At 65.2% G+C, this 55,404-nt stretch carries 58 protein-coding genes, 1 pseudogene and 1 riboswitch (2 of these 60 cut by a window edge); of the genes and pseudogenes, 22 read left to right on the top strand and 37 right to left on the bottom strand.

The features are described from left to right. From ACGFNJ_RS16435 to ACGFNJ_RS16365, 15 genes are all read right to left on the bottom strand, one after another. A protein-coding gene (locus ACGFNJ_RS16435) for a putative baseplate assembly protein (RefSeq protein ID WP_393448082.1) crosses the window boundary here: on the bottom strand, positions 1-680 show its 5' portion. 1,813 nt of this gene lie to the left of the window's left edge; only the first 680 of its 2,493 coding nucleotides appear in the window; its start codon is at positions 678-680; its stop codon lies beyond the left edge, outside the window. Next, complete coding sequence (locus ACGFNJ_RS16430) at positions 677-1,051, bottom strand: GPW/gp25 family protein (RefSeq protein WP_393448080.1); 375 nt, start codon at positions 1,049-1,051, stop codon at positions 677-679. The genes ACGFNJ_RS16435 and ACGFNJ_RS16430 overlap by 4 nt, the downstream gene beginning before the upstream one ends. Beyond that, positions 1,048-1,371 (bottom strand): hypothetical protein, encoded by a 324-nt coding sequence (locus tag ACGFNJ_RS16425; protein ID WP_393448078.1) that lies wholly within the window; start codon positions 1,369-1,371, stop codon positions 1,048-1,050. The genes ACGFNJ_RS16430 and ACGFNJ_RS16425 overlap by 4 nt, the downstream gene beginning before the upstream one ends. Continuing rightward, positions 1,371-3,053, bottom strand: a complete 1,683-nt coding sequence (locus ACGFNJ_RS16420) for a phage baseplate assembly protein V (protein ID WP_393448076.1) — start codon at positions 3,051-3,053, stop codon at positions 1,371-1,373. Before ACGFNJ_RS16420 ends, ACGFNJ_RS16425 begins: the two co-directional genes overlap by 1 nt. Next, complete coding sequence (locus ACGFNJ_RS16415; RefSeq protein ID WP_393448074.1) at positions 3,037-3,360, bottom strand: LysM domain-containing protein; 324 nt, start codon at positions 3,358-3,360, stop codon at positions 3,037-3,039. Before ACGFNJ_RS16415 ends, ACGFNJ_RS16420 begins: the two co-directional genes overlap by 17 nt. Before the next feature lie 12 nt (positions 3,361-3,372). Next, positions 3,373-4,014, bottom strand: coding sequence for a hypothetical protein (locus ACGFNJ_RS16410; RefSeq protein ID WP_393448072.1), 642 nt, complete (start codon positions 4,012-4,014; stop codon positions 3,373-3,375). Beyond that, positions 4,011-4,274, bottom strand: coding sequence for a hypothetical protein (locus ACGFNJ_RS16405; RefSeq protein WP_393448070.1), 264 nt, complete (start codon positions 4,272-4,274; stop codon positions 4,011-4,013). The genes ACGFNJ_RS16410 and ACGFNJ_RS16405 overlap by 4 nt, the downstream gene beginning before the upstream one ends. Beyond that, positions 4,271-6,343, bottom strand: coding sequence for an ATP-binding protein (locus ACGFNJ_RS16400; RefSeq protein WP_393448068.1), 2,073 nt, complete (start codon positions 6,341-6,343; stop codon positions 4,271-4,273). The genes ACGFNJ_RS16405 and ACGFNJ_RS16400 overlap by 4 nt, the downstream gene beginning before the upstream one ends. After that, entirely contained in the window at positions 6,340-7,521 is a 1,182-nt protein-coding gene (locus tag ACGFNJ_RS16395) for a DUF4255 domain-containing protein (RefSeq protein WP_393448066.1), read from the bottom strand. Before ACGFNJ_RS16395 ends, ACGFNJ_RS16400 begins: the two co-directional genes overlap by 4 nt. Next, entirely contained in the window at positions 7,518-8,261 is a 744-nt protein-coding gene (locus tag ACGFNJ_RS16390; RefSeq protein ID WP_393448064.1) for a hypothetical protein, read from the bottom strand. The genes ACGFNJ_RS16395 and ACGFNJ_RS16390 overlap by 4 nt, the downstream gene beginning before the upstream one ends. Continuing rightward, positions 8,258-9,004, bottom strand: a complete 747-nt coding sequence (locus tag ACGFNJ_RS16385; protein WP_393448062.1) for a hypothetical protein — start codon at positions 9,002-9,004, stop codon at positions 8,258-8,260. Before ACGFNJ_RS16385 ends, ACGFNJ_RS16390 begins: the two co-directional genes overlap by 4 nt. Positions 9,005-9,011: 7 nt before the next feature. Beyond that, positions 9,012-9,527: a phage tail protein gene (locus ACGFNJ_RS16380; RefSeq protein WP_393448060.1), complete on the bottom strand. Its 516-nt coding sequence runs from the start codon at positions 9,525-9,527 to the stop codon at positions 9,012-9,014. A 29-nt stretch (positions 9,528-9,556) separates the two neighbouring features. After that, positions 9,557-11,215 carry a phage tail sheath family protein gene (locus ACGFNJ_RS16375; RefSeq protein WP_393448058.1) on the bottom strand — a complete coding sequence of 553 codons (1,659 nt, stop codon included), beginning with the start codon at positions 11,213-11,215 and terminating at the stop codon, positions 9,557-9,559. Further along, positions 11,190-11,546, bottom strand: a complete 357-nt coding sequence (locus tag ACGFNJ_RS16370) for a hypothetical protein (RefSeq protein WP_393448056.1) — start codon at positions 11,544-11,546, stop codon at positions 11,190-11,192. The genes ACGFNJ_RS16375 and ACGFNJ_RS16370 overlap by 26 nt, the downstream gene beginning before the upstream one ends. A 71-nt stretch (positions 11,547-11,617) precedes the next feature. Continuing rightward, positions 11,618-12,136: a LuxR C-terminal-related transcriptional regulator gene (locus ACGFNJ_RS16365; protein ID WP_393448054.1), complete on the bottom strand. Its 519-nt coding sequence runs from the start codon at positions 12,134-12,136 to the stop codon at positions 11,618-11,620. 574 nt (positions 12,137-12,710) lie between these two features. On the opposite strand from ACGFNJ_RS16365, the gene ACGFNJ_RS16360 reads away from it, so the two are divergent. Next, a complete protein-coding gene (locus ACGFNJ_RS16360; RefSeq protein WP_393448052.1) occupies positions 12,711-13,583 on the top strand; it encodes an LLM class flavin-dependent oxidoreductase in 873 nt (290 codons plus the stop codon). A gap of 55 nt (positions 13,584-13,638) precedes the next feature. Here ACGFNJ_RS16360 and ACGFNJ_RS16355 read toward each other — a convergent pair whose 3' ends face one another. The 4 genes from ACGFNJ_RS16355 to ACGFNJ_RS16340 form a co-directional block, all read right to left on the bottom strand. Beyond that, positions 13,639-14,082: a TIGR03618 family F420-dependent PPOX class oxidoreductase gene (locus tag ACGFNJ_RS16355; RefSeq protein ID WP_393448050.1), complete on the bottom strand. Its 444-nt coding sequence runs from the start codon at positions 14,080-14,082 to the stop codon at positions 13,639-13,641. A gap of 279 nt (positions 14,083-14,361) precedes the next feature. Next, the gene (locus ACGFNJ_RS16350; protein ID WP_393448048.1) at positions 14,362-14,742 is read right to left on the bottom strand and encodes a hypothetical protein; all 381 of its coding nucleotides are present in this window, start codon (positions 14,740-14,742) and stop codon (positions 14,362-14,364) included. Continuing rightward, complete coding sequence (locus ACGFNJ_RS16345) at positions 14,729-15,088, bottom strand: antibiotic biosynthesis monooxygenase family protein (RefSeq protein WP_393448046.1); 360 nt, start codon at positions 15,086-15,088, stop codon at positions 14,729-14,731. Before ACGFNJ_RS16345 ends, ACGFNJ_RS16350 begins: the two co-directional genes overlap by 14 nt. Positions 15,089-15,175: 87 nt before the next feature. Continuing rightward, positions 15,176-15,622, bottom strand: a complete 447-nt coding sequence (locus ACGFNJ_RS16340; RefSeq protein ID WP_393448044.1) for a 6,7-dimethyl-8-ribityllumazine synthase — start codon at positions 15,620-15,622, stop codon at positions 15,176-15,178. 74 nt (positions 15,623-15,696) lie between these two features. Further along, a riboswitch (FMN riboswitch) is annotated at positions 15,697-15,862 on the bottom strand. 320 nt (positions 15,863-16,182) lie between these two features. Between ACGFNJ_RS16340 and ACGFNJ_RS16335 the strand changes: the two genes are divergently transcribed. Both ACGFNJ_RS16335 and ACGFNJ_RS16330 read left to right on the top strand, forming a co-directional pair. After that, complete coding sequence (locus ACGFNJ_RS16335) at positions 16,183-16,812, top strand: hypothetical protein (protein ID WP_393448042.1); 630 nt, start codon at positions 16,183-16,185, stop codon at positions 16,810-16,812. Positions 16,813-16,927: 115 nt separating this feature from the next. Continuing rightward, positions 16,928-18,562, top strand: coding sequence for a PQQ-binding-like beta-propeller repeat protein (locus tag ACGFNJ_RS16330; RefSeq protein WP_393448040.1), 1,635 nt, complete (start codon positions 16,928-16,930; stop codon positions 18,560-18,562). Between the two features lie 9 nt (positions 18,563-18,571). Here ACGFNJ_RS16330 and ACGFNJ_RS16325 read toward each other — a convergent pair whose 3' ends face one another. Then, positions 18,572-20,356, bottom strand: coding sequence for an ABC transporter ATP-binding protein (locus ACGFNJ_RS16325; RefSeq protein ID WP_393448038.1), 1,785 nt, complete (start codon positions 20,354-20,356; stop codon positions 18,572-18,574). Between the two features lie 199 nt (positions 20,357-20,555). Between ACGFNJ_RS16325 and ACGFNJ_RS16320 the strand changes: the two genes are divergently transcribed. The 3 genes from ACGFNJ_RS16320 to ACGFNJ_RS16310 are packed head-to-tail and all read left to right on the top strand — an operon-like array spanning position 20,556 to position 23,560. After that, the gene (locus tag ACGFNJ_RS16320) at positions 20,556-21,194 is read left to right on the top strand and encodes a TetR/AcrR family transcriptional regulator (protein WP_393448036.1); all 639 of its coding nucleotides are present in this window, start codon (positions 20,556-20,558) and stop codon (positions 21,192-21,194) included. Next, positions 21,184-22,713, top strand: a complete 1,530-nt coding sequence (locus ACGFNJ_RS16315) for a flavin-containing monooxygenase (RefSeq protein WP_393448034.1) — start codon at positions 21,184-21,186, stop codon at positions 22,711-22,713. Before ACGFNJ_RS16320 ends, ACGFNJ_RS16315 begins: the two co-directional genes overlap by 11 nt. Positions 22,714-22,738: 25 nt before the next feature. Next, positions 22,739-23,560, top strand: a complete 822-nt coding sequence (locus tag ACGFNJ_RS16310) for a mycofactocin-coupled SDR family oxidoreductase (protein WP_393448032.1) — start codon at positions 22,739-22,741, stop codon at positions 23,558-23,560. 114 nt (positions 23,561-23,674) lie between these two features. Here ACGFNJ_RS16310 and ACGFNJ_RS16305 read toward each other — a convergent pair whose 3' ends face one another. Beyond that, positions 23,675-24,808: an AbrB family transcriptional regulator gene (locus ACGFNJ_RS16305; protein WP_393448030.1), complete on the bottom strand. Its 1,134-nt coding sequence runs from the start codon at positions 24,806-24,808 to the stop codon at positions 23,675-23,677. Between the two features lie 557 nt (positions 24,809-25,365). Between ACGFNJ_RS16305 and ACGFNJ_RS16300 the strand changes: the two genes are divergently transcribed. Continuing rightward, positions 25,366-26,751 carry a matrixin family metalloprotease gene (locus ACGFNJ_RS16300; RefSeq protein WP_393448028.1) on the top strand — a complete coding sequence of 462 codons (1,386 nt, stop codon included), beginning with the start codon at positions 25,366-25,368 and terminating at the stop codon, positions 26,749-26,751. 246 nt (positions 26,752-26,997) lie between these two features. Continuing rightward, on the top strand, positions 26,998-27,255 hold the full coding sequence (locus ACGFNJ_RS16295) for a hypothetical protein (RefSeq protein WP_393448026.1): 258 nt from the start codon (positions 26,998-27,000) through the stop codon (positions 27,253-27,255). 36 nt (positions 27,256-27,291) lie between these two features. Here ACGFNJ_RS16295 and ACGFNJ_RS16290 read toward each other — a convergent pair whose 3' ends face one another. Continuing rightward, positions 27,292-28,164, bottom strand: a complete 873-nt coding sequence (locus ACGFNJ_RS16290) for a lipase family alpha/beta hydrolase (protein ID WP_393448024.1) — start codon at positions 28,162-28,164, stop codon at positions 27,292-27,294. Positions 28,165-28,429: 265 nt separating this feature from the next. Between ACGFNJ_RS16290 and ACGFNJ_RS16285 the strand changes: the two genes are divergently transcribed. Then, complete coding sequence (locus ACGFNJ_RS16285) at positions 28,430-28,948, top strand: phenolic acid decarboxylase (RefSeq protein WP_393448022.1); 519 nt, start codon at positions 28,430-28,432, stop codon at positions 28,946-28,948. Between the two features lie 42 nt (positions 28,949-28,990). Here the strand turns inward: ACGFNJ_RS16285 and ACGFNJ_RS16280 are convergent, their stop codons facing one another. After that, positions 28,991-29,707 carry a TetR/AcrR family transcriptional regulator gene (locus ACGFNJ_RS16280; protein ID WP_393448020.1) on the bottom strand — a complete coding sequence of 239 codons (717 nt, stop codon included), beginning with the start codon at positions 29,705-29,707 and terminating at the stop codon, positions 28,991-28,993. A gap of 127 nt (positions 29,708-29,834) precedes the next feature. Here ACGFNJ_RS16280 and ACGFNJ_RS16275 point away from each other — a divergent pair, with 127 nt between their 5' ends. The 4 genes and pseudogenes from ACGFNJ_RS16275 (at position 29,835) to ACGFNJ_RS16260 (ending at position 33,000) form a co-directional block, all read left to right on the top strand. Next, positions 29,835-30,689: an amidohydrolase family protein gene (locus tag ACGFNJ_RS16275; RefSeq protein ID WP_393448018.1), complete on the top strand. Its 855-nt coding sequence runs from the start codon at positions 29,835-29,837 to the stop codon at positions 30,687-30,689. Between the two features lie 226 nt (positions 30,690-30,915). Next, the gene (locus ACGFNJ_RS16270; protein ID WP_393448016.1) at positions 30,916-32,121 is read left to right on the top strand and encodes an amidohydrolase family protein; all 1,206 of its coding nucleotides are present in this window, start codon (positions 30,916-30,918) and stop codon (positions 32,119-32,121) included. 177 nt (positions 32,122-32,298) lie between these two features. Beyond that, positions 32,299-32,828, top strand: a pseudogene (locus ACGFNJ_RS16265) (DUF6879 family protein). Continuing rightward, entirely contained in the window at positions 32,788-33,000 is a 213-nt protein-coding gene (locus tag ACGFNJ_RS16260; protein WP_393449985.1) for a DUF6879 family protein, read from the top strand. The pseudogene ACGFNJ_RS16265 and the gene ACGFNJ_RS16260 overlap by 41 nt, the downstream one beginning before the upstream one ends. 23 nt (positions 33,001-33,023) lie before the next feature. On the opposite strand, the gene ACGFNJ_RS16255 is transcribed toward ACGFNJ_RS16260, so the two are convergent. The 4 genes from ACGFNJ_RS16255 to ACGFNJ_RS16240 form a co-directional block, all read right to left on the bottom strand. Further along, on the bottom strand, positions 33,024-33,644 hold the full coding sequence (locus ACGFNJ_RS16255; protein ID WP_393448014.1) for a hypothetical protein: 621 nt from the start codon (positions 33,642-33,644) through the stop codon (positions 33,024-33,026). 97 nt (positions 33,645-33,741) lie between these two features. Then, positions 33,742-35,658: an ArnT family glycosyltransferase gene (locus ACGFNJ_RS16250; protein ID WP_393449982.1), complete on the bottom strand. Its 1,917-nt coding sequence runs from the start codon at positions 35,656-35,658 to the stop codon at positions 33,742-33,744. 72 nt (positions 35,659-35,730) lie between these two features. Next, entirely contained in the window at positions 35,731-37,254 is a 1,524-nt protein-coding gene (locus tag ACGFNJ_RS16245; RefSeq protein ID WP_393448012.1) for a sensor histidine kinase, read from the bottom strand. After that, positions 37,232-37,936, bottom strand: a complete 705-nt coding sequence (locus tag ACGFNJ_RS16240; protein WP_393449979.1) for a response regulator transcription factor — start codon at positions 37,934-37,936, stop codon at positions 37,232-37,234. The genes ACGFNJ_RS16245 and ACGFNJ_RS16240 overlap by 23 nt, the downstream gene beginning before the upstream one ends. A 149-nt stretch (positions 37,937-38,085) precedes the next feature. On the opposite strand from ACGFNJ_RS16240, the gene ACGFNJ_RS16235 reads away from it, so the two are divergent. From ACGFNJ_RS16235 to ACGFNJ_RS16215, 5 genes are all read left to right on the top strand, one after another. Next, positions 38,086-38,460, top strand: coding sequence for a hypothetical protein (locus ACGFNJ_RS16235; protein ID WP_393448010.1), 375 nt, complete (start codon positions 38,086-38,088; stop codon positions 38,458-38,460). Positions 38,461-38,652: 192 nt separating this feature from the next. Beyond that, a complete protein-coding gene (locus tag ACGFNJ_RS16230; protein ID WP_393448008.1) occupies positions 38,653-39,918 on the top strand; it encodes a lipase family protein in 1,266 nt (421 codons plus the stop codon). Between the two features lie 342 nt (positions 39,919-40,260). Then, positions 40,261-40,776, top strand: a complete 516-nt coding sequence (locus tag ACGFNJ_RS16225) for a hypothetical protein (protein ID WP_393448006.1) — start codon at positions 40,261-40,263, stop codon at positions 40,774-40,776. A gap of 647 nt (positions 40,777-41,423) precedes the next feature. Continuing rightward, entirely contained in the window at positions 41,424-42,443 is a 1,020-nt protein-coding gene (locus ACGFNJ_RS16220) for a hypothetical protein (RefSeq protein WP_393448004.1), read from the top strand. Between the two features lie 1,102 nt (positions 42,444-43,545). After that, positions 43,546-43,857: a hypothetical protein gene (locus tag ACGFNJ_RS16215; RefSeq protein WP_393448002.1), complete on the top strand. Its 312-nt coding sequence runs from the start codon at positions 43,546-43,548 to the stop codon at positions 43,855-43,857. A 448-nt stretch (positions 43,858-44,305) separates the two neighbouring features. Here ACGFNJ_RS16215 and ACGFNJ_RS16210 read toward each other — a convergent pair whose 3' ends face one another. Both ACGFNJ_RS16210 and ACGFNJ_RS16205 read right to left on the bottom strand, forming a co-directional pair. After that, positions 44,306-44,614 carry a DUF3467 domain-containing protein gene (locus ACGFNJ_RS16210; protein ID WP_393448000.1) on the bottom strand — a complete coding sequence of 103 codons (309 nt, stop codon included), beginning with the start codon at positions 44,612-44,614 and terminating at the stop codon, positions 44,306-44,308. 71 nt (positions 44,615-44,685) lie between these two features. Next, positions 44,686-45,180, bottom strand: coding sequence for a hypothetical protein (locus ACGFNJ_RS16205; protein ID WP_393447998.1), 495 nt, complete (start codon positions 45,178-45,180; stop codon positions 44,686-44,688). 437 nt (positions 45,181-45,617) lie between these two features. On the opposite strand from ACGFNJ_RS16205, the gene ACGFNJ_RS16200 reads away from it, so the two are divergent. Beyond that, the gene (locus ACGFNJ_RS16200) at positions 45,618-45,764 is read left to right on the top strand and encodes a hypothetical protein (RefSeq protein ID WP_393447996.1); all 147 of its coding nucleotides are present in this window, start codon (positions 45,618-45,620) and stop codon (positions 45,762-45,764) included. 216 nt (positions 45,765-45,980) lie between these two features. On the opposite strand, the gene ACGFNJ_RS16195 is transcribed toward ACGFNJ_RS16200, so the two are convergent. After that, positions 45,981-47,123, bottom strand: a complete 1,143-nt coding sequence (locus ACGFNJ_RS16195) for a N(5)-(carboxyethyl)ornithine synthase (protein ID WP_393447994.1) — start codon at positions 47,121-47,123, stop codon at positions 45,981-45,983. Between the two features lie 99 nt (positions 47,124-47,222). Between ACGFNJ_RS16195 and ACGFNJ_RS16190 the strand changes: the two genes are divergently transcribed. Beyond that, positions 47,223-47,957 carry a class I SAM-dependent methyltransferase gene (locus ACGFNJ_RS16190; protein ID WP_393447992.1) on the top strand — a complete coding sequence of 245 codons (735 nt, stop codon included), beginning with the start codon at positions 47,223-47,225 and terminating at the stop codon, positions 47,955-47,957. A gap of 125 nt (positions 47,958-48,082) precedes the next feature. Here ACGFNJ_RS16190 and ACGFNJ_RS16185 read toward each other — a convergent pair whose 3' ends face one another. Continuing rightward, on the bottom strand, positions 48,083-49,597 hold the full coding sequence (locus tag ACGFNJ_RS16185) for a cellulase family glycosylhydrolase (RefSeq protein ID WP_393447990.1): 1,515 nt from the start codon (positions 49,595-49,597) through the stop codon (positions 48,083-48,085). Between the two features lie 183 nt (positions 49,598-49,780). After that, positions 49,781-50,746 carry an alkaline phosphatase family protein gene (locus ACGFNJ_RS16180; protein ID WP_393447988.1) on the bottom strand — a complete coding sequence of 322 codons (966 nt, stop codon included), beginning with the start codon at positions 50,744-50,746 and terminating at the stop codon, positions 49,781-49,783. A gap of 233 nt (positions 50,747-50,979) precedes the next feature. Here ACGFNJ_RS16180 and ACGFNJ_RS16175 point away from each other — a divergent pair, with 233 nt between their 5' ends. Then, positions 50,980-51,267 carry a hypothetical protein gene (locus ACGFNJ_RS16175; protein ID WP_393447986.1) on the top strand — a complete coding sequence of 96 codons (288 nt, stop codon included), beginning with the start codon at positions 50,980-50,982 and terminating at the stop codon, positions 51,265-51,267. On the opposite strand, the gene ACGFNJ_RS16170 is transcribed toward ACGFNJ_RS16175, so the two are convergent. From ACGFNJ_RS16170 to ACGFNJ_RS16155, 4 genes are all read right to left on the bottom strand, one after another. Further along, positions 51,264-52,136 (bottom strand): universal stress protein, encoded by an 873-nt coding sequence (locus tag ACGFNJ_RS16170; RefSeq protein ID WP_393447984.1) that lies wholly within the window; start codon positions 52,134-52,136, stop codon positions 51,264-51,266. The genes ACGFNJ_RS16175 and ACGFNJ_RS16170 overlap by 4 nt on opposite strands. After that, positions 52,133-53,554, bottom strand: coding sequence for an amino acid permease (locus tag ACGFNJ_RS16165; protein ID WP_393447982.1), 1,422 nt, complete (start codon positions 53,552-53,554; stop codon positions 52,133-52,135). Before ACGFNJ_RS16165 ends, ACGFNJ_RS16170 begins: the two co-directional genes overlap by 4 nt. 2 nt (positions 53,555-53,556) lie before the next feature. Further along, positions 53,557-53,679, bottom strand: a complete 123-nt coding sequence (locus tag ACGFNJ_RS16160; RefSeq protein WP_393447980.1) for a hypothetical protein — start codon at positions 53,677-53,679, stop codon at positions 53,557-53,559. Positions 53,680-53,858: 179 nt separating this feature from the next. Next, positions 53,859-54,359: an SRPBCC family protein gene (locus ACGFNJ_RS16155; protein WP_393447978.1), complete on the bottom strand. Its 501-nt coding sequence runs from the start codon at positions 54,357-54,359 to the stop codon at positions 53,859-53,861. A gap of 108 nt (positions 54,360-54,467) precedes the next feature. Between ACGFNJ_RS16155 and ACGFNJ_RS16150 the strand changes: the two genes are divergently transcribed. Then, positions 54,468-55,073 (top strand): GNAT family N-acetyltransferase, encoded by a 606-nt coding sequence (locus tag ACGFNJ_RS16150; RefSeq protein ID WP_393447976.1) that lies wholly within the window; start codon positions 54,468-54,470, stop codon positions 55,071-55,073. Between the two features lie 23 nt (positions 55,074-55,096). Here the strand turns inward: ACGFNJ_RS16150 and ACGFNJ_RS16145 are convergent, their stop codons facing one another. Then, positions 55,097-55,404 carry the 3' portion of a hypothetical protein gene (locus tag ACGFNJ_RS16145; RefSeq protein WP_393447974.1) on the bottom strand. It continues 118 nt past the right edge of the window, so only the last 308 of its 426 coding nucleotides appear in the window; the start codon falls outside the window, past its right edge; it ends in the stop codon at positions 55,097-55,099.

Genomic DNA, 55,404 nt, shown 5'->3' with positions numbered 1-55,404 from the left:
CTGCGCACCGAGGTGCGTAGCCGCGCGGTCGTCAGATACGCCTCGGTCGCGATCGCGTCCTGCCGGTAGCTCAGCTGATCGCCAACGTAGGCAAGCACTTCGAGCAGCATCACGTACATGTCGGCCGCGCTGCGCTCGCGCCAGCCGGGGGCGAGCACCGCCATCCGGTCCAGGAGCAGCTCGGTGAAACTCTGGTAATCCTTTGCCAGATACCGAATATCGGGCTGCGCCCACGCCGGCGGCGGGCACGGGGCGGGCAGGCAGTCCAGCTCGGACGGGCAGTCGACCTTGAAATTGAACTCCAGCGCGTAGTAGCGCGGATCGAACCCGTGATGCCTTGTCGCAGTGGGATATCCGTACTCGTCGGCCTCCACGACCTCTAGCCGATAGCAGGAATGGTCACCGGGCCGATCCAGCTCCACGGTCAGGCAGTCGTCGCGTTCGGGGTCCTCGTTGGCGCAGATCGAGAAGCCGGTGACCCGAATCTCGGTGATCCGCCTGCCACCGACGACGCGCAGATTGCCGAGCTCGAGGTCATCGGGCGCCTTGTCCAGGAAGTACACCGTCAGCCGCCGCTGATCGGAAGAGACCTCCAGATAGTCGAGGCCGTTGAGGCACGGGTCGCGGCGGACCAGCGCGCGACGGCGTTCGTCTCGGCACCGCAACATGGTTTCGGTCATGGTGTGCTCCCCACCTGGAAGTCTTCGGTGCGCGTCTCGCCGAGTTCGCGCAACAGATAGTCGATGCGCACCTTCAAGGTGGCGCCCTCGCTGATCACCCGCAGCGTGCGCACCTCGATCACGTCGGCGAGCCAACGCGCCAGCGCGGTCTGCAGACTCAGCTCGACCGCGGCGGCGATCTCGGGACTGTTGGGTCCGAAGAGGTGACGTTCGAGCCCGGCGCCGAAATCGGGCCGGTTCACCCGCTCGCCGGGCAACGTCAACAGCAGTTGCTCGATCATCTGGTGCACATGCGCCGGATAGTCGGCGCTCGCGGTGCGCCCGCGATTGTCGAATCCGTACGGGTACGCGATATCCACGCGGTCGGTCATAACGCCACCACCTTGGTTTGTGCGGACAGCGGCAACATCGGCGTGCCCGAAGGCGCACAGACGGAGGTGCCGCCGAGAATGGCCAACGGCTGCCCGTTGGAGGTGACCCGAGTGGTGCCGGTGATCCACTGCCCCGTCACACACGGCCCGTTGGCCGCGATCGGTGGCGGCAGCGCGCACCCCGCGATCAGGTACGGCACCGGAAGCAGCGCGGTCGGCTGTGCCGAGACCGTCACCCTCGGGTTCACCGACGCAGGCGTCGCTGTGCCACCGTGGCTGCATTTGACCTGGGCGCCCAGGTGCAAGAGCGGCCCGGGCATCAGGTCACCACCAGTGCAGCCTGGTTGACCGCGACGGTCGGCCCGATCATGGTCAGGGTGGCGCCTTTGCCGTTGCTCAGGTAGATCCCCGAATCGTTGACCACCACCATGGCGCCGCCCGGGCTGCGCAACACGATGCCGCCCGACACCGGTGTCGGCGCAGAGTCGCTGAGCACCAACGTGGTCTGCGCGGTGGTCTGGACGACAATGTTCTGTCCGGGCGGGATGGCGGGCGGCACCAGCGCGAGCGTCGGCACTTCGGCGGCGCTGCCCCAGAACCCGCCGACCCAGATCGGATAGTCCGGATCGCCCTGTTCGAATTCGATCCACACGCCGGCCCCGATTTGCGGAACCATGAAGGTGCCCTGCTGTTTTCCGGCGAGCGGCACGCACGGCATCGCCCAGCTCGACGGCACGAGCCCGAGCACATCGGGCACCTGCGCGAGCAGCCGTCCGCGCTGTTCGGGATCGATGTTGTTGATGACGGTGCCGCGGTACTTGCCGTAGTACCGGACTCCTGCCGTCTCGTCGGGGCTAGTCATACCCGTACCTCCGGGACCGTGGAAAGCAAGCCGTTGCGGCTCAAGCTGAAAGACTGGGTGTAGCTGCCTGGCGAGATGTGGTGGGTCACCTGGGTGACGTAATGCAGCCCGTCGAACGCGGGACCGACCCCGCGCACGCCGACCAGCTTGCGCGCCTGCAACACTCGCCCGTAGCGCACCACATCGAGGGTGCCCTGCCCGGAGACCGCGTCCGCATAATTGGACGCCTTGGCCATGCCGATCAGGATCGCTTGCACCGGAGCGAGTTTCGACAGGTTGTCGGCCACCGGCGCGAAATCGGCGAGGCTGGTCGGCAGCGGCGGGATCACCCCCAGCGGTGGATTCAACGGCGTGATGGGCGGAATCGGCACCGGGATAACCTTTGGTCAACTCGTTGTACAGGTAGACCGTGGGGATCTTGTTCTTCTTCGAATCGAACCGGAACGACAAGGTCTGCACGTTGGTGTACGCGTCCATGTCGACGTTCAGCGCGGGCTGCGGCACCCCGACCTTGATGCGCGGTCCCCAATAGGCAACGTTGGTGCCCGTTTTCGGACCTGGGTCGATATAGAACACATAGCCGACCTGCGCGGCCAGCCATCGGATATACGCCAGATCGGTGCCGCGCTGGCTCGGAATGTTGCCGGTGGGCAGCGGCACGTGCACGAACACACTCGGCACGATCAACGGAATCACGCCGAACAGCGCGTATTTCGCCAGCAGCAACGCGACCCTGGCTTCGGCGGGCATCGCCGGAAACGGCAAGCCGCTGAAATCCTGCTTGTTCATCAGCACGCTGATGTCCTCGCCGGTGATCACCAGGCTCGAATGGGTGTCGTCGGTGCCCGCGCCGATCTGGTGATCGGTGATCACCCCGTCGGCGAGCACGGTGGATTCGCCGTTCACGGTGACCTCGATGATCACCCGCATGAACAGGATCGGGCCGCCGCCCGCGATCAGGAACAGGGTCTGCAGCGGAGACCGGTTGCCGAGCGCGAAGGTCAGCTGGAAACCGGTGCCGCGTTCGGAGGTGGTGACCTCGATCGAGGTCAACGCCTCCATCACCGTCTTCGACGCCGGGATCGGCACCACCGGCCCGATCATCAGCGACAGCTGCACCCGATCAAGCACCGAGCCCACCTCCGAAACCTTCGGGCAGCGTGATGCGCAGCCTGCGGCCGATCCGTTCGGTGAGTTCCTCGGGGCGCACGGCCCGGTTGGCGTCGGCGAGCTGCCAGAACTGGGTGGGGTCGCCGATCGCGGCGGCCGCGATCCGGTCGAGCCGATCACCCTCGACGACGGTGTGCGTGCCGATCTGGACGAGGCGGTCCGGATCCGGGCAGAACCGCCGCCGCAGATACGGATGCACCCGGCCATTCGGTGCGGTGTAGGTGGCGACCTCGACGCTCGCGTAGCGACTCGACGGTGGAAACGGTGCGGGTGGCATGGTCGGTCCTCCTTATCCGATGGTGGTGATGCCGAGTTGGCTCAACGAGGCCGAACCGGGCGCGGCGAGTCGTTCGGTGGCGCGCAGATGGTTCAGGAAGATCGTCGAACCGGGATGGTCGTAGGGCAGATCGTTGATGGTGAGCACCCGCATGGTGAGCGACACCTTGGCGCGGATCGGGTTGAGCGCGGTGTCGAAGGCCTCTTCGACGATGGTCAGCCCGGTGATGCGCACCGGAACGATCCGGTGCCTGCTCCACACGAACAAGGTCAGCGGCGCCTGGGCCGGGATGATCTCCAACTTCCCGGCGCGGGCGAGCGCGTCGTTGGTCGCGAGCGTCGCCGAGGTCGGATTGATCAGCCCGGACAGGAACGCCAGCTGCGGGTGCAGGCCGTCCTTCACCGCGTCCGGTTCGGTCACGGCAGCCGCCATGGCGTCCGTGAGGTCGAATTCCGCATCGACACTGTAGGTTTCGGTGGCCGGGCCCTTGAGCCGCAACGCCTCGGACCGATCCTGGCCCGAAGCGCCGGTGCCTTGTGGTTGCAGCGAGCGCGAGACCGAATCGGGGTTGTATTGCAGTGGGAAGGTCCGCATCGGCCCGCTCGCGGGGACGAGGACGATCCCGCCGCTGATCACCCGGGGAGAAATCGTCATGGTCGCCCCCTGCCGGACAAGCCGATCGCCTGGGTCGCCGCGGACGCGATGCCGTCAGCCAACGGACCGATCCCGGTGCCTGGCAGCGTGATCGGCGGTGCGGTCAGCACCGGGACCGCGGCCGGATCCCAGTGCGGGTGCTGCGCGGTCAGCCGTTCGGCGATCGCCGACTCCACCGCGGCGAGCAGCCGCCTGCGGTCCGCCTGCGCGATCGGAAGATCGTGCAACACAAGCCGTTCCACCTCGATTCTGATGTTCATGCCGGCACCCCCTGCTCGATCCGGAAATCGGCCTCGTTGATCGGGCGGTTCTGCTTGCGCAGCTGATCGCGGGCGGCGGCGAGCACATCGCCCATGCCGATCTCCCCGCCGTGTGCGGCCGCGCGGAACGCCGCGCCGAGCGCGGCATCGGTGATCGCGGCGCCGGTCAGCGAGATGCGGGCCAGCCGTTCGTAATCCAGCGACCCGACGGGCGTGTCGGCCGGAAAGGCGATGCGCCACATCCGTTCCCGATCCGTCTGCGACGGGAACGGGAAGTTCACCACGAATCGGAGCCTGCGCAGGAACGCCCGATCCACCGCGTCGCGCATGTTCGTGGCCAGGATGGCGAGGCCGCGATAGGTCTCCATGCGCTGCAGCAGATAGTCGATCTCGATGTTGGCGTACCGGTCGTGCGCGTCCTTGACCTCGCTGCGCTTGCCGAAGATGGCATCGCATTCGTCGAAGAACAGGATCGCCTCGCCCGCCTCGCCCCAGTCGAAGATGGTGCGCACGTGTTTCGGTGTCTCGCCGACGTATTTGTCCACCACGCCGGACAGATCGATCCGGTACAGGTCGAGGCCGAGCGCGTTGGCGAGCACCTCGGCCGCCATCGTCTTCCCCGTCCCGCTCTCCCCGGCGAACAGCGCGTTGATGCCAAGTCCACGGTTCATCCGGGCACCGAAACCCCACTGCGCGTACACCGTCGAGCGGTGCGCGACCTGCTCGGCGATCTGATGGAGCTGATCGAGCTCGTTCTCGGGCAACACGAGGGTGTCCCAGGTGGCGACCGGTCGCACACGCGAAGCCAACTTCTCCAGCCGCGGGCGCAACGACCGGCGCGCGGCCGTCTGCAGTGCCCTGGTCGCGTCATCGGGATCGGCGGGCAGGTCGGTGTAAGCGACGACGCGGGCGATCTCCGGACCGTCGAGGCGGAACTGTTCGGCCAGCATCCCCACGCGCGCCCGATCCGCCGAACCCAGTGCCCGCACCCACAATTCGTGCTGCTCCGGGCCGGTCGGCCTGCCGACTTCCATGCTCACGGTCGGCGCGGGCAGGTCGGGGCTGAGGTCGGGCGCGCTCGACAGCACCAGACCGCCGCTGCGGCGCACGAACATCGCCCGCGACTGGCGCAGCGTGGCGAGCTCGTCGGTGCCGTCGTCGTCGAACAGCAATGCGCGTGGCACCAACAGGGTTTCGCGATGCCACAGCCTGGCCAAGGTGTCGATCTCGCCGACCGGCACCGCCGCCAGCGCGGAGAGTCGCAGCCGATACAGCTCGAGCCGAAGGGCGTTCGCGATCGAGGCGGCCACCGCGGTGCGGTCGGGCGCGTACGTCCCGACCAGCTGCACCACCGGGAGCTCGCCGCTGCCTGCGGCGCGTGCGATCAGCCCCACCGCGGCATCGGCCACCTCCTGCTGGCTGCCAGGCAGGTCGTCACCGGGCAGGAGCGGTTCCATCGCCGTCGCCAAGCGGGCATCGAGGTGATGCAATCCCTTGATCGCGTGCAGGATTCGCTCGTCGATCCGCAGGCCCGCGCCGGTCGACATCGGCTCGCCGACCGTGGTGACCAGCTGCCAGTACCGCAGCGGGCGTTGCGGAGACCGCGCATCCCATGCGGCGTCGTCGAACAGGTCCATTGCCATCGCGAAGCTCGGACGGGCGCTGCCGTAGGACGCTTCGAGCAGGGTGGCGATACCGGTGTCCAATTCCGTTGCCGCACAGAGCAGCAGCACGTTGCGTTCGAACTCGGTCAAGCCGAACACCCGACGCAACGACTCCAGCTCGGGCAGGTCCGCCGCGGCGGACTCCTCGATGCGCCGAGCCGCCTCGGCGATCTCGGCATCCAGCGCGGACGGCGGCACCACCGGTGCGGCGGGCACTGGCGCGACGGCAGGCTCGGCCTGGCCCTGCCACCAGCGGCGCGAACGGGTCACCGGCACAACCGCTTCCGGCAGCGCGGCGGCGATCGCCGGTCCGCGGCGGTGCGCGACCCTGCGCAGCAACAGCCGCAACCACGCCAGCGACAACACCAAGTAGCGGTCGTTCGGGTCGAATCCTGGGTCGGTCATGACACCACCACCTGTACGGCCGGATCGAATTCCGGCACCGCGGGGGCGCCGCGATAGCGGACCGGGTCGCTGTCGGCGCCGTCGATGCGCAATCGCACCGTGTAGGTTCCCGGACCGACCAAGGGGAATGTTGCGGTCACCGTGCTGAAATCGTCGGGATCGGGCGGCGTGACCACCGTCGACGGTGCGGCCGACGCAGATCCGAGCAGCACCGCGACCTGTTGGCCCTCGGCGATGCGCGGTTTGCACCGCACGGTCACGGCCACTGTTCCCGCAGGCACGGCCAACGGCGAGGTCACCTCGATGGTGGGGCCCAAGCCCATCGGCACGCTGTTGCTGGCCACCGTCGGTACGCCGACCCGCTCGGTCAGCGCCCGCACCTGGTAGAAGCCGCACACGGCGCCGGCGCCGGTGGGCACGCGCACTCGGCGCTCCTGGTCGCCGCCGGTCTCCGGCGCAGACACCAGCGGTGCGCTCAGCCGCGGATGGCTGAACTCCACGGTGCTCACCGCACCCAGGTTCGAGCCGATCAGCCGCGCAGGCGCGCCTATCGTCGTGATCATCGCCCGCTCCGGGGCCAGCACCGCGGTCAACACCGCGTCGCCGCCTGCCACCGCAGTCGGACCGCGCCGCAAGACCGGCAGCGGCGAACGCCGGTTGCGCCTGCTGTCGATGAGTACCACCGACACCTCGTAGGCGGCCGAAACCCGGTAGCTGGTGGCGAATCCGCTCCACAGTTCGAACATGTCGTGGTTCGACAGCGGCAGCGGCGTGATCCGCAGCCGTTCCGGCTGGCGATCCAGCTCGCTGACCGGCTCGCCGTGATTGGCGTCGACGATCTCCTGCCTGCCGAGCAACGTGTGATCGTGCAGGATGCTCATCGCCAAGCCGAGCACGCGATGCGCCGACGCCTCGTCCGGGCCGTAGGTGGTGATCAGGTAGTGCAACGTCAACGGCAAAGGCGGACTGCCGGATTCGCCGGGACGCAGGCCCACCGCGTCGCTGTTGCGGAACGCCGCCGACATGGGGGCGTTGTAGAGGAACAGATTCAGCTGCTCGTCTGCGGCCGCACCGTCGCGGGCCTTGTCCAGCGGCAGCATCGTCACGTTCGGCGTCGCCGCGACCAGCAGGGTCTGCAAGGTCCTTGTCACCGCGGCGATGGCGTGTCCGTTGCTCATCGCGCCCCCCGTTGGTTCAGATAGTCGTCCAGTCCGATGACCGCCGACCGGGTGGCCGACGTACGGGCGGGTGTTTCCTTCGTCGCCGTGGTGGCACGCACCTCGATCCGGCCGATACTCACCTGCACCACCGGGTCGGTGGCACGCCCGATGTCGGCCGAAACCGATTGCGGCGCATGCCGGTCCACGCGGCCTGCGGCGCGCTGGGCGGTCGGCACCGGGACGTCCGGCAGTGGTGGCGACACCAGAGCGCCGCGTTCGTGCTCGGCTCGTGCAGGGGGCCGGGCGGCTGGTACGGGCCGCGGCGGCTCGGACTCGTGGTCGATACGACGTGGCGCAACCGGCTGCTCGGCCGAAACATGGTGCACAACAGTCACTGTCGGGGTATCTCTCGGTTCGCCTGCTGGCACCTGTGGTGCACGTATCGGGACGCTCGGGCGCAACGCCGGCGCGGTTGTGCGTCGCTCGGCGTGGACCGGTTCCGGCTCACGTATCCGGCTGTCCTGCACCACGATCGACGACACCGGCGGAGCCGCTACAGCGGGCGCCCTCGTGTGCGGCACCGGGGCCTCGACGCGCTCCGGCACCGAACGTTCGATCGAGCGCACCGGCGTCTCCGCCTCGGTGTCGATATCGGGCCCGCTCATGCCGCCGGATTCGAAGCGGCCGACCGGACGCGGCCGCAGCCGCGGCGTCGCTGCCCGGCTGCTGGCGATCAACCCCCGCAAGCCCCCGGTCATGACGACCACCGGTGCGCGCCTGACAGCGACAGATACATCTGCCTGCGCCATGGGCTCAACGCGACGATCGCGTCCTCATTCCAGCCGAAGACCGTCGCCAGCTCGGCCACCTCCCACAGCACCCGCAGCGCCCAGCGATCGACCTCGTCCCACAGAAACGACGCGGGATCCAGCGAAAGTCGCACCGCATCACCGCATTCGGGACAGGTCAGGGTCACCTCGATCACCGCGTCCGGGTCCGCGTCCGAAATCGCGGCGTCCACCGCGTCGGCGGTCTCCGCGGACAACTCCGCCAGCGACAGTTCCGCCGCACCGGAGCGCAGCGACAGCACACAGCGTTCGAGCAACCGCCGCGCCGCTTGCTCGACGGGAAGATCAGCCAGCGCAGCGAGATCCCGCCGCGTCGGCAACCGGAAACGCACATCCACCGCGTCGAGCACCGCAGCGCCGACACCGTCAGGTTCGCCGACGGTCAACTCTGCCAACGGAATCGATGCCTCGAGTTGAGTGCCGCAGTCCGGGCAGTCGGCCACCGCGTCGGCCGCGGCGCCGAACAACAACGCCCGCGCCCGCAACAGCAACCGATTCAGCTCGCCCGGCGCGCACTCGTCGAGATCCCGGTCGTCCTCGCACATCAGCGCGAGCAACGGCAGCGCCCGATCCGCCGGATCGGCGCCGAGCCCCGACTCCCACGCATCGAGCAGCGCGGCGGTCGCAGGCACCCGGAGTGCAGTCGCAGTCATGGGCACATCACGCCAATGTCGGCTCGGTCGGCTCCACCACGGTCAGATCCCGCTCCCAGCCCTCGTTCTCCAGCTTGATGTGCTGAATCGAGATGGCATTGGCGTTGGCGTCGAAATCGGCGACCGGCTGGAACTCCGAGACCCAGCAGCGATAGATCCGGTAGGTCAACGCGACCTGGCCTGCCTCGTTGTAGACCTCGAGCAGGATGTCCTTGCGGAAATCGGCAAGCGAGGTCTCCGCGCCGAGCCCGGCGTTGAAACTCCACACCCGGTTCGCCCACCGCTCGAACTCCGGATCATGGGTCACCCCGCGCTCCAAGGTGATCGCGTCGAACTCGGTGCGCCCCGGCGACTTCCGGCTCGTCGAGGGATCGCCGCCATGGCGATGCTTGACCACCTCGGTGGTGCGCTTGAGCGCCGACACCTTCGATATTCCGGCGACATAGCGCCCATCCCACTTCACCCGGAACTTGAAGTTCTTGTACGGGTCGAAACGCAATGCGTTGACGGTGAACTCCGCCATGACAGGTCCTCCAAACCTTTACGCAGGTATCAGGCCGCGAGCTGACCGGCAATTTGCTGTAGCTGCACGATCACGAATTCGGCAGGCTTCAATGGCGCGAAACCAACCACGATGTGCACGATTCCCTTGTTGATGTCGTCCTGGGTCGTTGTTTCCTTGTCGCACTTGACGAAGTACGCCTCGGCGGGCGTCTTGCCCTGAAATGCCCCCTGCCGGAACAGACTTTGCATGAACGCGCCGACATTCAGCCGGATCTGCGCCCACAGCGGTTCGTCGTTGGGCTCGAACACCACCCACTGCAAACCCCGATACAGGCTCTCCTCCAAGAACAATGCCGTGCGGCGCACCGGGACGTACTTGTATTCGTCGCCGGACCGATCCGCGCCGCGCATCGTGCGCGCGCCCCAGACCACTCGGCCGTGCACTGGGAATTGCCGTAGGACGTTGATGCCTTCTTGATTGAGCACCCCGTTCTCGGCGTCGGTGAGGATATCGGCGAGTCCGGCGACACCGTTGAGGGAGGCGTCGATGCCGGCGGGCGCCTTCCACACGCCGCGCTCGGCGTCGGTGCGGGCAAGCACACCCGCCAGTGCACCGCTGCCCGCGAACGGCTCAATGGTGTTGTTGCGCAGCGGATTGGCTTGCAGCAGGCGGGGATAGAACACCGCCGCGTTGCGCGCGGACTTGCCGGTGATACTCAGCTTCGCCAGTTCAGTCGCCGGGTTCGTCATCAACCCGTTGTGCGACCAATCCGTCGGCGGATCGACGAGCAAGAATGCGCGGCGCTCGATGCAGTACGACAAGATGTCGTTGTACATGTCGGCGTCGGTCAACGAGGTCGCCTTGTTTCCGAAGACACACACCAGGTTGATCAGATCGATGTCCTCGAGCAGGTACTTGCCCGTGCGCAGATTTCTTTTTCCTTCGTAGGCGGCCTTGTCCAGCGGATCGCTGTCGTGTCCCTTCTCGGCCTCGGTCTCCACCCGCTTGGTCTTGTCGTCCAGCCACTCGGATTTCTTGGGATCCTTGGGATCCGGCGTCTTCTCGGGCACCGTGATAGGCAGCGGCGTTGCCGGATCTATCACGACCAGTGCCGATTCCGCGGCCAGCACCCGATCGATCCGGCGCACGGTGTCCTTCACCGTCAGATTCAGGAAGGTCTCCAACGGACCGGTCGGGCCGAGGCGCACCCGCAGATTGAACAGATCCGCCTTGGCGACACCGAGATCGTCGGCAACATCCTGGTCGACCTTGTCGTCGACCCGGGCCAGCAGCGCATTGCCCCACGTCCCTGGGGAATTCGCGAGCAACCCGACCTTCGTCCCCTCACCGATCTGCAGCGAGGCCGTCGGCTTCTTCGCCGCATCGCTCGGGTCTTTGTAGAGCCGCGCGATCACCGCGTTCGTGCCACCGTTGAGGAAGAAATCGCGCACCGCGAACCCCATCGGATAGTTCACATCCAGATCGCCGTACTGACGCACGAAATCGGAATAGTTCAGAACCCTGCCCGCCTTGTCGGTGGGCCCCTGCGGCGCCTGCCCTAGAAAGGCAGTGATCGACGTGGCGACACCGGTAATGGTGCGCACGCCACTCGAAATCTCCTCGATGTACACACCGGGGTAGGAAACTGGAACTGGCATCGGGAAAGTCCTTTCGACTGTGCTAAACCAGCGGGTCTTGGTGGCCAAGCACCACCGCGCGTATCTGATCCGGACCGAGTGACCCGAGCCGGTGCGGGCAGGGCCGCATCTGGTACATCCATGCCTCCCGCCCATCGGTCCGCACGCCGAGCAACGTCGGTCTGGTCGCCCTGGCCATCCGGTCGAGCAACCGGCCACGCCAGGGGTCGGTCACCCCGACGATGACCACGTCGTGACTCGGCGCCCCCTCGACCGTCAGCTCTAGCTCCGAATCGTCGGAAAGCTGGTCGATGCAAACGTCTTCGTCGCCGGCAAAGGTGTCGGCGATGAGGTCGGCAAGCAGCCTCGGTAACTCGATGAGTGCAAGTCGAATGGGCACCTGATAACCATCACTGCCATTCCCCCTTTCGGTAAATGAACCATCGGATCCATCTTTCGGCCCCGAAGGATTCAGATACCCGCCTGCGTTCGTCCCCGCATCACCGCGGCCGCATCGGCGCGACGGCGCACGCCGAGCTTCGAAAGCAGGCTGTGCACATGGTTTTTCACCGTCGGGACCTCGATGCACAGCTTCGTCGCGATATCTCGGTTGGAAAGGCCTAGTTCCACCAGTTGCAGGATCTGGTTCTCCCGCTCGGTGAGGACTAGTTCCTTGCGTTCCGAACGGCCCTGATCCGCGAGCGCGGAAACCCGGCGCAACAACACCGCCGCGATGCGCGGCGAACACAGCGATTCACCGGCCAGCACGCTGGCGACCAAGTCGAGCAGATCGGCCAGCGATCCCGAGCGCAAGTGGTACCCGCGCACGCCGGCCTCCGCGCACGCGACGATGCTGACCTCGTCCTCCTCGGACACACCGAGCACGATCAAACGGCTCTCCGGACTGTGCCTGCGCGCCGCCTGCATCACCGCACGACTGTCGGCAGAGGCCAGGTTCAACAGGATCACCTCGGGTGCACGGTGACTCAACGCGCGCACCATCGATGCCGAATCATCCGCGGTGCGAACCGATCCCGTCGCGAACTCGCGCGCGATACTCGCCGCAAGCCCGTCGCGATACAATCGGCAATCGTCCACGATCAGGAGATCGGGGTCCGACCGCACCGGTCCCGAATTTTCACTCCACCCCAGTGGTATTTCACCATTACTCTTCATGCCGCGCTCTCACCGTGCAGAAAGTATCTACATCCGCCGGAAACACTCGGGCACCACACACCGCCGAGATTTCTATTGTTCTGCTTCGCCCACCCCTGGTCATGAGTATCGGACTACTCAATTTCGAGCAAGCCCCACCGTGCACCCCGCCCCACGATGCCCACAGCCCGGGGAAAGCGAACGTATCCCGATCGCATCGCGCCCAGTTTTTCCATGGTCAGTGGTAATCCTGCCCACCACGCCTGGTCGCTGTACACGGACCGATCCGCCCAGCGAACCGCGGCTCGATCGGTGCCGCGAGCGTTGGGTACCCGCGCGTCCATCGGGGGGAAGCCACGCTGAATATGGTGGCTTTCCCCGAGGACACTCGCGCCATACCGTGAGCTTCATGATTGAACCAACGCCCAACGGCGGGCGGCTCTTCGAGCCTGCGACAGCACTGCGCTCCGCACTCTGGCTGCCGGTGTTCGACGAACTCGCCGACCCCGTGGTGATCACGCGGCTGGCGGTCGAAGCGGAAGAAGCCGGATGGGACGGCGTGTTCCTCTGGGACCACCTGCGCTGGCAAGCGCCCGTGCGGCAGGTAGCCGACCCGTGGATCACGCTGGCGGCGATCGCCACCGCCACCGAACGCCTGCGGCTCGGACCCATGATCACGCCGCTCGCCAGGCGCAGGCCCACCAAAGTGGCCAAGGAGACCGCGACGCTGGACCGGCTCAGCGGTGGCCGCCTCACCCTCGGCGTCGGATTGGGCAGCGACCGGTTCGGTGCCGAACTGTCCAAGACCGGCGAGCCGCTCAACGATCGGCGACGCGGGCAGATGCTCGACGAATCACTGGAGATACTCACCGCCGCGTGGTCCGGTCAGTCCGTGCACCACCACGGCGAACACTACGTCGTCGACGACATCGAGTTCCTTCCCCGGCCGGTGCAGGAACCAGGTGTGCCCGTGTGGGTCGGCGGATTCCCCGGCAAGGTCGCGCCGATGCGCCGGGCCGCCAAATACGACGGATTCTTCCCCGTCAACCTCGAACACCCCGATCAGGTCGCCGAAGTCGCAGCCACCCTTACCGACCTTCGCCAAGACGCCACCGGGCCGTACGACATCGCCGTCGCCTTCCCGCCAGGAACCGACCTCGCGCCCTACGCGGCGGCAGGCGCCACCTGGTGGATGGCGGAGTTTCCGCCCGGCGTCGCGCTGGACCAGGTGCGCGGTGCGCTCCGCGACGGCCCACCGGCGCCTACGGTTCGGCGATCATGAGGTCGCGCCCGGAGACTCGTCTCGATGACCTTGTCTCAGTTAGTCTTTCGTACCGTCAGCCGTTGCCGTAGACGCGGTCCGGGACGACGAGAACGACGGCGCGACGTTCGGCGGCCATGACGCGGTCGTATTCGTCCCAGTCGTCGTGCGTGCCACCCGCCGCCGTGAACACCTCGCGCAGCAGCTGTCGCAACCGTTCGGCGTCGATATCGGGCACCGGGTCGTCGGGACCCACGATCCACACCGACCCCTCGACCGCAGCCCAAGCCCACCCGACCCGCACGACGACAGTCATCCGCGCCCGAGCCCGAAGATTGTCCAACTTCCGTGTGCCACTACGAATTACCATGCCAACCACGGATTCACCCGTCAGCGGGTGCGCCAACACGCCCGCATTGACGAGCGAGGACTGAACCGTGCCATCCGCCCGCGAAGTCGACACGACACACAGCCCGTGATCGCCCCTGATCAACCGAGCAAAGTCCGCGATATCACTCACCACCGAAGTCTACGGCCAGCACCTGAACCACCCCCGCCACGGACCAGCGTTCACTCGTCCACATCGACGGATCTCAGGCACAATTGCCGAGATACACTGCTGGACAAGTGATCAGGAGGCAATGGCGTAACTGGCCTCTCGACCGATGCCGCCCACAGCGCCTCCTGATCAACCGACCAAGAAATGGATCCGTGGGCGACCTCGATACTGGTCGCAGATTGTCCGTATATCGGCTAGCTCCGGATGTGCGCGTTCGGTGCGGTGGCGTTGACCTGCGGCTCAGACGACCGGATCGTGTCGGGTCCACGGCTCGCCGACGGCGGAGCGGGTTCCATGCGCGCCCGGAACGAGGTCGAGCACATCCATCAAGGTCGGGTCCTCGTCGATGGCGTGGTGCAGGTGCCCGATGTGACCCTCGTTCCCAGCACCGGTAGATCCGATCAGCTGCCACAGTCCGTCATCGTCGTCGTGGCTGACCAGCAGGACCGGCTCCTGCTTCTCGAAGACCTCGCCAGTCTGTATGCATCGCGTACCCAGCAGCCAATGCCGCATCCACCAAGCTTGCGGATCGCGTTCCATCACATGGTCGACCACCCACCAGATGAACGGCAGGTCCCCGTGGGCGCGCCTGAGTTGCGGCAGCCCGCTACGACGCATCATCTTGGGTGACTCGGGAGAAAGAGTATTCCCGCTCGACTCGGGCGACTTCGACCGTATAGCTCTGGTACCAACGCTCTTTGCCGAGCCGCTGCGCCTCGAGGTGCTCCAGGTCGGCCTTCCAAGCGCGGATGGATTCCTCGTCGCGGTAGTAGATGATCGACAAGTCTCGCCCCTCGCTGTCGCTCATGCCTTGCCTGCCGAGATAACCGGGCTGCTTGGCGCCGAGTTCGGTCATGCGGGTGGACATTTCCCGATAGTCGGGACTCTCCTCGCCTCGAAGTTGCGTGGTGATGATGACGGCGTAGTAAGGCGGCTGAGGACGGTCGAGCGAGGGCGAAGATTCCACGATGGCGAATCTAGCGGAGCCGGCCCCGTCGGCTGACCGGGGGCGAATCCCTGCCCCGGCATCGGATCCGGGGCAGGGATGGCTGGGTCAGACGGCGACACCGTCCAGGCTCAACGTCGCTGCGATGGCGTTGGCCAGCTCGGCACCCTTGATGTCGAAGTGACGGGCGAAATACGCCAGGTGCTCGCCGTGCTCATGGAAGTTGTGTGGCGTCAGAACTGCCGAGAACACCGGCACATCGGTGTCGATCTGCACGCGCATGAGCGCGTCCACCACGGTCGCGGCCACGAAATCGTGGCGATAGATGCCGCCGTCGACCACCAACGCGCAGCCCGCGAGCGCGGCATATCGACCGCTGGTCGCCAATCTCTTGATACGCAAAGGGATTTCGAAGGCGCCAGGAACCTCGATCAGGTCGATCTCGGTGAATCCGCACTCCTCGAGACCGGCCCGGCACGCGACCACCGCCCGGTCGACGATGTCGGCGTGCCAGCGCGCAGCAACCAAACCGATGCGATTCGAATTGGGTGACATGTTTCCTCCGTTCGCTATGTCACCCAGGGCATGACAAACGCGAACAGGAGACACCGCACGGATGCACTCCGACGCCGCGTTCTCTTTCATCCGGACTGTGACCGTCGGCTCCGGGATCACACCGGAATCTGCTGGACCCACCGCAGCAATGATTGCGATGGCGCTCGCGGGCTCGTACATCCGGACCACCCGGATGTCATCACCGCCGGTGGGGAATTCCACCCCGCCCTGAGAACGTGTACAGCAGCGACCGTACCAAGGCGGCCGAAGCGCACGCAACGACCGGGCTTGCCGCGCACCCGCGCGCTGACCCCGGGAACCGCCCTGTGCCGCAGTTAACATCCAGCATGACTTGCGGGCAGCGCCTCGCCGACTTACGTTTGGCCATATATTCATACGAAATCGCTATTGTCAGCGAGGGTGAGCGACGCCGTCGGCATGTCGGCACACCCCCGATCTGATATGCGGTACCGCCGTGTCAGCCGGCCTAGTCGAGGGTATGTGTGCGCATGAATGGACCGACGAAATTCATTGCGGTGGCGGCATGTACGGCTGCAGTCATGGCGGGCACACTTACCACGGCGCAGGCCGAACCCGAACAGGCAGGCATCAACTACACGGTGCAGGCCGTGGGCAAAGCGTTGACCCTCACCACCGATTCCGGTTCGCTCGATACCGCCGACGACCGGCTCGAGATCCGAGACGATAGCGGCAACCTGATGGCCGCCTACCCTCTCGGCTACTACCGAGACAACCAGCGCTGGCCGATCGCCGCCCGGATCGACGGCAACACCGCGACGCTCACCCCCAGCGTCGACCCCGCCAGTGCAACCCCGGCCCCCGGTGTCACCGACCAGTTGAACAACGTCGCGCTGGACCCGACCTCTCCCGGTTTCAGCACCGCGTTGTCGACCTTCTCCACCATCGTTGGCATCGGCAGCGCGTTGGGCACGATCATCGGCACCCTCGTCGGCGCTTCCCTCGGCTGCCTCGTCGGCGGCATCCTGGTCGGCGGCGCCGCCACCGTGCCCACCTTCGGCGTGCTCACCATCCCCGGCTTCCTCGGCGGCTGCATCGTCACCGCCATCCCCGGCGCCGCCTTAGGCGCCATAGTGGGGACCATCGTCTTCGGCGTCCCTGCGGTCATCATTGGCGGCGTCCTGCTCGCCGGCACCCTCGGCGCCATGTAGGGCGCAATCTGCCGGTTCTCGACGACCCGACCCGCCGACAACACCAGCCCCCCACGTAGACAACATCTTCGATCCGCCTGAAATCCGGCCACCGGAGTGGCAGGCTTGTCTGACCATGAACGGGAAGACCCAGGCAAAGATCTTCGCGGCGTTGGCATTCGGACTGCGGAAGACATCGTTCCTGCGCATCCCGATCCTGGTCGCCGCGGCGATCCTACTGCTGCCGACCGCCAGCGTCGCGCAACCTGTTGGCGCCAACGGTGATTGGCCGATGTGGCAGTTCGATCTCGCCGGCTCCCGGCACAATCCGAACGAGACCGCCCTCACCCCTGCCACCGTCGGATCGTTGCAGTTGAAGTGGGCGTTCGCCTTCCCCGATGCGATCGCCGCGTCCAGCCAGCCCGCCGTCGTGGACGGCACGGTGTACGTCGGCGGCCGCAACGGAACGTTTTATGCGCTGGACGCCACCACCGGCGCAACCCGATGGTCGTTTCAAGCCGAGACGCCACTCGGCGGAAACCTCCCGACCTACGGATTGCGCAACGGTCCAGCGGTCGCCGACGGCATGGTCTATTTCGGCGACAACTCGGCCAGGATGTGGGCCCTCGACGCGCAGACCGGCGCCCAGCGCTGGGTCCGCAAGCTGGACGACCATCCGCACGCGATCATCACCGGGTCTCCCCTGGTGTTCGACGGTCACGTCTATGTGGGTGTGTCCAGTCAGGAACTAGGCGCCGCCACCGTCGATCTCTACCGGTGCTGCACCTTCCGAGGCAGCGTGGTTGCGCTCGACGCCGCGACCGGCGGCGTGCAATGGCAGCACTACACGATCCCGCCAGCGGAGCCCACCCCGAGCGGCTCGCCGCCGTTCGCTCCGAGCGGCGCGCCGGTCTGGTCGTCGCAGACGATCCATCCGGCGACGCGCACGCTGTATTACACCGCGGGCAACCCCTACACGGGTTATCCCGAAGGGGCAGAAGCGATCAGCGCGCTCGACCTCGATACCGGAACCACCCGGTGGGTCCGCAGGATGACCCCGGGGGACGCTCCGTGGAACGGCCGCTGCGCGTACCCACCGCCGGCGGGCAACTGCCCCGACCCCGGCCACGATTTCGACTTCGGTTCGCAGCCAAACATTTTCGAGATCGGTGATCGCCTGGTCGTCGGCGCGGGCCAGAAGAGCGGTGTCTACCACCTGCTCGACGCCACCACCGGCGAGATCATCTGGCAGACCAGGTTGAACACGCCGATACCTGCGCTGCCCATCCCCGGCTCGGAGTCGCTGCAGGGCATCCAGTGGGGTGCCAGCTATGACGGCCAGCGCCTGTACGTCGCCACCTATCAGGGCACGCCGGGCACCCTGTTCGCGTTGCAGCCCGCCACCGGCGAGGTCATCTGGAGCACACCGAATCCCGCGCACGGTTGCTTCTTCGATCCACCGCCGATACCGATGCTTCCGCTCTGCCAGCTCGCCATGCCGAACGCCGTCACCACCACACCCGGCCTGGTTTACGAGGGCAGCCTGGACGGCAAGATGCGAATCTTCTCCGCCGAGAGTGGCGCCATCCTTTGGGAATACAACACCGCACGGCCCTTCCACACCGTGAACGGGGTGCCCGGCGTCGGCGGCGGGATCAACGGCCACGGCGCGGTCGTCTCGAACGGAATGCTGTTCACCAATTCCGGTTACGGCCGCCAGATCACCACCGGTATGCCCGGCAATGTCCTGCTTGCCTTCGGTCTGCCATGAACCGCCGCGCTACCGCCTCGATATCGCGTCGTCACCGAGGAATCCACCGGACTGGTGCCGCCACAGCTGTGCGTATGTTCCTTCCGCACAGAGCAATTCCTCGTGTGTCCCCTCTTCGAGGACGCGTCCGTGGTCGAGTACGACCAGCCGGTCCATGCCCGCTACCGTGCTGAGCCGGTGCGCGACGACCAGTGCGGTGCGCCCTTCCATCACCTCCCAGAGCGCTTGCTGCACAAGCACTTCGCTTTCCGAGTCGAGGGCGCTGGTGGCCTCGTCCAGCAGCAGAACAGGCGCGTCCCGCAGGATGGCCCTGGCGAGCGCGACCCGTTGACGTTGGCCACCGGACAGTTTCACGCCGCGCTCGCCGATGAGCGTCGCCATGCCCTGCGGCAGTGCGTCCGCGAATTCGGTGACGTGCGCGGCCTTGGCGGCCCGCAGGATCTCCTCGTCGGTGGCGTCGGGGCGCGCGAAGCGGATGTTCTCGCTCAGCGTGCGGTGAAACATGGCCGGATCCTGTGGCACGTAAGCGATCAGCTTGCGCAGATCCGCCTGCCGCAGCCGGGTGATGTCCTGCCCGCCGAGGCGGATGGTGCCGGATTGGATATCCATCAACCGCAGCAGCAGTTGGGTGATGGTGGTCTTGCCGCCACCGGAGCGGCCGACCAGACCCACCTTGGCGCCGCTCGGCACATGCAGATCCAATCCGCGGAACAGCGGCCGCGCACCGCTGTGCGTGAAATCCACCTTCTCGAACCGCACGTCGAAGCCCTTGGGCCGCACCGATTCCGGCTGCTCGGTATCGAGCACCGTCGGTTTGTCCAGCAGCAGCTCGGTGAATTGCGCCGCCTCGGTGAGCACCGTCTCCAGCCGCCGGTAGATCTGGTTGAACCGGAACATGATCGTGGTGGCGTTGAAGTAGTAGGTGAACGCCACCACAATGGCCTCGACCCCGGCATTCCCGCCGCTGAGGCCGAGGGCGATCAGCAGGCCGATCACGTTGGTGAGCACCACAAGCGGCGCCACCAGCGTGTCGATCCGCAGGTTCGCGTAATCCCAGGAGCGCAATGATTTTCGTCGCGCCGAAGCGACTCGGCGCTGATGCTCAGCCGCCTCCTGCGGCTCGGCGGCGAAGGCGCGCACGACCTGCATATTCGACAGGCTGTCGGCCACATGACCGGAAACCTGCGCGATGGCGGCTTCCCTGTCGTCGACGAGCCGCTGGCGGCGCTGGATCAATGGCGCGATGATCAGACCGGTCACCACGATCATCCCCATCAGCACGATGACGAGCATGGGGTCGTAGCGCCACAACACCACCGAGGCGAAAACCAGTGGGACCAGCGCCGCCATGATCTCGAAGGAGAGGGTGTCCACGAACTGTTCGAACCGAGCCGCGAAGCTGAGCGAGCGCTTCGTCAGCGAACCGGCGAAATTGTTGTGGAAGAACGCCGCGTCCTTGGCCAGCAGCTCGTCCATGGCGACCACGTACAGGTGCTCGATACCGTAGGCGTCGACTCGGTTCAGGCAGTGCAGCCCGATGCGCCACAGCAGCTCCGCGAGCAGCAGGGCGCCACCGAAGGCGAGGATGTACGAAGCCAGGGCTTCGAAACTCGTGTCCCCGGTCGCCGCGACCCGGCCGACCATCATGGCGACGATCAGCGGTGCGATGTACAGGTTGCAGATATTGCCGAGCGCAGGCCCGAGTAGCGCCGGAATCGTTATTGCCTTGCGAGCGGCCAGTTCCCGGCCGTAGAAACGCAGCACCAGCTTGAGGGCCGTCGCGCGTGAACTCATGCTCCCCCTCTTCCCTCGAATCAACGAGCGATGCAGGTGAGCAATCATCCCGTGTCCAAGTGGGTCCTGGCCAGCGAATATCCGCCGCCTACCCCCGCCGAGACCGCCTGCGGGCCGAACTCCACAGCGGCTCAACATCTTTCCGGAAGCCGCACGAACCGCCAACGCACCCTTGACGGTTTGAACATTCTGACGCAATATGTTCAACGTGATTAGCACGGCGGAAGAAGCGCCCTGGGGCGATGCGCCCCTCGAGTTGGTGCTCGGCGCGGCGGAATGCGTCCGACGCTTCGGCGTCAACGGATTTCGACTGACCGAGGTCGCCAAGATCGCGGGCGTGTCCAGGGGCACGGTGTACAACGGCTTCGGCGACAAGGAAACCGCGATCAACGCGGGCCTGGCCTACCTGTGCAACGCCTTCATCGAAGGATTGGCGGCAGGTGTTCGACCGTTGCCGACGTTGCGTGCGCAGATCGGCGAGGCCGCGGCGATGATCTACGACCACGTCAAGACGCCGCAGGCGTTCACCCCCGCGCTGCGCACCGAAAGCATCATCGCCACACTGTTGGAACACTATGGCGAGCACCTGTGCCACAGCTGGGCTAGCTTCTGGGCGACCCTGGTCGCGGCCGCTCGAGAACGCGGCGAGGTCGACCCGGCGCTCGATCCGCTGCATGCGGGCGACTGGATCGTGCGTGTGCTGCTCAGCTTGGAGATCTTGCCGTTCGTCGTGGCCGGATTCACGAACGCGGACGAAGTGCGTTCGCGCACCGCCGAATTCCTGCTGCACGGTCTCGCGCCGCGCGGCGCCGAGAAGGCCGATTCCGATGGCAGGTGAGGACTTCGAGGTCGCGATCATCGGCGCAGGCCCCGGCGGCATCACCGCGGCCCATCACCTACTCCGGTCCGGCATCACCGATTTCGTCATCCTGGAGCGCGCGGGCGATTTCGGCGGCAGCTGGCGCGACAACGCCTATCCGGGCCTTGCTGTCGACGTGCCGACCCTGTTCTATCAGTTCCCGTTCGCGCGTAAGGCCGACTGGACTCGATTGTTCCCCGACGGGCCCGAGATCCAGCGGTACAACCAGCAGGTCGCCGCGGATCTCAACCTGTACAAGTACTTTCGCGGTCACCATGCCGTCGAGCGTGAGGCGTGGGACGACGCGAACAAGGTGTGGGTGCTCGACATCGCCGGAGCGCCGCCGGTCCGCGCCCGCTTCGTCATCAATGCGGTCGGCGGCTACATCAATGCGAAGTCCGCCGACACGATCGCGGGCACCGCGGACTTCCGCGGCACGATATTGCGACCCAACGCCTGGGACCACCGCTATTCGTGGCACGGCAAACGCGTGGCGGTGATCGGCACCGGATCGAGTTCGGTGCAGATCGTGCCCGCGCTCGCGGACACTGCGGCGCAGATCGACGTCTACCAGCGCACGCCCTCGTGGATCCTGCCCAAGCCCAATGTCGCGATATCGCCTCGCGCACAACGCCTTCTGGCACTGCCGGGAGTCATCGCGGCGATCAACACCGCCGCGCTCGCGATCATGGAACTACCACTGCAACTGATCTGCCACGTGCTGCCGCTCCTGCCGCACAGGCTGCTCGCTGCCCTGCTGCCGCAGTACGACCGAATCTGGCGCGGTCTCTATCGACTCCTGTTGCGGAGCAAGGTTTCCGATGAGGCAGCCCGACGTGTCCTTGTCCCCCGCTACGGGATTCTCGCCAAGCGTCCCGTGCTGTCGAGCACCTTTCTCACGGTGCTCGAATCACCCTCGGCCGCCTTGATCGCGGACCCGATCGCGCGGATCACGGCCGACGGCATTCGCACCGCCGACGGCACGAGCCGCACCTACGACCTCATCGTCCTGGCAACGGGATACGAGCTGTTCACCGACCCGGAAACCTATCGACCAGGAACGACGCTCGGCCCCAACGGTTTCGACCTGGCCGACGACTACCGCCGCAACGGCTTGCGTAGCTACGGCGGCAGCGCCCACCCCGGCCTGCCCAATCGCTGGTCCCTGATCGCGCCGCAAGGCAATGTCGGTTTCGCCTGGCACACCACCATCGACCTCACCGCACGCCACGCGGCGCGCGTCATCGCCGAGGCCAAGCGCCGCAAAGCCGCGGTGGCACAGGTGCGTACCGCGGCGTTCGACCGCTGGGTGCGCAAGATGCGCCGACGCGGGAAGGTCATCAGCACCTACACCGTCGACTGCAATCCCGGGCTGCGCAGCTATTACGTCAACTCACACGGCGAAGCGCTTTACTACCGTCCGCAAACGCTAAGCGGCGCAGTGTGGTTCAGCAGGTACTCGTCGTTCGACGACTACACGTTCACCGCGAACCACTGAATCCATCGAGAATCGAGGCACCATCATGTCCACGACCACACTCACCGGCAAGGTCGCCGTGGTGACCGGAGCCGCTCGGGGACAGGGACGTTCGCACGCGGTCCGGCTGGCGCGTGCAGGCGCCGACATCGTCGCCATCGACGTCTGCGCGCAGACCGCGAAATTCAGCGGCTATCCGCTCGCCGAGCCCGAGGACCTGGCCGAAACCGCGCGCCTGGTCGAGGCGGAAGGACGCAAGATCCTGACCAAGCAGGTCGATGTGCGCGACCTCGCAGGCCAGCAGGCGGCGGTCGCCGACACCATCGCCGTGTTCGGCCGCCTCGATATCGTCATCGCCAATGCGGGCGTGTGCAGTTGGGGCAGGCTCTGGGAGATCTCGGCCGAGCAGTTCCAGGAAGCCATCGACATCAATCTGGTCGGCGTGTGGAACACTGTGAAGGCGACGGTGCCCGCGATGATCGAGGCGGGCAACGGCGGATCGATCGTCACGGTCAGCTCTTCGGCGGGCGTCAAGGCGCCGCCGGGCTGCGGCCATTACGCCGCAAGCAAATTCGGCGTCGTCGGCCTGACCAAGTCGCTCGCGGTCGAGCTGAGCGAGTACGGCATCCGAGTGAACACCGTGCTGCCCTATGGCACCAACACCCCACTCGGCACCGACACGTCGATGTACGCGATGTTCGAGCAGCACCCCGGCTTCGTCTACAGCTACCCGCCGAACCTGTTGAAGACCGACGGACTCGTTGAGCCGGAAGAGATCTCGGAGGCCGTGGTCTGGCTGGCCAGTGACTCCGCAGGGGTGATCACCGGGGCGCAGATACCCGTGGACAAAGGCTTTCTGGCCAGGTAGCCACCCACGCCGGCCACGATCGTCGACAGCGTCGCGATGATCTTCGCCCCGAACATGTTCGGCCACAACGGCGTTCACGGCGCCGCGACGAACTGGCCGAACAGATCGGCGCAGTCAGCCGCCGACAGTCACGTGCGGCCGCGGCGCGGCCTCTCGCGCGGAGAGCCTGCGCAGCAGTCGCAATAGCAGCGGGAGGCTGAGCATCACGAGGATCAGTCGCACGCTTTGCACCGTGGTGATCAGCGCCATGTCTGCGTTCATGTCCCCCGCGACGGCCAGTACGGCGTTGATACCGCCGGGCGTGGTTGCCAAATAGACATCGGACGGTTCGAGCCCCACCAACGCCGCCACGCCGACCGCCAGCGCACCGACAGCGGCCGACAGCGTCGCAATGGCCGCGATCATGGCGGGGATCATCCGCGCCATCGCGGCCACCACTGGCCGAGTGAAGCGCGTGCCGACCTCGAAGCCGATCAACACGAACAGCAGTTCCTGGAACAGGTTTGTCGGTGCGTAATCGCGCGTGAAGCCCACCGCGGTGAACACGGCAGCGGCCAACATCGGCCCGATCAGGTCGGGGCTCGGCAATCGCAGCTTGCGCCCCACCGCGAGCCCGACGAAACCGAGCACCACGGCGATGGACAGGCCCGCGGCCTGATCTTCGCGCGCAACGATCGTCCACCACGGCAGACCTTGATCCGTGCCGATGCCGAACAGCTCCGCGGATCCAGTGTCTACTGGCTTCTCGCCACCAAGCAGTGCGACGACCACCGGGGCGCTGATCGCCACCAGGGCGACGCGCAGGTACTGCATGAACGCCACCTGCCGCGCATCCGCGTCCACCTCGTCGGCCACCACGATGACCGCGGCAGACCCACCGGCCAGGAGTCCGAGGAACGAGGTCGGCAGCCCGACTTTCGCCACCCGCGCGTACCCGATCGACACCAGCACGCCGATCACCGGAGTCATCAGCGTGATCGCCAATACCGGCAACAACGCGCCGCCGAGCGAGGTCAGTAGCGACAGCTGAAGGTAGCTACCCATCAGCACACCCATCATCGCGTGGGTTGCCGTGGACACCCGTTCCGGGAGCGGTGCAGGCAGTCTGCCCGTCATCGCAAGCAGCGCACCGACCACGATCGCCAGCACCATCTGCGGCGCCGGGACGTGTACCCGCTCGAGCAGCTCAGCGGCGACAACGACAGCCGCGAGCAATGGCACCCAAACGACCGCTCGCCACCGTGTCATAGCAATCCATTATTGCCACATCGAGCGAACATGTCGCTAACCGCACGTCACACCTATGAGTCGGGCTGGGCTCCGGCCCCCGTCGCAGCGGGGCCCGGTGGTCCCCATCGCACCGTGGCCGGTGGTCGTCGGCATCGATGCTCGTGGCCGGGGAGCCCGCGGCGAAAACGGCGCAGCGTTTGTGCACGCGCCCAACGATTTCGCCGATCCAATAGCGCACGCCGACCAAGGCTTAAATGCACACTCAGTCAGCTTTAGCACCACTTACATTGTGCGGTAGCGCACCGTTTCCCGAGTACGGTCGAGCGTGCCGATCGACAATTCGACGGATAGCAATTCTCTATCATTCCCCGCTATCGCGAAAACGGCGCCACGTTCCCATGTTATGTACCGGAGGTCTCCACAGCATGCCGAATGCTGCCAATCGTCGCAACTACCGCGGACGGCATCGCGCCGCAAAGTCACCCACGAATGGCACACCCCGACTGTTCGCAACCGTGCTCGCCGGTGCCCTGCTCACACCGGTCGGACTGAGCTTGACGACGACCACCGCCACGGTGGCACAGGCCGCAGGGCTCGGCTTCAAAGCGCCGATCCAGGGGTACGACAAAGATGGCCGAGCCATCATTCATTACAACAATAAGATCAACGATCCCAGTATCGAGAATGCCATCAAGCATCTGAACTCGACCGAGGGTCTCAACATCGTATTCAAGCCCGGCACGGGCAAAGGTGCGATCAATATCAGCCGCGGCCAACTCGGAAATGGTGTCGCTGGTCTAGGCGGAATGGACGCCAGCGGTCCATTCGTCAAAATCGACTCCAATAACAACAGCATGAATTCCGCCGATCGAACCGAGGTCGCCGGACACGAATTGCTGCACTCGATCGGTCTCGATCACGACGACAGCGGCTGCAGCATCATGGCCAGCGTGGTCAACCGATGCAACAGCGGCCCGACGCCGTTGCAGAAGAAGGAGATCAACGAGCTCAACAACATGTACAAGAAGGGCAAGCCGGGCAAGGATTCCGAGAAGCAGGGCGACAAGGACAAGCCAGGCGACAGCGGCAAGAAGCCGGGTGGCAAAGACAAGCCGGGCGATAGCGGCGACAAGCCCGGCGGCAAGGACAAGCCAGGCGATAGCGGCGACAAGCCCGGCGGCAAGGACAAACCGGGCGATAGCGGTAAACAGCCGGGCGGTCCGAAGAAGCCGAAGCAGGACTCCGGCGGCGATGAGTCGAGCCCGTCGGACCAGGACGGCGGTGACGACCAGTCGAGCCCGTCGGACCAGGACTCTGGTGACGACCAGTCGAACCAGCCCGGTATGGACGGCGGCGACGATCAGTCGGATATGGACTCCGGCGGCGACCAGTCGGATATGGATGGCGGCGGCGACCAATCCGACCAGGACGGCGGCGACGACCAATCCGGTGACGGCTTCGATTGGTTCGGAGACAACAAGGACAACGACTCGTCCGACGCAGGCGACCAGTCCGGCGACGACGGCGGCAACCCATTCGGCGATCTCTTCGGCGGCGACAGCGACGGCGGCGGCGACCAGTCCGGTGACGACGGCGGTAATCCGTTCGGCGATCTGTTCGGCGGCGATCAATCCGGCGGTGACTCCGATAGCAGCAATCCGTTCGGCGACCTTTCCGGCGGCGACTCCGACAGCGGCAGCAACCCCTTCGGTGATCTCTTCGGTGGCGACAGCGACAGCAGCAGCCCGTTCGGTGGTGACAGCGACCCGTTCGGCGGTGGCGACCTCTTCGGCGGTGGCGACAGCGACCCGTTCGGCGGCGGCGACCTCTTCGGCGGCGGTGGCGGCGGCGACAGTTTCGATTGGTTCGGCGGCGGGGGCGGCGGCCAAGACATGTTCGGCGGCGGATTGGGCGACCTCGCCGATATGGGCGGCGGCTTCAACGGCGGCGGCCTGTTCTAACCGATAGCAGCGGCAACCCACCGCGATGTCGCCGCGCGAGCGGGTCTCGACGTTCGTGACAACACCTGCGCCCGTGGCGGATTCGATATCACTCACCGAGTAGTGACGAATCCGCCACGGGGCCGCCGCCAAGGCACCACCTCGCCGCCGTCCAGCGTCGAGTACATATGAGCCAGGTCACACCACAGGCGGGTTGACTATGATTCACGGGCGTAGCAAGCTGCACTACAGCCCCATAGCAAATCTTTGGCAAACTTCATCGAATGGCAGCAGACACAGCGAATACCGAAGGAGCCCGAGAATGATCGAGCCTGGCATGGTAGCGGTGTCGCCGTGAAGGAATTCCGCGCGCAGGGCAGCGAATCGCCTCCGGTCATCCGGCAATGGGCAGTGCAGCGACCGGCGCGGTGGCGACGCGTCCTGATTTTTGCATCCGCCATTTACTGCTCGCTGGTGCTCCTGGTTTTCGCCGTCAGTTTTCTGCTGACGGAATTCCTCCGCTGACTCGACAAGCGCTGACCCGCAACAAGATCAGCCCGATCAGGAGTGTCCACCCAGGATCACCTCGGGAATCCCCGTGCCAAGGGGCACGAACGTGCAAGTCGGCTCCTTGGCGTGCTTCGGATCAAGGATGGCCAGCACCAACTGCTGGACGAACGCGTCGTACACCGTGTGAAAGTGCCCGGTCAGGTCGATCGGGCACTTGTCTTGCAGCACAATGTTTTCCGCACCCGGCCCACGCAGCGCGATGCTGGTGAAGGGCTGGATCATCTCGTCGACGCGGCTGCCTATTGTGGTGTAGCGGACGCCGGGCACGGTGTCACCGCCGGCGTTCAGCTCGCGCATGAAGGGCGTGCCCTGCGCCTGCTGGACCGCGGCGAGCGACGTGAGCTTCTCGTACACACCCCAGAGCGGGGGCACCGCGTTGGCGATCGGCACGAGGCCGTACATGACTCCGCCGTAGCTCGGGGAGGCCAGTCCTACCCAATGCCCGACTTTGGGCGCGCCGCCCAGCTTGTTCGTGTAATACCTTGTGACACTGGCCCCCTGGGAGAATCCGACCAGATCGACCTGTGCCGCACCGGTCGCCGCAAGCACCTGATCGACCAAATCACCGATCTGCCTGGACGACATCCACAAATCCTCGGTGCCATAGGTTTTCGCGCCCGGCTTCCCGCCGTAATTCGGGGCGAACACGCAGAATCCGGCCTGCGCCAGCTGCGGCCCCACGGCAGACCAGTCCGAATACGCGGACGCGTCGGTGCCGTGCGCCAGAATCACCGGACGCGGATGTTCGGCACTCGGCTTGCAATCGAAGTCGTTGGTACCGGTCGGCGTCGCGTTCGGATGGTCTTTCAAATACCACGCCGCAGTCAGGTGTTCGGGTTGCACCGGCCCCGGCTCGGTAGGCACGACCGGTGGTCGATAACCGGCAGGCTGAGCGGGGCTATCGCCCGGGTCAGCGACGGCAACCGCCCCAACGCCCAACACCAGCAGACAGGCCGATCCACCAAGCACCCCCGTACGCACCCATTGTGCGAAACTCCACCCAACGCTCCTTTGACGTTGTTCCATCTCACGATCATTCCGCACCGATGGCGGAATCCAGGCGCAGGACGCGGCCGTTCTGCGTCATCGATCGGAAACCGACGCACGTCCCCGACCAAGGAGACACACAATGGAGACCATATCGAAGGACGACACGACTCAGGATCTGTCGCAGATCGTCGGCAGGCATTTCATTTACACCTACGAGAACGATTGGCGGTACGAGCTCTACGTACGAAACGCAACCACGATCGACTACCGAATCCATGCAGGGATGGTCGGTGGGCGCTGGGTCAAAGGGCAGTTCGTCGACCTCGTCCGGCTCGATTCCGACAACTACAAGATCTCTTGGACCGAACCGACCGGCACCTCGGTCAGCGTGAATATCATGCCGGGCCAACGCCGACTGCATGGCGTGATCTTCTTCCCGCAGTGGATCAAGCAGCACCCGGAGCATTCCGTCTGCTTCCAGAACGAGCACCTGGCGGAAATGGCCGAATACCGCGACCAAGGCCCCACCTATCCGATCTACGTTGTCGCGGCGTTCGCCAAGATCACCTTCGTCGAGGACTGCGGCATCGACAACGACGCCGTCATCGCCTGCGCCCCCGCAGATCTGCCCGCCGACTACCTCGCACGCACCAACTGATCCGGCATCCCGCTGCTCCGCGACAACCGTGGTCGGAAGCCCTCAGGGATTGCTTCTGAGCTTGGCGACCTGGAGCTCGACGGAGTCGAGGAGAACGTCGAGGCCGAGTTCGAAGCGATCGTCGTGGATCGCCTCGGCGAAGTGCGGTAGAGCGGCTGCCAGATGTGGGTAGTCCGCCGGTGCGGCGGCCAGGTATTCGCGTGTTGTCGCCGCGAGGTCACCGGCGCGGGTCCGCTCGTCCAGACCTTGGGTGATGGCTTCGAGTGCGGTGGACCCGAGGACCAGATGGGCGAAGCTGAGATAGGCACGGGCGGCGGTGCGGTCGTCCATCCCGGCGGCTTTGAGGGCACCAAGGCCGAGGTCGACGATGCGGAACTCGGCTTCGCCGCGGGTGACGCGCGCAGCAGCCAACGGCGCCAGGCGCGGATGGGTGAGGTAGGCGCGACGGACGCCGAGTGCGAGCAGGCGCAGTGTGGCGCGCCAGTCCGGTGAGGGCTCGATATCGGCGACGGCTTGGGCGAGCAGCCGATCGGCCAGTGCCAGGAGTAGTTCATCCATGCTGCGAAAATGCCGGTAGATGGCGGTGTGGTCGACGCCGAGATCGGCGCCGAGGGCCCGGATCGTCAGCTTGTCGGGGCCCTTTCGCTCGACCAGTTCCATCGCGGCGTTCAGCAGCACCTCGCGGCTGAGAAAGCGGGATTTAGCGGCGTCTGCTGCCTTCTTGCCCGTCGTATTCGGGGTCCCCTTTTTCGTGGCCACCCTCGCAGTATGTCAGATCGCCCACACAGTTGTCACCAGTGGTGACAACCACGTTGACACCTTTGGTGACGACCTGCATGCTGTGACTGGAAATCTCTTTGCGCATCAGTGATCAAGGAGGGCCGAGATGGTGGTAGACGCTCACTTTCACCTGTGGGATATCTGGCGGCACGACTACCCACATCCCGATGACGCTCGGGTCGAATCGTCGCGACACGTCTTCGGGCCGATGGAGTTCACGGCGGTGACCGCGCCATACCGGATCGAGGCAGCCGTCCTTGTGCAGGAGCTGGCCTCCGCGGAAGAAACCCGCTATCTGCTCGCGCATGCCGTCACGAACCCGATGATCGCCGGTGTCGTCGGTTGGGTCGACCTCACCGCACCCGACGTGGCCGAACAGCTGGCAGCGCTGAATTGCACTGCCTTGACAGGCATTCGGCACCCGGTGTGCGACGAACCCGATCCGCGTTGGCTGCTCCGCGATGACGTCATGTGCGGCCTGCGCGCGGTTGGCGCGGCCGGACTGGCCTATGACCTGCACATCAGCGAACGCGAGATGCCCGCTGCCATCGAGGCAGCCGCCACGCTTCCCGAGACGCGATTCGTGATCGATCACCTCGCCCTCCCCCGGATCGGCGAACGGGCGCGCGATCCCTGGGCGGCACATTTCGATTCACTTGCCACCCTCCCCAACGTCACCGCCAAGTTGTCCGGCCTGATCACCCAGGCGAACTGGACCTCGTGGACGGTCGCCGACCTCGTTCCGTACACGCAACACGCCCTCGAGGCCTTCGGCCCGGACCGCCTGATGTTCGGTTCCGACTGGCCGATCAGCGCCCTGGCCACCCCTTACGAACAAGTCCTCGAGACCACCGACGCTCTCCTCAGCGGCTTGAACCATGCCGAGCGCACCGCCGTCATGGACACCACCGCCCGGCGCGTGTACTGCCTCCCCGCCCGGCACGCGGCGCACACGGAATAGCCCGACCTCGAACCACGACGAATGACCGGACCCGAACCGGTCCGCTGCCGAGGGGACCTCGCCACATCCGGGAACGGCCGGACATCACAGACTTGGAGACCTCATGACCACCAGCTCAGAGCGAAATGTCTTGATCATCAAGAACGTTCGAGTGTTTGACAGCAGAGCAGGCCGGTCGTCGACGCAGCCGCAGGTGGTTGTCGTTCGTGACCACAGAATCGAAGCGGTGCAACCTCTCGGCCCGGTATCGGCAGCAGCGGAGCCAGGCGCCGTCGTGATCGAGGGCGACGGTCGCACGCTCACCCCGGGGTTGATCGATGCGCACTGGCATGGGTTCATGGCCGCCGTGCCCAAGGAGGATCTCGCGACCGCGGATATCGGGTACGCCCATGTACTGGCAGGCAGGACCGCGACACAGACACTGCGGCAAGGGTTCACCACCGTGCGGGACATGGGCGGGCCGGTGTTCGGCCTCAAGCGTGCCATCGACAATGGAAGTATCAGTGGGCCAAGGATTTTCCCGTCCGGAGCGATGATTTCGCAAACTTCCGGCCACGGCGACTTCCGTCCGATCTCCGACCTCCCCAGAGGCCGTACCGGCGGGCGTGGCTTCGCCGAAGTGGCAGGAGTCGGAATCGTCGCGGACGGCACTGCCGAGGTGTTACGCGCCGCCCGTGAACAACTCATGCAGGGAGCCAGTCAGCTCAAAGTCATGGCAGGCGGCGGCGTGGCCTCCGATCACGATCCGCTCGACGTCACCCAATACGACGAAGCCGAACTGCGCGCGGCCGTCGAGGCAGCCGAAAACTGGGGGACCTACGTCGCGGTGCACGCCTACACTCCGCGGTCGGTACAGCAAGCCCTCCGTGCGGGAGCCAAGTCCATCGAACACGGCCAGTTGCTTGACGAAGCCACCGTCGAACTCATGGCAGCACAAGGTGTTTGGTGGAGCCTGCAACCGTTCCTCGACGACGCGGACGCGCCGCCGATGCCACCAGCCAACCGCACCAAGCTGTTACAGATGGTGCGCGGCACCGACAACGCCTACGGTCTGGCCAAGAAATACGGCATGGCCGTCGCCTGGGGAACCGACATCCTCTTCTCCCCCGAACTTGTTGCCCGCCACGGACATCTACTCGCCAAGATGACTCGCTGGTACACCCCCGCCGAGATCTTGACCATGGCCACCGCCACCAACGCCGACCTCCTCGCCCTGTCCGGCCCCCGCAACCCCTACCCCGGCGAACTCGGCGTCATCAAACCCGGCGCCCTAGCCGACCTACTTCTCTTCAACGGCAACCCCCTCGACGACATCACCATGCTCGAACGCCCCGAACAAGCCCTCGCCCTCATCATCAAAGACGGCGCCATCATCAAGAACACCCTCACTGAAAGTCCAACGAGCCGAACGATTCACGCATTCGTACACTGAAATGTGGCACAGCCCAACGCGGGCAGCCGACACTTCATCGCTGCCCACTGTCTTCGTGGCCGTCGAGTTCACCCTCTCTGGACGCCGGTAACCGACCGCGCAGCGCGTGCGCAGATGGACATGTACGAGGATGAACGTGCGTCGAAGTCCCCAAGCTAGGAAGGACGTTCTACGGCAATGCAGCTAGCGCAGGGTGAGGCTTTCAACGACCTGTTCCGGCAGTCCAAGCGGGAAGCATTCCACTTGGAAGTCAGGGACGACTACTACCCGCCCGACTACCCTCCGCTGGCCCGCTTCCTGAACAACGAACCTGACGACTACCAGTGGTTCAGCCATGGCTGCAACTTGTGCGGGAGTCAGTTGGCCGAGGGGTGACGATCAACCGGGCACGAGTCGTCACCGTGCCGCACAACGACTACACCCGCTACGCGAAACATGTCGCCAGGCTCAATGTTGAAGCGGGCGAAGATGTCCGGTACCTCCCACGGCATCTGATCAATCAAGATGATCTGTCTACTGACGACTGGTGGATCTTCGATGACTCGGTTGTTGCGTTCACTGTGTTCGAGCCCGGTGAGAACGGGCGCTGGCTCGGTGGCGCTGTCACCACCGATCCGCAGATCGTCGCCTACATACGAGAAGTGAAGGAGCGAGTCTGGTCACTGGCTGTCCCGCTCGCGCAGTACAACGCCGGAGCGGTCTCCTGACGACTTCTGGTTAATCGACAGCGAACAGGTCGGATTCACGCTGGCCGACCAAGACGGCCGTGCAATCGGCGGTGTTGGCGTCAGCACCGATCCACGGCTTGTTGACTACTGCCGTGACGTGCGGAAGCGGCTCTGGCCCTTGGCAACACCGTATGACAAGTACATACGGTGAGTAGCGCGGCGACGACCTGTGGATCAAGCGCCGCCCAGTCGCGGCTTGTGCAGTTGCGGCTTGGTTCCTGTGACGGGTCGGTCGGTGGTGCTCACCGGTTCGGGCACGACGGTGGTTCGGGCGGCGGCTCTGGCGTCGACCTCGCGGCGGGCGAAGGCGATGTCGCGGGCCGTGCGTACTGACAGGCGGCCGAGGGAGGTGGCGGCGAAGAAGAGGATCAGGGCGCCGAGGCCGTAGAAGAAGGTCAGGTACAGGGCAGCGCGTTTCAGGTCGGTGGTGGCGACCGGGTCGCCGAGGGTGCCGATGTTCAGCAGATCGGTCAGGAACGGTCCGATGATGAACCACAGGCCTGCTGCTGCGGCCAGCCAACCGCCGAAGCCGGCGATGAGGCGGTTGCGACTTGTCAGCATCAGCAAGCCGCCGATGATCGCGGTGACGCCGGGGAGTACCTCCAGCCAACCACGCGCCGATGTCCACACCCAGGAGTCGTCCGGCGTGAACGCGAAATCGAAATAGGGCCCGAGGAACGGGATCAGTGCACCCCAGACCCCTAGCAATAGCACCGCGAGCCCGCCGAGGGCTCCCCGGCTACGCGGGATTCTGAGCGCCGGGCCGCGATCTGCAGAAGCGTTGTCGACGTTCATCAGAGCCTCCATTCATCGAAGTAGCTGCCCTTTACCGCCTACCCCCAGTTCACAGACTTATGCACGAGTTGCATAAAGGAGGCTACTCCCGCTTCGCTCAGAGACTCAGTGGCGAGCTCAGGTCGTAGACGGTGGTGCCGCCAACCGTCGTCGAGGCGAAATGGGTCTGCACCCACGTGGTGATCTGCTGGCCGACTGACTTCGTTCCCCCGCTGTTGTCCGCACCTCCGTCGGGGCTCTGTTCCGGGCCGTCGCCCGTTCGACCGTCGCGTCCTGGGCCGTTACTTTGAATGAAGTAGCGGATGTCGCCGCCCGCCACGTATTGCTGGAATTGCGCCAGCGTGGGTGAGTTGTCCGAGCCGCTGAAACCACCGATCGCCATGACCGATTTTCCGGTGTCCAGTTCGAGGCCGACGGCGCCGTGTGAGCCGACGGTGGCTGCGGCCCAGCGAGAGGTCGTGTCCTGCAACAAGGTTTCCAGGGCAGTGTTGGTGCTTGTGTTATCGCTTGGGCCACCGGGCATCCCCGCACTCGCGCTTGTTGTGCTCGGACCGGAGGTGGGTATCGATCCCGAGTGTGGTTGTGCGGCAGTGTCGATCGCGTAGCCCGCGGTGCCACCGAGGCCGAACAGCAGCCCGGCGGTGACGAGTACGACAGTGAACTTGCGTAGTTGGTGACCACCCGTGATCAGCACCGCGGCAACGGCGAGGGAGCCGATCAGCAACGCCCAGCGCAACCACGGCAGCCAGTCGTGCGTGCGATCCAACAGGATGTAGTTCCAGATACCGGTCACCGCCACCATCGCTCCGAGCACGACCCGGGCCACCAAATACTCCTTGCCGCGCCACAATTCGTACACACTGATCGCCACGACCGCCGCGATCGCCGGGGCCAGCGCCACGGTGTAGTACGGGTGGATGGTGCCGCTCATATAGCTGAATACCAGTCCGGTCGTCAGTAGCCAGACGCCCCACAGCAGCAGTCCGGCGCGAGCGATCCCTGGCCAGCGCGCGTGGTGTCCGGGACGGCTGAACCACAAGCCTGCGACCAGTCCGATCAGCGCTGCGGGCAGCAGCCAGGAGATCTCGGTGCCCATCGAGTCGCCGAACAGTCTGGTGATGCCGGTGCTGCCGCCGAACGCCGCGTTCGCGCCGCCGCCGCCCGGACCACCATTACCTGAGCCGCCGACGATGCGGCCGAGGCCGTTGTAGCCGAGTGCCAGTTCCCAGAGGCTGTTGTTCGTCGAGCCGCCGATATAGGGCCGCGACACCGCGGGCCACAGGCTGACGAGGGCGACAAGCCAACCGCCGGAGATCACCATGGCGAGGCAGGCGACCAGCAGCTTGCCTATCCGTTTCCAGAAGCTGCCAGGTGCGGCGACCAGGAACACCAATCCGAAGGCGGGAAGCACGAGGAACGCTTGCAGCAGTTTGGTGAGGAAGGCGAATCCGACTGCCGTCCCGGCCAATACGAGCCAGCCGGTGCTGCCGGATGCGGTGGCACGCACCATGCAGTACGCACCGGCGACCAGCAGTAACACCAATAGAGCGTCCGGGTTGTCGAACCGGAACATCAGCGCCGCAACAGGAGTCAACGCGAGGACGGCGCCGGCGAGCAGCCCTGCCCCATGTCCGCTCCACCGTTTCACCGCGCTGTACAGCAGTGCGACGGACCCAACGCCCATCAGCGCCTGCGGGACCAGCAACGACCACGAGCTGAACCCGAACAGCCTGCCGGACAACGCCATCACCCAGATGGCGGCCGGTGGCTTGTCGACGGTGATCGCGTTCCCCGCGTCCAGCGAACCGAACAGCAACGCCTTCCAACTCTGGGTGCCTGCTTGCACAGCGGCGGCGTAGAAGTCGTTGGCCCAACCGGAGGCGCCCAAACCCCACAGATACAGCACCGCGGTGCCGATCAGCAGCGCCGCCACGCTCGGTCGAGCCCAGCGCGGCGCGCGGGACACCGGACAGCTCGGCCATTCGGCGTCCGGCGGGCGGGCGGCAGTTGTCATACCGTCGATCGGGGCGGCAGTTGTCATACGTTCGATGGTTATGTGGCCGACTATGCGTGCCGTTGGCCCACGCTATGAGGCAGCTGTGTGCGTTGGCAGTCGCACGGTGAACTCGGTGTGGCCTGGAACGCTGTGCACCTCGATGGTTCCGCCGTGCGCCTTGACCACCGCGGCCACGATGGCGAGCCCGAGCCCGGTGCTGCCCGTTCGCCGCGACCGGGACGAGTCGCCGCGAGCGAACCGTTCGAAGATCTCCGGCTGCAGCCCGGCAGGAATGCCGGGGCCGTCGTCGATCACCCGCCAAACCGCTCCGCCTGATGAATCGGCCTTCAGTGCGGTGGTCACGGATGTGCCTGGGCCGGTGTGGATTCGAGCATTGGCGAGCAGATTGCTCAGCACCTGATGCAGTCTCGCTGCGTCACCGGTCACCACCACAGGGTCAGCGGGCAGATCGAGGTTCCATCGGTGGTCGGGGCCCGCCGCGTGCGCATCGCTCACCGCGTCAACGGTCGACCTCGACAGGTCGACCGGTTGCTGTTCCAGCGACCGGCCCGAGTCCAGGCGGGCAAGCAACAGCATGTCCTCGAGCAGGTGCGTCATCCGGCCGGTCTCCGATTCGACCCGGCCGAGCGCGTGCGCCACGACCGCGGGAACCTCGTCCCGGTTCCGTTGTGCGAGTTCGGCATAACCACGGATGGCGGTGAGCGGCGTGCGCAACTCGTGACTGGCGTCGGCGAGGAACTGGCGGACCCTGGTCTCGCTGGCTTGTCGCGCGGCCAGCGCATCGGTGATGTGATCGAGCATCCGGTTGAGCGCCGAACCCAATCGACCGACCTCGGTGCGCGGGCTGGCATCCGCGGCCGGAACCCGAACCGGCAGTGTCACTTCGCCGCGATCCAGCCGCAGATCGGCGACCCGGTCCGCGGTGTCTGCGACCCGGTTCAGCGGCGTGAGCGCGCGATGGACGATCAGCATGCCCGCCGAGGCCGCCGCGACCAGGGCAACCACCGTGACGGCCACCAAGACCAGCGCCAGCCGAATCAGCGTGGCCTCCACGTCCGCCAACGGCATTCCGATGACGATGATCTCGCCCGACTGGTCGTACTCGGCGATCATGCGGTAGCTGCCCATGCCGCCGATGGTGCGGGTCGCCGGGTTCGCACCAACTGGTACCGCCGTCATCGCCGCACTCGCAGTGTCGGACAACGGCTCTCGGGAGGAGCTGGAGTTCAGTTCGCCGCCAGTGATGACCCGGCCGCTTTCGACGACCGCGCCGATAGTGCCGATAGGCTGGCCCGGCCTCCCGAGGAACTCGGGTCCCGGTCCGGTCACCGGGCCCATCGGTGGATCTCCCGGGGGCGGACCGGGGTCGTGCGTGAAGTCGTGTGCCGTCCGCTGTATGACATCGGTCAACTGGCTGTCCAGTCGGCTGGTCAGAAACTGTTGCAACGCAAGCTCGGTCGCGACGCCGATGCCCGCACAGACCACCGCGAGCAGCATCACCTGACCTACCAGCAGCCGTGCCCGCAGCGACCACGGCCGCCGCAACCAGCTCCGGCCCGGCGATCCCTTGTCAGAGCGTGGGTTTGAGCACATAGCCCGCGCCGCGCAGGGTGTGGATCATGGGTTCGCGTCCGCTGTCGATCTTCTTGCGCAGATACGAAATGTAGAGTTCGACGATGTTGGAGCGGCCGCCGAAGTCGTAGCGCCACACTCGATCCAGGATTTGTGCCTTGCTCAACACCCGCTTGGGGTTGCGCATGAAATATCGGAGCAGCTCGAACTCGGTCGAGGTCAACATGATCGGCTCCCCCGCGCGCGAAACCTCGTGGCTGTCCTCGTCGAGCACCAAGTCGCCGACCACGACCCTGGCGCCGTCGGTTTCGGTGGTGACCCCGGTGCGCCGCAGCAGCGCGCGCAACCGCAGGATCACCTCTTCGATGCTGAACGGCTTGGTGACGTAGTCGTCGCCGCCCGCGGTGAATCCCGCGATGCGGTCCTCCACCGAATCCTTTGCGGTCAAGAGCAATACGGGCAGGTGCGGAATCTGCGCACGGAGTCGGCCGAGCACCTCGAGCCCGGTCGTGTCCGGCAGCATGACATCCAGCACCACCACATCCGGCCGGACTTCGCGCGCCGCGACCACCGCGCCTGCGCCGTCGCCCGCCGTCGTGACCGACCACCCCTCGTAGCGCAACGCCATCGACACCATCTCGGCCAGCACCGCCTCGTCGTCGACGACAAGCACGGTGACGGGAGCGCCGTCGGCGCGGCGCAGCACGACACGTTCCACCGGGAGACCGGCATTTCCAGCGCTGAGGGTGGACATCTGCACATCGTGTGCGAGCGAGCTCGGGCGTGACTGTGCCGTAGCTATGCATTCGCTGTGAGCCGCCTGTCGGGGTGACCGCTTATCCGATGCACAGCATGGACAAAGTCGCTACCCATCCGCCGACGTTTGACTACATCCCAGGTCACACCGAGTACGTGACCTACCGGGCACAGCCCGGCTCGCGAACGAAAGGCCCCGACCAGATGACAACGAAGAACACCGCACGCAGACGGATAGCCGTCAAGGTCGCCGTCGCAGGCACGCTGCTTGCCGTTCCGACGGCACTCGTGGCAGCGCCCGCGCTCGCCGCGGCCCCCGCCAACGACCAGGCCGTGCTGCAGCTCACGCATGGCCCGCAGCCGGGCCCGGATCAGCGTCCCGGCCCCGATCAGCACCCCGGCCCCGGTCCGCAGCCCGGCCCTGGCCCGCAGCCCGGCCCGTTCCCGCTGCCTCCCACCGGTAGCGCATAGCCAGACCTCGCGAGATGGCCCCTCGCCGCACCGCCGAGGGGCCATCTCGGAGGTGCCCGTCCCCTGCCGCCCGAGAGACCATCTCGGAGGTGCTCGGCCCGCGGATGTCGGCGCGTTTGCGGTCCGCTGCCGACTCGGCGGGCTATCCTCCGTCCGGTCGAGCGTTTCCCTTCGGAGTGAAACGAGTTGCCTATGGCAGGCAGGATTCGACGAACAGTCGCGATGTCGGCCTGGTTGTCAGCCCTGGTCCTCGTGGGCAGCGCGGCCAACCTGCCGACCGTTGCGGTCGCCGACGATTTCGCGACCTCACCGACGGCAATGTCGCCGGGCGACATCCTCACCAGTGAGCCGCTACCGATGGCACTGTCGGTACCGGTCGATCCCGGCCCCTTTCCGGCCAGCGCGCAGCGAATCGTCTATCGCACGACCGACGCCAAGGGTGCGCCGGCCACCGCGATCGCCACGGTGCTCAGCCCGATTCTCCCGTGGCGCGGCGTCGGCGAGCGGCCGCTGGTGAGCTTCGCGGTCGGCACCCACGGGATCGCACCCCATTGCCGCACTTCGGAATTGATGCAACGCGTGCTGACCCACCACCCGCCGTTCGATGTTTCCACCGAATACGAGGCGGTGTTCCTCGGCGCGATGCTGATGCATGGCATCGCGGTAGTGGTCACCGATTACCTACCCAGCACCTATCTCATCACGGCCGCCGAAGGACACGCCGTCATTGACGCGGCGCGGGCCGCACAGCGGCTGCCGGGCACCGGTATTCCCGCGCGCGGGCCGATCGCGTTCTGGGGTTACTCACAGGGCGGGCACGCGGTAGGCGCCGCCGCCGAGCTGGTCGAGTCCTATGCACCTGAACTCGATCTCAAAGGCTCCTACGTCGGTGCACCACCGGTATCGCATCTGAACCTGTTCAGGTACGCCGAGGGCGGGATGTCGCTGGGTGCGGGCGGCTTCTTCTTGAAGTCGCTGATCAGCTCCTATCCAGAGCTGGCCGCCGCAGTCGACGAGATGCTCAACGACAAAGGCAGGCAGTTCCTGGAAACGACTGCCGCCCAATGCGTCGGCGGGGCGATGCTGAGTTACGGCTTCCAGCCGTCCGATTCGCTCACGAAGGACGGCCGATCGATGGCGCAGGTGCTCGAAGCCGACCCGCGGACGGCTCGAGTGCTCGAAGACATGATGCTCGGCCGCACCAGACCCACTGCGCCGGTGCTGCTTTCGACCGGGAGCAACGACGATCTGGTGCCCCCGACGGACCCTAGACAGCTCGCACGTACCTGGTGCGACCAAGGAGCCACGGTGGAACTGGTCGACCTTGCACTCCCAATGCTGTTGCCCGGCACCATCATCGGACACACTGTCAACTCGCCGATCGTCGGACTCACCGAAGCCCAGGATTGGCTCAACGACCGATTCAACGGCATCCCCGCACCTTCCACCTGCCACTGAGCAGTTCCCGTGGCTGCTACTCAACCGCCGCCGCGCCGACATACGATCCGCCACGCGACCGTATCGGCACGCCTGGCTTTGTCCGCTATCTGTGGAATCTGACCCACTTTCCGTGACGAAAGTTGTTGTGCCAGCGCTGCGTGTGTTCGGTGTCATCGTTGTGCGGCGGTGAGGAGGACACGTTTGCGTAGTAGGGGAAGATCTGCTCTGCCGAACATTTGCCGTTTGATCATTTTGATGTTTCTGTGGAATCCGAACTGTCAAGTGCCGCCGGGGATCCGGCGGCTTCGAATATGCGCTGGACGGTTGGGCCGCAGGCCGGGAGACTCAGCTGCTGTGGACATGATGGGGATCTCTGGTTTCGAGCCGTCCTTCCTGGTCGGGATCGAGGCGGTTCGGCAGGCGCACGGATCACGTCTGGCGACCCTCACTGGCAGGCCACTGACGGGGTTCGCCCTGGTGCGCTTCGTCGAGAACGGAGACTGGTTCGCTGACTGCCCGGTAGTGCTGGACTTCGACGGCGTCCAGGTGGAGGTTTGCCACTGGAAGCTCGACGAGCTCTCGATCGGCTGGGACACGATCGACATCGCGGTGACCATCACCGGGTGGGAGTGGTTCGAGCTCACGCCCGAGTGGTCTCGTACCGATGAACGCCTCGAACCGTTCGTCGGTCAGGAACTGCGCGAGGTCGCGCTGCTCGAGTGGCGGCCGGCCAGCTATGACCTGGCAGCTGGAACAGTGGCGGTGGAGTTCGCCTTCGCTGGGGACTGTCTGCGGATCGTCAATGGTCTCGACGAGAACCGCATCGAGGTCGGCGCGGCCCACCCGGATTACATCCGACACCGGCTGGGTCGCTGAGCGCTACTGCTCTGTCGAATGCTGCTCGATCTCAATGACAGGCAGCGGGTGGCATGGGCCGAGGCACCGATCTGCCGGGAGTCGTTTCGCCAGCCGCGGTACCAAACCCCGCTGGGTGCCACCCGCGCGTCGGCCCGGCGTATACCGGCCACGGCCCACCGGATTGGATTCCCGCAGACCTTCTTCCATCGTGATCAGGTCTGAAGCCCGCGGCCCCTGCGAGTACCCACGCCGCAGCCCCATCGCAGCGAGCAAAGGTACGTGCCGCCCTATTGATCCGAGCCAGATTTCGGACAGTCGACCAACGAGCGCCCAGCGGCTAGTACAGGATTTCTATGAGCCAGGCGGCCATCGCCACAACACGACACCCGGCGGGGGCACTGCTATAGCCTGTGCGCATGGAGGTCCCGAATCCTGGGGGAAAGAGGTCGTCCAGCTCTGACGAGGGCGGGGTCAACTCCTCTGACGCTCAGGACGAGTGGCCGACGCTTTGCGGTAGAGATATGCACCATCGGCCACAGATCGCGCTGTGGTTATCAGTGATCGCGTCGGCGATCGTGGTGTCGATGGTCTTCGTCGTCGGATACGGAGTTCGACGCACGCCGCCGGAACCACCGATTGGATCACCGCCGGGAGGGCCGGGCTGCTTGTCGATTGCTTCGCCGCGCGGAATAGCGGGCCTGGACAAGCCTTTCGAATTCACCGCGACAGTAGTCCGCGACTCGTGTGAGCTTGTCTCGACGAAGTCCAGGCAACCGATGCGACTCGGCAGTGTGCCGGTCGGCAGTTTGATGGAGGTGAAACTGACCTCACGGCAAGAACTTTCGATCCGTGAACGAGGATCGCTGATCAAGCCGTTCTCCGACAGCGGACGTGCGAGCTGGTCATGGGAGTTGCGGACGAAACTCGCCGGCTCGTATCAGGTAGCACTGGTGGTCATCGTTCATGACAAAGACACCAGGGAAGTCGTAGACGAGAGTGAACCGCTGTACATCCCGGTCGACGTCGCGCCGTCTACCAGGCAATTCGTGGCCGAACAGGTGAAGTCCGGCACATCGTTCCTCGATTCCGTACCTGCCGTGCTCGCCGGATCGACAGCGCTGCTGGCGATCGTCAGCGCGCTGGGGCTCACGGTGTTCGGACGGAAGCGATCGTCGGATACCGAGCCGGAGCACATTGAACCAGGCCCGGCTGGACCAGGCACCAGCGACAGTGACCAGGGATCCACCGAGCCCGATGTTGCACCCCCCGAGCCAGGGGATCTTCCACCCGCCACGGCAGCCCCGATGCCGTTCGATACGCAGGTGACCGACTCGGTGTCCGAGGCGAGGGTGGCCGGGCAGCTGGTGTGGCGGTCATGGACGTGTCCCGGAGAACAGGCGGTCGATGTCACCGGCCGCATCGCCGAATTCAACTGGCGTACGCCCACCGACACCGGAAACGCGTTCGTGAAGTTCGTCGCCTACAGTGGGAATCAGGCCGTTGACGAACAGGTCCGGCGGGTGGGTCCGGGCAACAGTCTTGCGTCGTTCCAGTTCGACCTGGGCGGCGGCGTAGGTGCCGATGTCGAAATCACGAGCGTGACTGTCCAAGTCGGCCTGTATCCGGACCAGCCGATAGCTGGGCCGACCGAGACGTTCTGCCCGAGCAGCTCACGCCCGGAATGAATCAATCCCGCTGCCGTGGCGCAGCGGTCTTCGGCATGATCGGATTTCTCCGAGCATTCGACCGACCGCTTGATCACCCGTCTACCGAACGCACGCACATCGGCAGCAGCGCGCGTCCACGTGGATGCGCGCTGCTCGGCAGTAGCGGACGTCCCCTTGGCCGAGTTGACGTCCACCCGTTGACCTTTCGAGAGCTCCGCGCGGACCGCGCGATAGGCGGCATGTGCGCGCGTCCATGCCAGGCCGCGCGTTATGCGCACAAGCGGACCTTTCCGAACGCAGCGCGAGCCAAAACAACCGCCATGACATGGTCCCGCGCACGGATCGTGGTGGTGCGCACAAGTTCGCCCCATGACTTGTGCGCATCGGTACAGAATCTGCGCGGGATCGAACCCACAGACTTCGCATAGGGCAGGAGTGGTCGCTGTGGCACACGGTAATCGGCCATTACCGCTCACTCCCGCTGACTGAAGCCAGACCGATTAAGCACGGGCACCTGACGTGAACGCTGTGGTGGTGATGAAACCCCACGCGCCGCGCCCACGTGAGCACTGTGACCGGCCGCGCGCCGCAGTCCCTCACGATGCGCGCGAACACCCTCCGATCGGAACGTCCGCCACACTCACCGCAGCATGTGCGCTCACTCCACGAGATCGCTTGTCGGCCAACGATTGGATAATCCTCGGCGTCGCTACGCAAAATGCCGCGAACATCCGGCCCATGGTCACAGCACTCGGTTGCCCTACTTGATCTCAGTTCAGCATCGACCAGCTTCAGCTAATGTTTAGCAAACTATCATTGAGGGGGCGGATCGGTACACCGGGACAGTCATAAGGAGACGGTGATGGGCATAGACCGTAGGAATATCCAGAGATCACTACTCGGGTACCTGGTTGCTGCCGGAGTCGCCGCCCTGATCTCAACTGCGCCCGCCGGTCCCGCGGCCGCCGATGCGGACTACGGTGGCGGCTGCACTCTATTCGAAGGCAATCGATCAGCAACAATAGACTCGCTACGTTTCCGATGCACGCCCGAGCAACAGGAGTCGATCTTCCGCGAGGCCCGGCGAGGTGATGTGCCGGTCGGCGTCACACAGGGCTGGGTGATCAGCCCGCGGGAGATGCAGTCGTGGGCGTCGGCGATATGGCTCGGTAAGTCGTTCCACACCGGCCCCGACGGCGGGTTTCTGCTGAATCGGGTCGGTCCCGCCGGCAACGAAGCCTGGCCCGCCAATGTCTACTCGGGTTCGTCGGTACTGGATGGACAGTCGGCGTGGGAGATCGACTATGCCCCCTCACCGACCCCTCAGCTGTTGGACGAGATTCGTGAGGTCACACCCGGCGTGTGGTTCGGCTACTGCTGGTCACGTGGCCCAGGCCGACCGCAGTACCAGCTGACGTTCGCTTTGGCATGAACGACCCTGGCCGAGCTGAACAGCCGCGTCCGGTCTCGGCCGAGTGAGCCGTAGCCGTTCACTCCCGGTCAATCTCACAGAATGCTGAATCTCGATCGCTTTCCGATGCTGGGCAATAAGATCGGTGCAAGTAGGCCAGCGCCCACCGCGCGGTAACGACCCGCTGGTAGTCGGCCAAAGGTTCGCCCATGCCGACGCTTTTCAACATGTGGATCTGCATGTTTACCGAATCGCCCGCGCTGAATTCGCTGTCAGCGAGCAGATCCAGGAGCCGGTGGCGCATCGGTCCCCGTACCGTTCTCGGCTTTCGGGGCGGATATTGCGATCAGGTATCGGCGGCCACTGATCCGATCGGGTCGATAATGTACGGCAGGATCGGTCACCACGATCCGGTCATCCGGACTTCCCAACATCCTGATGCCACTGGAAACGAGCATCAACTACTCCTCTATTCTCCTAGGTGGACGATAGCGCCGAATTGTTTCTCGTAGTTGCTCATGCTGTCGTTCAAGGTCTGCATCAGGCGGAAGATCATCGCCGTCGGGAATTTCACTCGCGACACCACTTGAACCGGTTGACGCACAACGGGATTGCCACCCTCGTCGACACCAGGGTCGGTCGGCAGATATATGACGAAATCGATGGTGAAATCCGTGCGGTTGTACCAGCACGTGAAACCGTTGGCATACACGCCAGCACTCATCGCCTCAGGCACGATCACCTCGACGTTCACAGGAGATGGAGTCGCATCGCTCATCCGCACGCCTCTCACCGGCAACCCAAAGGATCACAACGGGGCTGATCCTTTGGGTTCGCCACATTCAGTGACTAGCGAACGGATTGACGCGTCTGCTGCCGAAGCTGACGCAGCTGCATCTCCCATTGACTGGACCGGTCCTGAGCACGAGTGGCCTGGTCCTCCGCTTGCTGCGCCAACTGGCTCGCCTGGTCGGCCTGGTCCTGAGCGGACTGCGCCCGCTGCTCCGACTGTCCGGCTTCGTTCTGCGCCTGCTGGGCCTGATTCTGCGCCCGGTCAGCTTCGTTCTGCGCCTGCTGGGCCTGATTCTGCGCCTGGATAGCCTGCTGGCGAGCCTGCTGAGCCTGCTGACTGGCCTGGTTGGCCTCGCTGTGCGCCGTGTGCGCCTGGTGCTGAACCTGACGTGCCTGTTGCTGCGCCTGCCGAGCAAGACTCTGCGCCTGCTGAGCAGACTGGCGCGCGCTCTGCGCATCCTGCCGCGCCTCATCGACACGCATCTGGAGAATGTCCATATCCCGGAGGCTCGGAACATCCTCGCGCGTTGTCTCGGTGGTTTCTTGTGCCATAACAACTCCTTGCGTCGGTTGTGTGGAACACAAACAATCGTCACCCTTGCGTGAGCTGGATGCAATGCGTTGGCAACATGATTGAAACAATTCAATAAGGTGCCCAGCTCACCAAAACTGTGCTGGCGCAAGGCTTGTCGAGCCTGGCGGGCGCAGCACAACATCGGCAGACCCGACCGGCCTCGCATGTTCCGATAATGTGGCGTCCGGCGATCCGGGCAGCGAATATGCAGATACCCGGAGGCCGCAACTGAAATAGAAAAACGACCCAAGCATCGTCGACCGAAAATTTTCCGGCGATGGGAAGCCGGCCGCGTCGGGGCGACGACGGCTGATCGCTAATCCTGCTGTTGCTCTTGATCTTTGACGACTGTCACGTTCCCAGGCCATCAAACATTGGATTATCAAATATTCAATGTTTTGACCACGGAACGATCATGAAAGCGAGCGCGCAGGCGACTCCGGAAATGCCATACTGCCGAACCGATATCAGCGTGCACGAATCACTGCCGTTGTACACCGCGGTGTCCGGCAAAGCGTTCTGGGCACAGGCAGCCGAACACCTCCGCCGAGCGAACGCCTGACATCCCGACCACCAGCCACCCGACCATCGGTGAGGTAAGAGACAACTGCTCAACGCGCTCAACTCGCCTACTTACCGCGCGCTCCTGCCGAGTCACGGAGGCTCGGCAGCTGAGGTCTTCAACTACCGTGCCGTCGGCATTGGTGAACATCTCCGAACCGGGCACGGCTGGCGGCACGCGGCCAGAATTCGCGAACAACTACGTCTGAGGAAACGGTCACGCGACCGCGTACGGGAAGGCCGCGGCGCGGTGCTGGAAGGAAAGGATGCGCAGGTTCTGCACGCGGCCCTCACGAATCTCGATGGCACGGCGGATGGTGGCGTTGCCGTCCCAGGCGTCGGGCCCGGCCATCACGATCGGCAGGTATTCCAGCAGCGCTTCGGAGTTCTCCCAGGTGGCGGAGTTCCAGAGGTAGGAAGGGCTGTGGTCGACGCTGTAGTAGTGCAGGTCTTCGCCGACGGTGAACATCGGGTCGGCGAACGATGTCGGGCGGGCCCATTCGAAGCCCATCCCCTCGTCGCAGGAGACGTCGATGAACAACATGCCGCGCGCGAACAGTGGTAGGTCCTCGTTGTTGACGAACATCAGCGGCTGCTCGGTGTCCTGCAGGATGCAGTTCACGACAATGTCGTACTGGGCAAGCATTTCCGCGAGCGGTCCCGGTTCCGGCGCTTTGAGGGCCAAGGTGCGACTGGGGTTGGCGGGGTCACGCTCGAAATGCTGCATCCGCACCGACGCGAACGGCGAGGCGACCGCGGACACGCTGCGCTGCGTGAGCACCGTGACGTCACTGATGCCGAGGGCGGACAGCGCACGAACGGCGCCACGGGCGGTCGCACCGAAGCTGATCACCGCGGCCCGCATTCGCCGCCCGTAATCCCCTGCGGATCCGCGCAATTGCAGCGCGTGCAGGACCGAGCAGTAGCCGGCCAGCTCGTTGTTCTTATGGAAGACGTGGACGCTGAAGTTGCCCTCTTTCGTCCAGTGGTTCATCGCTTCCCACGCGATCAGCGTCAGACCGCGGTCGATGGCCAGCTGCGTCATCCGCTCGTCCTGCACGCAGTGCGGCCACCCCCACACCACCTGCCCAGGACGCAGATTCTCCAGGTCTTCGGGCAGCGGCTTGGGCAACAGCAGCACGTCGCACTCGGCGAAGAGCTCCGCACGCGAGCGATGGCCGCCGATCAGCGGCGCCAAGTGCGCATCGGTGTACCCGAACCTGTCACCGTAACCATGCTCGAGGAAAACACGGTTGCGCAGCGTCGGATCTATTCGATCGAAATGTGCGGGGTGGATCGCCAGTCGGTGCTCGTCCTCTTTGCGGGAGGTCGCGACTACACCGATGGTCAGTTGCTTCACTGTCTGAGCCTACGCGTCTTTCGACGACCGCAAGGACTGGCCGAAGATTGCCGAAGATTAGCCTTGCCGCCGGGGCATCCGCCGCGCCATGGTTGAAGCATGAGTGAATCCGATACCCGTTCCAGCACAGATGATTTCGACTTCGACACGGCATACCGCGAGGACAGCCCGTTCGGCGCGCGAGCACCATGGGACATCGACGGGCCGCAACCCGCCTACGTTGCGCTCGAACATGCGGCGGCAATCACCGGCGATGTGCTCGATTGTGGTTGCGGCAGCGGCGAAAACGCGCTCTTCCTCGCAGGGAAGGGCTACACGGTGACCGGCGTCGACCTCGCACCGACGGCCATCTCGATCGCGCAGACGAAGGCGCGCGAACGCGGACTCACCGCGACCTTCGCCACCGCCGACGCCCTCGAACTCGCCGACTACCATGAGCAATTCGACACCGTCATCGATTCCGCCCTGGCGCACTTGTTCGATCCCGACCAACTCGTCCGGTATGCCGCAGCGCTACACCGCGCCTGCCGCACGGATGCCACGGTGCACATCCTGGGTATCAGCGACCGTGCCTTCGCCTTCCTCCGGAACGAGCAGCCAGCATTGGGCGAGCAGCTCGAGAACCAACTCCCCAGTGACACGCTGAAACTCGAGGAGATGCTGCCCTCGCTGACGGCAGACCACCTGCGCAACGGCTTCGCAGTGGGGTGGTCGGCGGAGTCCGTCACCGAAACCACCCTGCGCACAGTCATGCCGTTCCAGACCGACCCGATCGACCTTCCCGCCTGGCTCGGACGCTTCAGGCGGCTTCCTTCGAATACCGAACCACGGTAACCCAAGGCCAAACGAGCGCGCCGGAGCTGCCGTTCCGATCGTAATCCGGTACCAGATAAGCACATTCGGCATGTTTGCACTCGATGCCGACATGCCGCCTGTGCCACTCTTCGGCTACCGACGACTCAGCAACCGGATTGGGCAGGACCCTCGCCGGGTTCGACGACGACCGAGATCTGCGCGGCTCCGGGACAGGACGCCACCAGCAAGTCGGACGTGCTCGCCGCCGAAACCGCACGACCACCGAGGATTTGCACGTGATACCCGCCGGGATACGAACGGGGCGGCGTGGCGATCACGGTCGTCGCGCCATCCGGGAATCGGCCACCGCGATCGGCTCGGCCGGTGTCCCATCGATAGTTGAATTTGCGTGTGTCGATGTCGTAGTGCCATTCGATCGGCGTGCCCGCGGTCAGTTTCGGATAGGGGCGCACCAGCGCGTCGAGGTTCGATTCGCGCACGTTGCCCGGGGTGCGCGGCTGGTGTGCATCCACCACGATGGCCTGGTCATTCGGATCTTTCGCCACCGTCGCAGGATCGCCGCCGAGGTAGGTCCAGTTGAACCAGCCGAGCCGGCCTTGATCGAACAGATCCACATTCTCGACAAGGGCCGTCCGGTCACCTGTCGCGCCGAATTCAGTGACCACAGGCGGGATCTGCACGGCATCGGTGTACACCTCGGCCTGACTGACGCCCGCCTTCCATTGCGGATCGCAGCCTGCGCTGCCGCCGCCCTGCAATGCCTGGACCACGCAGTACACGTTGAAGCCGTATGCGGTGTTCGGTCCGGGCGGCACACCGAGGTCTGCGCTGGTGCCGTAATTCGTGGTGATCACGCCCGAGAACCAGATAGGCGTGCTGGGATCGCTGTCCCGGATGGCGGCGTTGACATTGTGATTGAACGCCTGGAGTTGACCGATCGCCACCGGCGGGCACGCGTTGGCCAGACATGGCAGAAAGGACGCTCCGGCCGGCGGTTGATTGAGCGGTCCATATCCGATGACTCCTGGCGTATCCCGAAAGTACGCGGCCGTGTGCCGCCACATATCCAGAAACCTGGTCTGGATGCCGATACCGCCCGGCCCCGGTGCGTTGGCGAAGAAATTGGTGGTGGCCGCCCAAAAGCCCGGATTGGCCAGGTTCGCGGCGACCAAGTCGTGGAAAGTGTCCGGCATTCCGTTATCGATGGTGGCCCACAGTGGTGCGCCTTCGCCGCCGTACTTACTCGACCAGAGGTCCTGATGGAACTCGATTTCGGTGCCGATTCCGTGGTCGTACAGCACACGTACGGTCTGCGCGATATCGGCGAGATAGCTGTCGTCGTACTGCCCGGGCTCCGGTTCCACGGCAGCCCAGATGATGGGCATCCGTACCGCATTGAAACCCTCCGCGGCGAGCAGCTCGGCGTCCGGCTCGCCGAAACCTTCCGCCGATGGAGTGTATGGCGGGCGCTTGTTCGCCACATTTTCGCCGTGCAGGATCACGACGCGCCCAGTCGAGTCGGTGAACCATTTTCCTGCCGTCTGCATCGGCAGGCTGACGGTCGCGTCCGCGACGGCCGGGGCGTTCGACGAAGCTATCAAAAGGGCGGCTGCGAGAGTGCCGAACCCGACCGCGCGTGCAACACGACGAAGCAGCATGGCAAACAAAATAACATCAATACTTCGACGCTAAGAAGATTCAGCACTCCGTAGCATAACGAGTCAATTCTGGGCGTCTGATATTTGCGTCGAACCGAATTACCCGCGTTCTACGAGCATCGATCTCGAACTCAGGTCGCGCTCGCCCACCGACGAGCGCGAATCCTGAGCCGGGAGTGCTGATCAGTCGGTGAGCGACTCGCCGGAGAGATCCTCGGGGGCCGCACTGACGAGACGGCCGATCATGGACTTGCCGTCGAGGTTGTCCGCGGGTGGCGCACCGAACAATTGCAGCACGGTCGGGACGATGTCGACGAAGGTGTATGCGCCGCCGGTCGGGCCTGCCTTGAAGTCGGGGCCGCGGGCGATCAGGAAGCTCGACGTCTCCGCATCGGACTGCCCGCCGTGACCGCCGAGGGTGCGGTGGCCGTGATCGGTGGTGACCATGATCGTCCACTTCTCGTTCGGCTTGCTTGCGGCTCGCTTGTCCACTGCGGCAACGATTTTGCCGACCTCGACGTCGACCCGCCGGATCGCGTCGGCGTACTTCTGACAGACGCGCCCGCATTCGTGGCCGGCTTCGTCCACCTGATCGAGATGAGTGAACAGGAAGTCGGTGCCCTTGCCGATGGCGGCCACTGCCGCATCGGCGGTCGCCGTGTCGGTCTTGGATTCGTTGCTGTCCCCCGGGACCGGCGGGGTGGTGACGACCACGTCGGCGTGCGGGTTGCCACTGCCCGCGATGGTCGCGATCTTGCTCCAGGTCGCGATGGCGGCGGTATTCAGTTGCGGCTGAGCCTTTTCCAGGCGCGTGAACACGCTCGGCCACTTGGTGAACGGCGTCTCGTCGAAGTTGTTGTCCTTGACGCCGTGCTTGGTGTCCCATACGCCGGTGAGCACACTGGACCAGGAGGGGCCGGAGATGGTGGTGTGCGGGCGAATCGAATACTGCGACAGCGCGCCGTCGGCGCTGAGCTTCTTCAGGTTGGGGACGTTGGTTTCTTTGATTTTCGCGTACATGGTGCCGTCGAGCCCGATGACGACGACCTTGTTCACCGAGGCATCGGCCTGTGCGACGGGGCCGAGCGCGGTGGTGGCGATGAGTGAAGCGGCCACGGCAACAACGGCTTTCGATAGCGACTTGCTCATGGAGTTCATGGTCTAGACCATCGCAAGCAGGTGGACGGACGTCCAGCCCGCCGCGCCACCGTTCACTGAGTCTTCATTGGTCTGGACCAAACGAATCATCTTGTTGAACAACGCATTAACCCATCGGCGCGGAGGTTTCTCCCAGCCCGCTCCCGCAACTGTGAGTCACAGCCTTTTCGAAGGTCACCGCAAGCGCGATCACCGAAACCCGATCGACTCGACGGTCATCCGGCGTGCAACACACCAGCTCCGATTGCTTCAACGTCGCCAATGGACCCGTCGACGTCGCCATCCTCTGGAACAACGGCGAGCAGAGCGCGCTGTCCGGCAACTGGTCGGCACCGCTCATCGGCAATGGCGCAGCGAACAACACCCGCACCGTGGTGAGCGGCCTCGGCGCCGGACAGCGGGTGCGCATCGATGCCGCCTATGACCTCGGTACCCCGCAGAACTTCGGCGCATGCCTCGGGCCAGGCGTTGTCAGCGGCACCGGGGTCATCTCCAGCGCCGCTTTCGTCTAGTGCGGAAAGACGATTACCGGGACCGGTGAGTGGCGCACGATCTTCGCGCCGCGGGCGCCGAGGAGTATCCGAGAGAGGGGGCCGATTCGATTCGAGCCGATGGTGAGGATGTCGGTGGTCTCCCAGCCCACGTCTTCGAGCGACTCGGTCAGGGTGCGGCCGAAACCGATGGACAGTTCGACAGTGCGTGGCGTCGTGGGTAATTCGGCGACCCGCCGCTGGGTTACGGTGGCGGCTTGCTCGATCTCGGAGACCCATTCGTCGGCTACCGGTGCATCTCCTTCGGTGCCGAGACGAGTGGTGTACGGCGGCGGGATGCGCACCGCGAAGGCCGCGAGGCGGAGGGTGGCGTCCAGCCTGGCGGCGAGAGCGGCCGCTGCGAGCACCGCCCAGTCTTGGTCGACGGAGCCGTTGTAGGCGGCGGTTACCCGCTCGACGGCGCGCTGGTCCGGCATGCGAAACTCCTTGGGCGCCAAGGCGACCGGCACCTGCACGGCGTGCAGCAGGCGCGAGGTCACGCTGCCGAGCGCCAGATGGCCGAACACCCCGGCCGCGGAGGAGCCGACGACGATCAGGTCGGCGTCGTATTCGGCCACCAGCTCGAGCATGGCCGCCGAGATCGAACGCGCCTCCCGGACAACATAACTCGCTTCGACATCAGCGGGCATCGACGCCTGCGCCGACTCGAGCGTCGCGCGTGCGTCGATCCTCGCGGGCGGCACGGACTCCGGTTCGGTACCCTGCCGCGGCAGGACAGGGACGATCGCGCAGACCACCAGCCGCGCCCGTGCCGATCGAGCCAGCATCGCCGCGAGATGGACAGCGGCAGTGCTCGATACCTCAGGCGGACAACCGACGATGACTGTCATCCTTGCCCCTGTTCGACGAGTTCGGATCGGCGCAGGCGGGAGTGTTTGAAGCCGTAGCCGAGGTACCACAGCAGCACGACGGCGACCCAGCCGACAAAGACAACAAGGGTGATCGGCCGTAGATCCTTGATGATCCACACACAACCGATCATCGAAAGCACCGGGGTGACCGGATAGCCGGGAACCTTGAAACTGCGCGGCAGGTCAGGTGCGGTGCGCCGCAACACGATCACCCCGATCGATACGACGAGGAAGGCCACCAGGGTACCGACGCTGGTCATCTCGGCGAGGAAGTCGATCGGGATCAGACCGGCCAGGAGCGCGATGACCACGCACACGATGACGGTGTTGCGCGCCGGGGTGAGGGTCCGCGGATTCACCTTGCGGAACACCGCGGGGATCAGCCCGTCCCGCGACATGGCGAACAGGATTCGGGTCTGGCCGTAGAGGACGATCAGGGTGACGCTGAAGATCGACACCACCGCGCCCGCCGCCAACAGGGTGCCCGGCCAGGTCGCTCCGGTGACCCGTTCCAGGATCGCCGCCAATCCGGCTTCCTGGCCTTGGAAGTCAGCGGCAGGCTGCGCGCCGATCGCGACCGCGACCACCGCGATATAGACGCCGGTGACGGCGACCAGTGCGATCAGGATCGCCAATGGCAGGTTCCGGTGGGGATTCTTCACCTCTTCACCCGCGGTCGACACGGCGTCGAGGCCGATGTAGGAGAAGAAGATGAGTCCGGCCGCGGACATGATGCCGCCGAAGCCGAACGGCGCGAAATCGGCGAAATGATCGCTGTGCCAACCCACGAGGCCGACAACGACGAACAGCGCGAGGATCGCCAGCTTGATCGCGACCATGGCCGCGTTGACCTTCGCGGATTCGCTGACACCGCGGACAAGCAGAAAACAGCACAGCGCGACGAGCACGACCGCGGGAAGATTGACAATCCCGCCCTGTTGCGGCGCTTGCGACAGCGCCTCGGGTAGTCGGAATCCGAAGATGTTGTACAGCAACGCGTTCAGATACTGTGACCAACCGACCGCGACGGCCGCGGCAGAGACTCCGTATTCGAGCAGCAGGCAACCGCCGACCACCATTGCGGGCAACTCGCCGAGCGTCGCGTAGGCATAAGAGTAGGAAGAGCCCGAAACCGGTACTGCGCCAGCAAGTTCGGCGTAGCAGATCGCGGCGAATCCTGCGACGACGCCCGCCACCACAAACGAGAGGATCGTCGCGGGCCCGGCCACCGGAACCGCCTGCGACAGCACGAAAAAGATGCCGGTGCCGATCGTGGCGCCGATGCCGAACGTCGACAACTGGATCAACCCGATGGAACGGGACAGTTCACTGCCGCCGGTCTCGTCCGTCATCTCCCGAACCGGCTTGCGCCGCACGAGTTCCCGAAGAATCGCCATGGTCAGCCAGCCAGATCGAGCGGCGCGATCTCGTCGTAGACGTCGCCGAGGCCGGGATTCCCCGCAGCGGCCCGGCCGCCAGCAATACGCCGCGCGGATTGAGCGTCGGCGCGGCGTGTGGGCACGGGCTCCCCCTGGTTCTGGTCCCTCGGCCAAGGTTTCCCGACCGGTAGCTGATATCGACGCCCTCAGTTTGATGACGTGACAGCTATCCTGTCAAACGCGAGGGTGATCGACGTTTGCGCAAGCCGAAGGCCTGAACGTCGTCCCATATCTGCCATTTCGGCGGCCGAAGTGACCGCGTTCAGCTGCCCGGGTTCGGTGATCCCAGGAGTTTGCGCAGCAGCCGAACGCAGAGTCCCCACTGTGCCGGGCGGGCCACGGTGCCCGTGCAGGCCAGTTCGGCGCGGTCGAGGCTGTCTTCCAAACATGCGTTGTGCAGTGGTCCGATGGCCAGTGGCCAGGTGAGACGCGCCAGGCCGCTGGTCTTCATGGCGACGGTGTGCCGCAACAGCGTGTGGTCGTCATCGACGGCAAGAACCGCGTACTCGTGAAAGCCGTGGAAGCCACGCGGCCCGGTGAACGTGAATCGCACCCAGGTGGCCGGGACATACGCGGCGACGGTGTAGCGGATCGGTTTGTGCCCGCCGACCGCTCCGACCTGAAGGGGTCGATCGAACTGCATCGGCGGCCACGCCGCTGTCGGCCACAGCATGTCGTTGCTGCTCGACAGGGTGTCGATCAGCGGTCCCACCTCGCTGGGCTTCCCGGCCAGTAGTCGCTCGTGCACGTTGTAGACGGCCATCGCACCTCCTGGATCGGATATTAGAATGATTACTCTACATCAGTGGCGAGAGTGAACCGTCGCCGGTCCGTACGTACCGTTGGGCACTAGCCCCCAGGAGGTGTGGTCGTGCCGATCGCTACCCGCATCGCTACCCCGACCGACGTGGACGACTGCGCACGAGTGCTCGCCGCAGCCTTCGCCGACGACCCGGTCATGTCCGCAATCTGGCCCGACCAGCACCGACGCCACCGGGCGCTCGCTCGGTACTTTGCTGCCTCGATTCGGAATTTTCACCTGCCCGGTGGCGGGGTGCAGGTCGCGACAGACGAAGAAGGCCACCTCCGGGGCGTCGCCGTGTGGGACCCACCCGGGCAGTGGGATCAACCGATCTCGCGCACCGTTCGAGCTCTCCCCGAACTGGTACCGGCTTTTCGTTTCAGGACGACGGCCGCACTGACTGTCCGCCGCACACTGGACGAACACCACCCCCGCACACCGCCGCACTGGTATCTGGCGAATATCGGGACACATGAGGATCATCGCGGACAGGGCTATGCCGCTCAACTGATCTCGGACCGCCTCGCCGCCGATCCGGACACAGCCGCCTACCTCGTGTGCACACGCGAGAAGAACATCAGCTTCTACGAGCAATTCGGGTTCGAGGTCACCGGCACCATCACGCTGCCGGTGGGCGCAAAGCCCATGCTGTGGGCCATGATTCGCGAACCGTGACGCACTCCGCAGCACGGAGCGGTTCAGCAGGAGGATTCGTCGTCCAGCCTGGTCTCGAGATGCAAAGAGCCGACGTCGTAGGGGTTCGCGGCATCGACGTACCGATCAGGCACAGACAGCGTGATCAGTCGGCACTGCGCGGGTGCCGCGTTGCAGCTCGTGAAGATGTCGAGTTGCGGGGTCATCTTGGCAATGCTTTCGACGACCAAGGTCACGGCGAAGGTGCCGTCCTTCGACGGGTACATCTTCTGGACATCGTCCTGACCGATGCGCTTGTTGACGAGTTGCACTCGGGACTGAGTCGAGGTCGACGGCTGGCCGCTGCAGAGCA

Origin of the sequence: Nocardia sp. NPDC049149 (genome assembly GCF_043197455.1) — a bacterium.
Classification (GTDB): Bacteria; Actinomycetota; Actinomycetes; order Mycobacteriales; family Mycobacteriaceae; genus Nocardia.
The sequence above is the reverse complement of the archived record's forward strand: the minus strand, read 5'-3'. Positions and strand labels throughout refer to the sequence as shown.

What these genes read in the sequence shown, in the direction of transcription:
- ACGFNJ_RS16430 (WP_393448080.1), bottom strand. Translation starts at nt 1,051, where the DNA reads ATGACCGACCGCGTGGATATCGCGTACCCGTACGGATTCGACAATCGC.
- ACGFNJ_RS16425 (WP_393448078.1), bottom strand. Translation starts at nt 1,371, where the DNA reads ATGCCCGGGCCGCTCTTGCACCTGGGCGCCCAGGTCAAATGCAGCCAC.
- ACGFNJ_RS16415 (WP_393448074.1), bottom strand. Translation starts at nt 3,360, where the DNA reads ATGCCACCCGCACCGTTTCCACCGTCGAGTCGCTACGCGAGCGTCGAG.
- ACGFNJ_RS16410 (WP_393448072.1), bottom strand. Translation starts at nt 4,014, where the DNA reads ATGACGATTTCTCCCCGGGTGATCAGCGGCGGGATCGTCCTCGTCCCC.
- ACGFNJ_RS16405 (WP_393448070.1), bottom strand. Translation starts at nt 4,274, where the DNA reads ATGAACATCAGAATCGAGGTGGAACGGCTTGTGTTGCACGATCTTCCG.
- ACGFNJ_RS16400 (WP_393448068.1), bottom strand. Translation starts at nt 6,343, where the DNA reads ATGACCGACCCAGGATTCGACCCGAACGACCGCTACTTGGTGTTGTCG.
- ACGFNJ_RS16395 (WP_393448066.1), bottom strand. Translation starts at nt 7,521, where the DNA reads ATGAGCAACGGACACGCCATCGCCGCGGTGACAAGGACCTTGCAGACC.
- ACGFNJ_RS16390 (WP_393448064.1), bottom strand. Translation starts at nt 8,261, where the DNA reads ATGACCGGGGGCTTGCGGGGGTTGATCGCCAGCAGCCGGGCAGCGACG.
- ACGFNJ_RS16385 (WP_393448062.1), bottom strand. Translation starts at nt 9,004, where the DNA reads ATGACTGCGACTGCACTCCGGGTGCCTGCGACCGCCGCGCTGCTCGAT.
- ACGFNJ_RS16380 (WP_393448060.1), bottom strand. Translation starts at nt 9,527, where the DNA reads ATGGCGGAGTTCACCGTCAACGCATTGCGTTTCGACCCGTACAAGAAC.
- ACGFNJ_RS16360 (WP_393448052.1), top strand. Translation starts at nt 12,711, where the DNA reads ATGATTGAACCAACGCCCAACGGCGGGCGGCTCTTCGAGCCTGCGACA.
- ACGFNJ_RS16350 (WP_393448048.1), bottom strand. Translation starts at nt 14,742, where the DNA reads ATGATGCGTCGTAGCGGGCTGCCGCAACTCAGGCGCGCCCACGGGGAC.
- ACGFNJ_RS16340 (WP_393448044.1), bottom strand. Translation starts at nt 15,622, where the DNA reads ATGTCACCCAATTCGAATCGCATCGGTTTGGTTGCTGCGCGCTGGCAC.
- ACGFNJ_RS16335 (WP_393448042.1), top strand. Translation starts at nt 16,183, where the DNA reads ATGGCGGGCACACTTACCACGGCGCAGGCCGAACCCGAACAGGCAGGC.
- ACGFNJ_RS16330 (WP_393448040.1), top strand. Translation starts at nt 16,928, where the DNA reads ATGAACGGGAAGACCCAGGCAAAGATCTTCGCGGCGTTGGCATTCGGA.
- ACGFNJ_RS16325 (WP_393448038.1), bottom strand. Translation starts at nt 20,356, where the DNA reads ATGAGTTCACGCGCGACGGCCCTCAAGCTGGTGCTGCGTTTCTACGGC.
- ACGFNJ_RS16320 (WP_393448036.1), top strand. Translation starts at nt 20,556, where the DNA reads ATGTTCAACGTGATTAGCACGGCGGAAGAAGCGCCCTGGGGCGATGCG.
- ACGFNJ_RS16315 (WP_393448034.1), top strand. Translation starts at nt 21,184, where the DNA reads ATGGCAGGTGAGGACTTCGAGGTCGCGATCATCGGCGCAGGCCCCGGC.
- ACGFNJ_RS16310 (WP_393448032.1), top strand. Translation starts at nt 22,739, where the DNA reads ATGTCCACGACCACACTCACCGGCAAGGTCGCCGTGGTGACCGGAGCC.
- ACGFNJ_RS16305 (WP_393448030.1), bottom strand. Translation starts at nt 24,808, where the DNA reads ATGACACGGTGGCGAGCGGTCGTTTGGGTGCCATTGCTCGCGGCTGTC.
- ACGFNJ_RS16285 (WP_393448022.1), top strand. Translation starts at nt 28,430, where the DNA reads ATGGAGACCATATCGAAGGACGACACGACTCAGGATCTGTCGCAGATC.
- ACGFNJ_RS16275 (WP_393448018.1), top strand. Translation starts at nt 29,835, where the DNA reads ATGGTGGTAGACGCTCACTTTCACCTGTGGGATATCTGGCGGCACGAC.
- ACGFNJ_RS16255 (WP_393448014.1), bottom strand. Translation starts at nt 33,644, where the DNA reads ATGAACGTCGACAACGCTTCTGCAGATCGCGGCCCGGCGCTCAGAATC.
- ACGFNJ_RS16250 (WP_393449982.1), bottom strand. Translation starts at nt 35,658, where the DNA reads ATGACAACTGCCGCCCGCCCGCCGGACGCCGAATGGCCGAGCTGTCCG.
- ACGFNJ_RS16245 (WP_393448012.1), bottom strand. Translation starts at nt 37,254, where the DNA reads ATGTGCTCAAACCCACGCTCTGACAAGGGATCGCCGGGCCGGAGCTGG.
- ACGFNJ_RS16235 (WP_393448010.1), top strand. Translation starts at nt 38,086, where the DNA reads ATGGACAAAGTCGCTACCCATCCGCCGACGTTTGACTACATCCCAGGT.
- ACGFNJ_RS16230 (WP_393448008.1), top strand. Translation starts at nt 38,653, where the DNA reads ATGGCAGGCAGGATTCGACGAACAGTCGCGATGTCGGCCTGGTTGTCA.
- ACGFNJ_RS16225 (WP_393448006.1), top strand. Translation starts at nt 40,261, where the DNA reads ATGATGGGGATCTCTGGTTTCGAGCCGTCCTTCCTGGTCGGGATCGAG.
- ACGFNJ_RS16210 (WP_393448000.1), bottom strand. Translation starts at nt 44,614, where the DNA reads ATGAGCGATGCGACTCCATCTCCTGTGAACGTCGAGGTGATCGTGCCT.
- ACGFNJ_RS16205 (WP_393447998.1), bottom strand. Translation starts at nt 45,180, where the DNA reads ATGGCACAAGAAACCACCGAGACAACGCGCGAGGATGTTCCGAGCCTC.
- ACGFNJ_RS16200 (WP_393447996.1), top strand. Translation starts at nt 45,618, where the DNA reads ATGAAAGCGAGCGCGCAGGCGACTCCGGAAATGCCATACTGCCGAACC.
- ACGFNJ_RS16190 (WP_393447992.1), top strand. Translation starts at nt 47,223, where the DNA reads ATGAGTGAATCCGATACCCGTTCCAGCACAGATGATTTCGACTTCGAC.
- ACGFNJ_RS16185 (WP_393447990.1), bottom strand. Translation starts at nt 49,597, where the DNA reads ATGCTGCTTCGTCGTGTTGCACGCGCGGTCGGGTTCGGCACTCTCGCA.
- ACGFNJ_RS16180 (WP_393447988.1), bottom strand. Translation starts at nt 50,746, where the DNA reads ATGAGCAAGTCGCTATCGAAAGCCGTTGTTGCCGTGGCCGCTTCACTC.
- ACGFNJ_RS16170 (WP_393447984.1), bottom strand. Translation starts at nt 52,136, where the DNA reads ATGACAGTCATCGTCGGTTGTCCGCCTGAGGTATCGAGCACTGCCGCT.
- ACGFNJ_RS16165 (WP_393447982.1), bottom strand. Translation starts at nt 53,554, where the DNA reads ATGGCGATTCTTCGGGAACTCGTGCGGCGCAAGCCGGTTCGGGAGATG.
- ACGFNJ_RS16155 (WP_393447978.1), bottom strand. Translation starts at nt 54,359, where the DNA reads ATGGCCGTCTACAACGTGCACGAGCGACTACTGGCCGGGAAGCCCAGC.